The organism is Streptomyces sp. NPDC020917 (assembly GCF_044333795.1).
Classification (GTDB): Bacteria; Actinomycetota; Actinomycetes; order Streptomycetales; family Streptomycetaceae; genus Actinacidiphila.
The window spans coordinates 449958-501150 of record NZ_JBIRRR010000005.1; the positions used below are offsets into that span (position 1 = coordinate 449958).

Annotated in this window: 46 protein-coding genes (1 of these 46 running past the window's edge); 22 read left to right on the forward strand and 24 right to left on the reverse strand. The window is 74.1% G+C overall.

The annotated features are described in order from the left end of the window. On the reverse strand, positions 1 to 822 hold the 5' portion of the coding sequence (locus ACH4TG_RS14280; protein ID WP_398242515.1) for an alpha/beta hydrolase. It extends 309 nt beyond the left edge of the window; 822 of the gene's 1131 nt are visible here — the first part of the coding sequence; it begins with the start codon at positions 820 to 822; the stop codon falls past the left edge of the window. Positions 823 to 1008: 186 nt separating this feature from the next. Then, entirely contained in the window at positions 1009 to 1884 is an 876-nt protein-coding gene (locus ACH4TG_RS14285) for a hypothetical protein (protein WP_398242516.1), read from the reverse strand. A gap of 224 nt (positions 1885 to 2108) precedes the next feature. Here ACH4TG_RS14285 and ACH4TG_RS14290 point away from each other — a divergent pair, with 224 nt between their 5' ends. Then, complete coding sequence (locus ACH4TG_RS14290; protein WP_398242517.1) at positions 2109 to 2369, forward strand: DUF6480 family protein; 261 nt, start codon at positions 2109 to 2111, stop codon at positions 2367 to 2369. 123 nt (positions 2370 to 2492) lie between these two features. Here the strand turns inward: ACH4TG_RS14290 and ACH4TG_RS14295 are convergent, their stop codons facing one another. Next, positions 2493 to 3233: a transglycosylase SLT domain-containing protein gene (locus tag ACH4TG_RS14295; protein ID WP_398242518.1), complete on the reverse strand. Its 741-nt coding sequence runs from the start codon at positions 3231 to 3233 to the stop codon at positions 2493 to 2495. Between the two features lie 410 nt (positions 3234 to 3643). Further along, positions 3644 to 4312 (reverse strand): peptidoglycan recognition family protein, encoded by a 669-nt coding sequence (locus ACH4TG_RS14300; RefSeq protein ID WP_398242519.1) that lies wholly within the window; start codon positions 4310 to 4312, stop codon positions 3644 to 3646. A 326-nt stretch (positions 4313 to 4638) separates the two neighbouring features. Between ACH4TG_RS14300 and ACH4TG_RS14305 the strand changes: the two genes are divergently transcribed. The 3 genes from ACH4TG_RS14305 (at position 4639) to ACH4TG_RS14315 (ending at position 6444) form a co-directional block, all read left to right on the forward strand. Further along, positions 4639 to 5343, forward strand: coding sequence for a TSUP family transporter (locus tag ACH4TG_RS14305; RefSeq protein ID WP_398242618.1), 705 nt, complete (start codon positions 4639 to 4641; stop codon positions 5341 to 5343). A gap of 120 nt (positions 5344 to 5463) precedes the next feature. Continuing rightward, positions 5464 to 5682 (forward strand): hypothetical protein, encoded by a 219-nt coding sequence (locus ACH4TG_RS14310; protein ID WP_398242520.1) that lies wholly within the window; start codon positions 5464 to 5466, stop codon positions 5680 to 5682. 87 nt (positions 5683 to 5769) lie between these two features. After that, positions 5770 to 6444 carry a class I SAM-dependent methyltransferase gene (locus tag ACH4TG_RS14315; protein ID WP_398242521.1) on the forward strand — a complete coding sequence of 225 codons (675 nt, stop codon included), beginning with the start codon at positions 5770 to 5772 and terminating at the stop codon, positions 6442 to 6444. Between the two features lie 56 nt (positions 6445 to 6500). On the opposite strand, the gene ACH4TG_RS14320 is transcribed toward ACH4TG_RS14315, so the two are convergent. The 4 genes from ACH4TG_RS14320 to ACH4TG_RS14335 all read right to left on the reverse strand — a co-directional run bounded on the left by ACH4TG_RS14320 (position 6501) and on the right by ACH4TG_RS14335 (position 11378). Next, on the reverse strand, positions 6501 to 8021 hold the full coding sequence (locus ACH4TG_RS14320; RefSeq protein ID WP_398242522.1) for a PucR family transcriptional regulator: 1521 nt from the start codon (positions 8019 to 8021) through the stop codon (positions 6501 to 6503). A 133-nt stretch (positions 8022 to 8154) separates the two neighbouring features. Continuing rightward, complete coding sequence (locus ACH4TG_RS14325) at positions 8155 to 9060, reverse strand: carbohydrate ABC transporter permease (RefSeq protein WP_398242523.1); 906 nt, start codon at positions 9058 to 9060, stop codon at positions 8155 to 8157. Next, entirely contained in the window at positions 9060 to 9998 is a 939-nt protein-coding gene (locus ACH4TG_RS14330) for a carbohydrate ABC transporter permease (RefSeq protein ID WP_398242524.1), read from the reverse strand. Before ACH4TG_RS14330 ends, ACH4TG_RS14325 begins: the two co-directional genes overlap by 1 nt. A gap of 78 nt (positions 9999 to 10076) precedes the next feature. After that, positions 10077 to 11378 (reverse strand): extracellular solute-binding protein, encoded by a 1302-nt coding sequence (locus tag ACH4TG_RS14335; protein ID WP_398242525.1) that lies wholly within the window; start codon positions 11376 to 11378, stop codon positions 10077 to 10079. Positions 11379 to 11678: 300 nt separating this feature from the next. Here ACH4TG_RS14335 and ACH4TG_RS14340 point away from each other — a divergent pair, with 300 nt between their 5' ends. After that, positions 11679 to 11885 carry a hypothetical protein gene (locus ACH4TG_RS14340; protein ID WP_398242526.1) on the forward strand — a complete coding sequence of 69 codons (207 nt, stop codon included), beginning with the start codon at positions 11679 to 11681 and terminating at the stop codon, positions 11883 to 11885. Then, entirely contained in the window at positions 11882 to 13168 is a 1287-nt protein-coding gene (locus tag ACH4TG_RS14345; protein WP_398242527.1) for a C39 family peptidase, read from the forward strand. The genes ACH4TG_RS14340 and ACH4TG_RS14345 overlap by 4 nt, the downstream gene beginning before the upstream one ends. A 195-nt stretch (positions 13169 to 13363) precedes the next feature. On the opposite strand, the gene ACH4TG_RS14350 is transcribed toward ACH4TG_RS14345, so the two are convergent. Further along, a complete protein-coding gene (locus ACH4TG_RS14350; RefSeq protein WP_398242528.1) occupies positions 13364 to 14002 on the reverse strand; it encodes a helix-turn-helix domain-containing protein in 639 nt (212 codons plus the stop codon). Between the two features lie 138 nt (positions 14003 to 14140). Here ACH4TG_RS14350 and ACH4TG_RS14355 point away from each other — a divergent pair, with 138 nt between their 5' ends. The 7 genes from ACH4TG_RS14355 (at position 14141) to ACH4TG_RS14385 (ending at position 20783) form a co-directional block, all read left to right on the forward strand. Continuing rightward, positions 14141 to 15016 (forward strand): MurR/RpiR family transcriptional regulator, encoded by an 876-nt coding sequence (locus ACH4TG_RS14355; protein ID WP_398242529.1) that lies wholly within the window; start codon positions 14141 to 14143, stop codon positions 15014 to 15016. A 746-nt stretch (positions 15017 to 15762) separates the two neighbouring features. Then, a complete protein-coding gene (locus ACH4TG_RS14360; RefSeq protein WP_398242530.1) occupies positions 15763 to 16203 on the forward strand; it encodes a MarR family winged helix-turn-helix transcriptional regulator in 441 nt (146 codons plus the stop codon). Beyond that, positions 16196 to 17644, forward strand: a complete 1449-nt coding sequence (locus ACH4TG_RS14365; RefSeq protein WP_398242531.1) for an MFS transporter — start codon at positions 16196 to 16198, stop codon at positions 17642 to 17644. The genes ACH4TG_RS14360 and ACH4TG_RS14365 overlap by 8 nt, the downstream gene beginning before the upstream one ends. An 82-nt stretch (positions 17645 to 17726) precedes the next feature. Beyond that, positions 17727 to 18275, forward strand: a complete 549-nt coding sequence (locus ACH4TG_RS14370; protein WP_398242532.1) for a cysteine hydrolase family protein — start codon at positions 17727 to 17729, stop codon at positions 18273 to 18275. Between the two features lie 27 nt (positions 18276 to 18302). After that, positions 18303 to 19292, forward strand: coding sequence for a CehA/McbA family metallohydrolase (locus ACH4TG_RS14375; RefSeq protein ID WP_398242533.1), 990 nt, complete (start codon positions 18303 to 18305; stop codon positions 19290 to 19292). A 99-nt stretch (positions 19293 to 19391) separates the two neighbouring features. Then, positions 19392 to 19943, forward strand: coding sequence for an RDD family protein (locus tag ACH4TG_RS14380; RefSeq protein ID WP_398242534.1), 552 nt, complete (start codon positions 19392 to 19394; stop codon positions 19941 to 19943). Positions 19944 to 20021: 78 nt separating this feature from the next. After that, the gene (locus ACH4TG_RS14385) at positions 20022 to 20783 is read left to right on the forward strand and encodes an alpha/beta fold hydrolase (RefSeq protein ID WP_398242535.1); all 762 of its coding nucleotides are present in this window, start codon (positions 20022 to 20024) and stop codon (positions 20781 to 20783) included. Between the two features lie 24 nt (positions 20784 to 20807). Here ACH4TG_RS14385 and ACH4TG_RS14390 read toward each other — a convergent pair whose 3' ends face one another. From ACH4TG_RS14390 to ACH4TG_RS14405, 4 genes are all read right to left on the reverse strand, one after another. Further along, positions 20808 to 21284: a hypothetical protein gene (locus tag ACH4TG_RS14390; RefSeq protein WP_398242536.1), complete on the reverse strand. Its 477-nt coding sequence runs from the start codon at positions 21282 to 21284 to the stop codon at positions 20808 to 20810. Between the two features lie 223 nt (positions 21285 to 21507). Further along, a complete protein-coding gene (locus ACH4TG_RS14395; RefSeq protein ID WP_398242537.1) occupies positions 21508 to 21846 on the reverse strand; it encodes a nuclear transport factor 2 family protein in 339 nt (112 codons plus the stop codon). A gap of 101 nt (positions 21847 to 21947) precedes the next feature. Continuing rightward, positions 21948 to 22445 carry a hypothetical protein gene (locus ACH4TG_RS14400; protein ID WP_398242538.1) on the reverse strand — a complete coding sequence of 166 codons (498 nt, stop codon included), beginning with the start codon at positions 22443 to 22445 and terminating at the stop codon, positions 21948 to 21950. A gap of 87 nt (positions 22446 to 22532) precedes the next feature. Beyond that, entirely contained in the window at positions 22533 to 23456 is a 924-nt protein-coding gene (locus ACH4TG_RS14405) for a tellurite resistance/C4-dicarboxylate transporter family protein (RefSeq protein ID WP_398242539.1), read from the reverse strand. Positions 23457 to 23754: 298 nt separating this feature from the next. On the opposite strand from ACH4TG_RS14405, the gene ACH4TG_RS14410 reads away from it, so the two are divergent. From ACH4TG_RS14410 to narI, 4 genes are read left to right on the forward strand one after another with little or no spacing between them, the layout of a single operon-like run. Then, positions 23755 to 27420 (forward strand): nitrate reductase subunit alpha, encoded by a 3666-nt coding sequence (locus tag ACH4TG_RS14410; RefSeq protein WP_398242619.1) that lies wholly within the window; start codon positions 23755 to 23757, stop codon positions 27418 to 27420. Between the two features lies 1 nt (position 27421). Further along, complete coding sequence (gene narH, locus ACH4TG_RS14415) at positions 27422 to 29050, forward strand: nitrate reductase subunit beta (RefSeq protein WP_398242540.1); 1629 nt, start codon at positions 27422 to 27424, stop codon at positions 29048 to 29050. Then, positions 29047 to 29676 carry a nitrate reductase molybdenum cofactor assembly chaperone gene (gene narJ / locus ACH4TG_RS14420; RefSeq protein WP_398242541.1) on the forward strand — a complete coding sequence of 210 codons (630 nt, stop codon included), beginning with the start codon at positions 29047 to 29049 and terminating at the stop codon, positions 29674 to 29676. Before narH ends, narJ begins: the two co-directional genes overlap by 4 nt. Beyond that, on the forward strand, positions 29673 to 30398 hold the full coding sequence (gene narI, locus ACH4TG_RS14425) for a respiratory nitrate reductase subunit gamma (protein ID WP_398242542.1): 726 nt from the start codon (positions 29673 to 29675) through the stop codon (positions 30396 to 30398). The genes narJ and narI overlap by 4 nt, the downstream gene beginning before the upstream one ends. Positions 30399 to 30418: 20 nt before the next feature. Here the strand turns inward: narI and ACH4TG_RS14430 are convergent, their stop codons facing one another. From ACH4TG_RS14430 to ACH4TG_RS14445, 4 genes are all read right to left on the reverse strand, one after another. Further along, positions 30419 to 32806, reverse strand: coding sequence for a glycoside hydrolase family 65 protein (locus ACH4TG_RS14430; protein ID WP_398242543.1), 2388 nt, complete (start codon positions 32804 to 32806; stop codon positions 30419 to 30421). A gap of 21 nt (positions 32807 to 32827) precedes the next feature. Further along, complete coding sequence (locus ACH4TG_RS14435; protein WP_398242544.1) at positions 32828 to 33490, reverse strand: helix-turn-helix domain-containing protein; 663 nt, start codon at positions 33488 to 33490, stop codon at positions 32828 to 32830. A 136-nt stretch (positions 33491 to 33626) separates the two neighbouring features. Next, complete coding sequence (locus tag ACH4TG_RS14440; RefSeq protein WP_398242545.1) at positions 33627 to 37325, reverse strand: hydantoinase B/oxoprolinase family protein; 3699 nt, start codon at positions 37323 to 37325, stop codon at positions 33627 to 33629. A 207-nt stretch (positions 37326 to 37532) separates the two neighbouring features. Next, positions 37533 to 38909 carry an MFS transporter gene (locus tag ACH4TG_RS14445; protein WP_398242620.1) on the reverse strand — a complete coding sequence of 459 codons (1377 nt, stop codon included), beginning with the start codon at positions 38907 to 38909 and terminating at the stop codon, positions 37533 to 37535. Positions 38910 to 39107: 198 nt separating this feature from the next. On the opposite strand from ACH4TG_RS14445, the gene ACH4TG_RS14450 reads away from it, so the two are divergent. From ACH4TG_RS14450 to ACH4TG_RS14465, 4 genes are all read left to right on the forward strand, one after another. After that, positions 39108 to 39614, forward strand: coding sequence for a MarR family winged helix-turn-helix transcriptional regulator (locus ACH4TG_RS14450; protein ID WP_398242546.1), 507 nt, complete (start codon positions 39108 to 39110; stop codon positions 39612 to 39614). 104 nt (positions 39615 to 39718) lie between these two features. After that, entirely contained in the window at positions 39719 to 40033 is a 315-nt protein-coding gene (locus tag ACH4TG_RS14455) for a nuclear transport factor 2 family protein (protein WP_398242547.1), read from the forward strand. A gap of 36 nt (positions 40034 to 40069) precedes the next feature. Beyond that, positions 40070 to 40717 (forward strand): dihydrofolate reductase family protein, encoded by a 648-nt coding sequence (locus ACH4TG_RS14460; protein ID WP_398242548.1) that lies wholly within the window; start codon positions 40070 to 40072, stop codon positions 40715 to 40717. Positions 40718 to 40772: 55 nt separating this feature from the next. After that, positions 40773 to 41543 carry a class I SAM-dependent methyltransferase gene (locus ACH4TG_RS14465; RefSeq protein ID WP_398242549.1) on the forward strand — a complete coding sequence of 257 codons (771 nt, stop codon included), beginning with the start codon at positions 40773 to 40775 and terminating at the stop codon, positions 41541 to 41543. Here ACH4TG_RS14465 and ACH4TG_RS14470 read toward each other — a convergent pair. From ACH4TG_RS14470 to ACH4TG_RS14485, 4 genes are read right to left on the reverse strand one after another with little or no spacing between them, the layout of a single operon-like run. After that, entirely contained in the window at positions 41524 to 43038 is a 1515-nt protein-coding gene (locus ACH4TG_RS14470) for a hypothetical protein (protein WP_398242550.1), read from the reverse strand. The genes ACH4TG_RS14465 and ACH4TG_RS14470 overlap by 20 nt on opposite strands. Positions 43039 to 43061: 23 nt before the next feature. After that, a complete protein-coding gene (locus tag ACH4TG_RS14475) occupies positions 43062 to 44084 on the reverse strand; it encodes an NAD(P)/FAD-dependent oxidoreductase (RefSeq protein WP_398242551.1) in 1023 nt (340 codons plus the stop codon). Further along, entirely contained in the window at positions 44081 to 44623 is a 543-nt protein-coding gene (locus ACH4TG_RS14480) for an isoprenylcysteine carboxyl methyltransferase family protein (RefSeq protein ID WP_398242552.1), read from the reverse strand. Before ACH4TG_RS14480 ends, ACH4TG_RS14475 begins: the two co-directional genes overlap by 4 nt. Before the next feature lie 6 nt (positions 44624 to 44629). Next, on the reverse strand, positions 44630 to 45697 hold the full coding sequence (locus ACH4TG_RS14485; RefSeq protein WP_398242553.1) for a type III polyketide synthase: 1068 nt from the start codon (positions 45695 to 45697) through the stop codon (positions 44630 to 44632). A gap of 102 nt (positions 45698 to 45799) precedes the next feature. Between ACH4TG_RS14485 and ACH4TG_RS14490 the strand changes: the two genes are divergently transcribed. Then, positions 45800 to 46711, forward strand: a complete 912-nt coding sequence (locus ACH4TG_RS14490; protein ID WP_398242554.1) for a UbiA family prenyltransferase — start codon at positions 45800 to 45802, stop codon at positions 46709 to 46711. On the opposite strand, the gene ACH4TG_RS14495 is transcribed toward ACH4TG_RS14490, so the two are convergent. From ACH4TG_RS14495 to ACH4TG_RS14505, 3 genes are all read right to left on the reverse strand, one after another. Further along, positions 46698 to 47081 carry a cupredoxin domain-containing protein gene (locus ACH4TG_RS14495; RefSeq protein WP_398242555.1) on the reverse strand — a complete coding sequence of 128 codons (384 nt, stop codon included), beginning with the start codon at positions 47079 to 47081 and terminating at the stop codon, positions 46698 to 46700. The genes ACH4TG_RS14490 and ACH4TG_RS14495 overlap by 14 nt on opposite strands. Before the next feature lie 157 nt (positions 47082 to 47238). Then, positions 47239 to 49734, reverse strand: coding sequence for an FUSC family protein (locus ACH4TG_RS14500; protein WP_398242556.1), 2496 nt, complete (start codon positions 49732 to 49734; stop codon positions 47239 to 47241). 108 nt (positions 49735 to 49842) lie between these two features. After that, positions 49843 to 50988, reverse strand: coding sequence for a glycoside hydrolase family 3 N-terminal domain-containing protein (locus tag ACH4TG_RS14505; protein ID WP_398242557.1), 1146 nt, complete (start codon positions 50986 to 50988; stop codon positions 49843 to 49845). Positions 50989 to 51193: the final 205 nt, after the last annotated feature.

Genomic DNA, 51193 nt, shown 5'->3' on the forward strand with positions numbered 1-51193 from the left:
GCCGGCGTCGCCGTAGTAGCCGAAGAACCCGATGACGCCGCTGACGCCGGATCCGGACAGTGCGGCGGTCGCGGCGAGGTGCGCGCCCGCGGAGCCGCCGGAGAGGAAGAGGGTGCCGGGGCTGCCGCCGAGGGCCTCCGCGTGGGAGCGCGCCCAGGCCACGACGGCGCGGGTGTCGGCGAGCTGGTCCGCGTAATGGACCCGGGCGAGCCGGTAGTCGGCGCTGATGCAGACCCAGCCCTGGGCGGCGAGGCGGTGGAGCATCGGGTGCGCGCCGAGCCACTTGGTGCCGATCCGGAATCCGCCGCCGTGCAGGTACACGAGGACGGGGCCGCCCGGTCCCGGCGGCCGCCGGCGCGGGACGTACACGTCGAGCCGGTGCCCGCGCCGCGCGGGGCCGTACCGCTGGTTCCCGATCCTGCCCACGTCGGGGCGCCAGGACAGGAACGGCAGCAGCGTGACCCGCCACCAGGACGGCCGGGTGTACCGGGGTGCTGCCCCGGCGCCGAAGGCGCTCTCCAGCGCAGCCGCAAGTGCGGGGCGCGCGGTCCGCGCACGCGCCGCGACCAGGCCCAGCGCGAGCACGACGAGGACGACGAGCGCGGCGAGGAGCCACCACAGGGGCCGGCCGGGGTCCGGCCGCAGCCACACGGGCGTGGTCCCGGCCAGTAGCCAGCACAGTGCCAGGTACGGCTGCTCGTTGACGAGGAACCCCAGGGCGAACTGCAGGTTCCACGGCGTCGAGCGGCGCGGGCGGGGTGGGCACAGCGCGGCGAGCGCGCACAGGCCGACCGTCAGGGCGGTGCTCAGGGCGCTCGTCACGTGCCGGCCTCCCCCGCCCCGCCCGGGGCGGGCCGCGCCCCGGCGCCCCGCCCCTCCCTCGCGCCGCCGCCGGCGCCCCGGTCGTCCACGTCGTCCCCCATGGGGGCCATCCTCGCGCCCGGCCGCCGGTCGGGGAAGCACGGCGCGGTCTCTCCCGTGCCGGGCCGGTACGAAGTTCCGCAGCGCTCAGTAGCGGCCGAGGATCAGCTGTGTCTTGAGGATGTCGCCGTGGTAGAGCCAGCCGTGCGCGTCGGCGACCGCGATGGCGTCGGCGTGCAGCTGCGCGGCATCGGCGTAGTGGTCGGTCTTGAACGACAGCTCGACGACGTACTCGGTGCCGGTGCCGCTCGCGGCCTTCACCGGTACCACCTCGATGCTCGCGTCGTCGGACGACTCCCACGCGCCGGACCACACCTGGGACGTCACCGGGCCGTGGGCGGCGGACGCCTTCAGCGTGTCGGAGCCCCAGTTCTTCGCGGACCAGTCCTCGAGCTTGCCGGGGATCTCGTCGACCAGCCAGGAGCGGCCGGTGCTCGCGGACGGCATCGAGGTGCCGGAGTACCCGCTGCCGCTGTGGCTCTTGTCGTTGCTGAAGCTCAGCGTCTGCTTGGCGTAGCCCCAGTCGACCTGGGCGCCGTAGTTGGTGTCGCTGCTGTCGAAGCCCTGGTCGTTCGCCTCGTCCAGCGCCGCGTCGATGTCGCCGTTCGTGATCGGGAACCGCTTCTTGTACGTCTCCTCGAAGTCCGAGCCCGACTTGTGGCGCAGCCGGACGTCCCAGCCCTGGGCGTCGAGGTCCAGCGCGCCGGTGTCGAAGTACGCGTAGGAGCGGGCCTTGGCGGCGCCGGAGATCCCGAAGGCCGCCTTCACCGCCGCCGTGGGGGCGTGCGAGGAGTCGAGGGCCGCGGCCGTCAGGTCGATCTTCACCTCGTAGTCCGGCACCGCGTCGGCGGCGGCGAAGGCCGGCGTCGCGGGGGCGAGCACGCAGAGGGAGGCGGTGAGGGACGCGGTGGCGCCGATCGCGGCGGCGGTCAGCGAGCGGCGCGCAAGGGATGTAAGGGCCATGTCAGGGAAGCTTCCCCCGGCGGGTGATCGGAACGTGGTCGCCGGGGGTGGCCGCGATGAACCCGGGGCGACGGGCGTGCCGCGCCGCCGACGTTCCCCCTGCACGTGACCGGCCGGTGGCGAACCTTCCGGATGGAGGTTTGCCGCGAACAGGATGGGCAGCCGTAGGGCGTCGAGCTGTGGTCCGGGACGTCCCCGGAAGGCCATCGATCGGAGGGTGCGCCATGCCTCCCACCAGCAGTGCACACAAGACCCGCCCGCCGGAGTGGACCCATCTGCCGGACGAAGGGCTGGAGGTCCCCGGCGAGTCCTTCAAAACCCCCGGCCGCACTCCCCCCGCCGAGTCCGGCGTCACCGCGCTGGACGCGCCCGAGCGCGAGGCCCTCAGCCACGGCTGGGCCTGGACCCCCGTCATCCTGATCATGCTCGTCGTCGCCATCTTCCTGGCCGGCGTCATCGGCATGGCGGTCGAGCTCCTGATCTGACCCGCATTCCACGGGAGAGACCCCTGGGCCCCGCACGGACCTGCCGGCCGCGGAGCCGGGGACGGGTGGGTCCCCGGCCTCGCGGCCGGCAGGTCGGAACGAGCGGGTGAGCGGCGCGGTGGATCAGTAGGGGCCGTTCACGTTGTCGATCGAACCGTACATGGCTGCCGCGTAGTTGCATGCGGCGACGATGTTCGCGACCGGGTCCATGATGTCGTTGGACGTGCCCGCCACGTGATAGGTGTCGAACGTCGGCTGGATCACCTGGAGAAGTCCCTTGGAGGGATGTCCGGCGGCGGCATTGGAATCCCAGTTGTTCACGGCGTTCGGGTCGCCGCTGGATTCCCGCATGATGTTGCGGTAAATGCCGTCGTAGGTACCGGGAATGTTGTGCTGGGCCATGACGGCCAGCGCCTGCTTGATCCAGCCGTCGAGGCTGGTTCCGGTGGCCGCGGTGACGGCGGTCGTGGTGGTCGAGGCGGCGGGGGTCGCCGTCGCGGTGGAGGCGGAGGTGGAGGTTGCGGCCGGCGCGGGCGCGGTGGTCGTGGCCGGCTTCGGCGTGGTCGCCGGACGCGCGTGCTTCGCGGTCGTGTGGCGGTGGTGGTGGTGCCACGTCGTCTTGGCCTGCGGCTGGCTCTCCTGCGCGGCAGGCCGCGCCCAGCTGCGCGAGTCCCCGTCGTGGGTCCACTGGTGCGCGTAGCCGGACTGCCGGGCGCTCGCCGACGACGAGCCGTGCCCGTCGGCGGCGCTGGCGGTGCCGGCGCCCACCGCGCCCACGGTCAGCGCTGCCGCGCCGATCGTGACGACGGCGAGGGCCGAGTTCCTGGTCTTTCGATGCGTACGAGGGCGTGCGTGTCTGGCCATGGCCGACCCGATTCTTTCCGATTGCCTTACCCGAACCACCCGTTCAGCGGGTGCGCCTCAATTCCGGCGGCACCAGGTGGATTCGGAGGCATCGTTCTAACCGCCCCGAACTCGCCCTGACAAGGCGCTTTCTACTAAGCGCCATAGTAGAAGAAAGGAAATCCACGGGAACCGGAACCCGCTCGCCGGGCGTCTATGGGAATTTGGGCGCGGACCCCGCCACTAAGCGGGACCGTAAGTGGCATGGGTCACATGACATGGGTCACGTATGCGGCCACTCACCCAGGTGTTGAAATTCCCTCATTTACACGGCTGTTCAGCACTCAGACGCCCATACACACGAAAATCGGGCGAGCTGCCCACAACGGGGTGACTCGCCCGATGGGGAACAAGTCGCGGAGACCCGGAGGTCACATCCGGGCGGCGGTGTCCTTCCGCAGCTGCGGCAGCATCGCGTAGAGCTTGTCGCCGGGGCACTCGGTGCTGTTGAAGTCCCGGTGCCCGTAGATCGCGTTCGGACTGAGGCCGTACTTGTAGCAGATGAACGAGCACAGGCTGACCAGGCTCGCGTACAGGATCGACGGCGGGGCGACCGACGTGTAGGTGCCGTTGTTCTCGATGCCGATGCCCTGGGTGTTCTGGCCGACGGTGTGCGCCCCGACGACCATGTTGCTGCCGGCGAGCAGCCGCTCCATGCTGCGGTGGCGGCCCTCCATGATGATCCCGGAGCGGCTGATGGTGAAGTGCTGGCCGGTGTCGATCCAGCCGTTGGTGTCCATGTGCAGGTCCTGGATCTCGTGCGCGATGGCGAACGAGCCGGACGTCCCGCTGTCCGGCGTGTTGGCGAACGCCGTGTGGTGCACGATGATCTTGTTCGGGTTGTTGCCCGCCAGGCTGACCGGCGAGGACGGGGGCCGCGCGCCCCAGGCGGCGCAGTCGAAGATGTTCGGTTGCGGCACGATGGCCGCCTGGGCGGCGGGCGAGGCGCCGATGATCACGGCTCCCGCTCCGATGCCCACACCGGCGGCCGAGGCCAGGAAGCGGCGGCGCGGCATCGCGAAGTTCTCGGGGTTCGGCATGCGTGCTCCCATGCGTGGGGTGAGGGAGTGTCAACATCCGTCATGGCGACGAGAGTTGAAACTTAATGCCGGACCGCACCCGGGAACCAGGGTGGCGATGAAACTTTTTGCCATGTCCTCAACAATGGCCAGCTCGGCACTGGCCGCGGGACCCGCCGCGGGCCGGCCCGCGGGACCGCCCCGGAAAGGCCGTTGATCGCCACCGCCCCGCCGGAGAGGATGATCCGGGTCCACGATCAGGGGCGGGGCCGGAACCCGGGCAGGGGCGTCCGGGCACGGGAACGTACGGGAGGCTGCGGGTGACGGGCGGGTGGGCGGTCGAGCTCATGCTCGGCGGCATCGTCATGACGGGGGCGTCGGTCCAGTTCCTGACCGGGATGGGCTTCGCGCTCGTCGCGGTGCCCGCGCTCGTCCTGGTCCTCGGCCCGGGGGACGGCGTATGCCTGTCCAACTGCGCGTCGGGCGCGATCAGCCTGATCGGCCTCGCGGGCGGCTGGCGCCGGGTGCGGCTGGCCGCGATGGCCCCGCTGATCGCCGCGTCCGTCTGCACGGTGCCGGTCGGCACCTGGGTGGCGTCCCGGCTGCCCGGCCCCGTCCTGCTCAGCTGCATGGGCGCCCTGGTCACGGCGCTGGTCCTGTTCGTGATGCGGGGCGGCCGCACGGAGGCGCTGTGCGGCGTGCGCGGAGCGCTGACCGCGGGAGCGGCCGGCGGCTTCATGAACTCCTCCGCCGGCGTCGGCGGCCCCCCGGTCTCCATGTACGCGGTCAACGCCGGCTGGACGGTCCGGGAGTTCGTGCCGAACGCGCAGTTCTACGGGATCACGGTCAACGCGGTCTCGATCGCCTCCAAGGGGCTCCCCCAGGTCGGCGGCACGGTATGGGAACTGTCCGCCGCGGGGCTGGCGGTGGGCGCCGTCATCGGGAAGGTGCTGGCGGAACGGGTGCCGGAGAAGGGGGCCAGGCGGCTCGTCCTGCTGCTCGCGCTGACCGGCGGGGTGACCACCCTGGCCAAGGGCCTGTCCGGCCTGTGACCGCCGGGGGCGGTGGCGCCGCTGCCCACCCCAATCGCCTCGGTCATCACGGAGGACGCGGCACGACCGTCATGACAACCAGGGGTTGACATGACAACCCCTGGTTGTCACCATGGGGTCATGGCCGACACCAAGGACCTCTCCGCGTACGAGGACGTCTTCGCCCGCATCAAGGAAGTGCGGGCGCAGGCGATCCACCACACCACCCTGGCAAGGCAGTTCGCTGCCGAGCGCCGGGACCTGATGCAGGGGCTCATCGACCGGGGGGTGAGCCAGGCGGACATCGCCCGCGAACTCGGCGTGAGCCGCCAGGCCATCCAGAAGATGATGGCGATCTAGCCGGCCCCTCCCCCGGGCCGGGTAACCGGCCACCGCGCGCTCGCCGCGCGCACGCGGGTGTCAGCGGTGGGAACTACTGTCGCGCGCATGGTCGACCATGACACCCTCGGTTCCACCCGTGAGGCATACGACACCGCCGCCCCGACGTATGCCCGGCTCTTCCGCGACGAACTGCGCGACAGACCCCTGGAACGGGCGCTGTTGAGCGCCTTCGCCGAGGTCGTCGGCGCGGGCGGGAACGGCCGGGTCGCGGATCTGGGGTGCGGGCCCGGTCATATCACGTCCCATCTGGCCGAGTTGGGGCTGTCGGTGTGCGGGGTGGATGCCTCCCCCGCCATGGTCGGGACGGCACGGCGGAACTTTCCCGGTCTGCGGTTCGACGTCGGCTCGATGGCCGCGCTGGACATCGCTGACGGCACGCTGGACGGCGTCCTCTCCCGCTGGTCAGTCATCCACACTCCGCCGGACGAACTCCCCGCCATCCTGGCGGAGTTCCACCGCGTCCTGGCGCCCGGCGGGCATCTGCTCATCGGCTTCTCGGCCACCGACGGCCCCTCCCACCCGACGCAGGTCTTCGATCACGCGGTCGCGCCGGCCTACCGGTGGTGGCCGGACCATCTCGCCGCGCTGCTGGGCGCCTCCGGGCTGGCCGAGGTGGCCCGGACGGTTCGCGAGCCGCAGCCCACCGACCGCCGCCAGTTCCAGGAGGTGCACCTGCTCGCCCGCAAGCCCTCGGCCTCCGATCGGCCCGGAGCGGACTGACGCGGCGCCGTGCCGGGCACGCCCTCCTCGACGGCGCTGGTGGAGAGGACGCGGCTTCAGTGTGCGCCGTCGGGGCGAGGAGTTGCGGGCGCGCTCTCCCGGGCCTGCAGGGCGAGCCAGAGGTCGACGCGGTCCTCGATGCGGTCCATGCGGCGGCCGGTGAGCTGGGCGATCCGCTCGATCCTGGCCTGCACGGTGTGGCGGTGCACGCCGAGGAGCTTGGCGGTCTCGGCCCACGAGCCGTTGGTCTCCAGCCAGACCCGCAGCGTCTCGCCGAGGGAGGCCGCGGGGTCCTGGGCGTCCAGGGGCGCGAGCACGGTGTCGGCGAACGCCGACAGCAGGGCGGGGCTGCCCAGTTGGAGCAGCAGCCGCACCGAGCCGGCCTCTGCGGTGGTCACCGGCCGGCCCAGCTCCTTGCTGGTGGGCAGCAGCGCCTGGGCCTGGCGCAGGGACAGCGCGGCGTGCTGCGGCGCCACCGTGGGGCCGATGCCCGCGGGCCGGCCGGGCGCGAAGCGCCGCAGGATCTCCTCGACGTTGACGCCGTCGCCGACGACGAGTTCGACGTTCTCGCCGGCGACGCGGGCCAGGCCGCCGGGCGCGGCCATGGCCAGATCGGCGGCGAGTTCGTCGGGTTGCTCGTCGGCGGCGACCGCGAGCACCCGGATCGCGCCGCTGCGCACGCCGGCCGCGGTGAGCAGCGAACGGGCTCTGGCCGGCGGCAGTTCGGGGGTGAAGAGCTGGGCCAGCAGGTGCGCCCGGCGGCGGCGCTGCGGCTCGTCGGCGAGGTGCCGCCGCTCCAGCTCCACCGACAGCAGCGACACCAGCACGCTGCCCAGCAGCCGGGACTCGGCGTTGGCCGCGCCCAGCAGCAGCACGAAGCCGCGCAGCCGGGACGCGCCGAGCGGCTGCACCTGGACCCGGCCGGAGGGCAGGTCGCCGTCGGCGCTGCCGCGCAGGCCGCGCAGGGCCACCGCGTCGAGGATGCCGGCCGCTTCCGCGATGGCGGCCGTGCCGTCCGTTCCCGCGGCGCCCAGCAGCCGGCCGAGGGCGTCGCAGACCACGACGGCGGTGCCGGTGGCCTGCTGCCAGGCCCGCAGCAGGGCGTCCAGGCCGTCACCGGAGGCAGTGGCGGCGGTGAGCCGGCGCTGGGTGCGCAACGTCCGTTCCAGCAGCCGCCGTTCCTCCGCCGCCCTGGCCCCGAACACGGCTTTGGTGACGGCCACGAACGGGGTCCGTTCGGGGGCGGTGAGCAGCGGCAGCCCCAGGCCCTCCGCGGCCTCGGCCAGCGCGGACGGCACCTGCTGCAGCGGCAGCGGCCGGCCCAGCCCGAGGATCAGCGCGGCCGCTCCCCCGCGGGCCACGTCGGCCGCGTACTGGGTCCACGCCTCCGGGGTGTCGTCGTCGGCGAGCAGCAGCCCGGTGGTCATGACGACCTCGGCGCCCTCCAGCCACGCGGCGGGCCGCAGCATCTCGGAGGCGTGCGCCGCCTCCACGACGTTTCCCAGGCCCGCGCGCCCCGCCGCGAGCTCCAGCCGCAGCGACGGGATCGCCAGCAGGTCGCGCACGGTGAGAGGCATGCGCGCATGCTCCACCAATTTCCCGCCGGTGTCGACGCGACGGCAGCCGCTCCGGCACCGCCCGTCCCTGCTGCCGTCCCGCTGCCGCCCCGCAGCCGGATCGTGCGGCCCGGCTCGCGGGACGGCAGGCGCCTCAGCCCTTGACGGCTCCCGCGGTCAGGCCGGCGGCGAGGTGGCGCTGGACGATCATGAAGAAGATGACGACGGGTGTGGAGACGATCACCGAACCGGCCATCATGGCGCCGTAGTCGGCGCCCTCGCTGGTGACGAAGTGGGTCAGCCAGAGGGGGACGGTGTACTTGTCGGGGCTGGCCAGGATGAAGTAGGCGAACAGGTACTCGTTCCAGGCCAGGATCATGGCGTAGACCGATGTCGCGATGAGGCCGGGGAGCGTGAGGGGCAGGATGATCCGGCGGAACGCGCCCATCCTGGTGCAGCCGTCGGTCATGGCGGCCTCCTCCAGATCCTTGGGCACGGACGCGACGAAACCGCGCAGCGTCCACACGGCGAACGGCAGGATGAACGCCAGGTAGGTGACGACGAGTCCGGGCACCGAGTCGGACAGGCCGACGTCGCTGAGGGTGAGGAACACCGGGACGACCAGCGCCACGTGCGGCACCATCTGGACCAGCATCACCGCCGCGAGGTAGGTGCCGCGGCCGCGGAACCGGAAGCGTGCGATGGCGAGTGCGGAGGCGAAGGCGACGAGGACCGCGACCGGCACGGTGATCCCGGTGACCAGGGCGCTGTTGCGCACCGCGTCCCAGAACAGCGGGTCGTCCACCACCTTGCGGAAGTGGATCAACGTCGGGGTGTGCGGCCACAGTTGGGGCGGGTCGGCCTCCATCGCGGGCGTGGACTTGAAGGCGGTGGTGGCCATCCAGTAGACGGGGAAGATCCACACGACGATGACCAGGACGCCGAGGGCGGTCCACAGCGTCCTGAGGCCGGACGCCGCACCGCGGGTCGAGCGGCCGTCCTGCCCGGCCGGCAGCGCGTCGCGGCCGGCCCGGCGGCGGGACCTGGCGAGGGAGGGCATCACGACAGCTCTCCGATCTTCGCGATCTGCCGCAGGTAGACGACCATCACGCCCAGCAGGGCGACGACGGTGAGGACGGCGGTCGCCGAGGCCAGCCCGTAGTCGTGGCCGGCGTACGCCTTGACGTAGGCGTAGATGCCCAGCGTGTAGTAGTCGGACGAGGGTGCGCCGTTGCGCAGGATCCAGATCTGGTTGAAGACCTGGAAGTCCCAGATGACCGACAGCGTGGTCAGCATGGCCAGCAGCGACCGCAGCACCGGGAGCGTGATGTGGCGGAACACCCCCCAGGTGCCGGCGCCGTCCATCCGCGCCGCCTCCACCAGTTCCGATGGTATCTGCATCAGTCCCGCGTACAGGGTGATGGCGATCAGCGGCACCGCGCCCCAGACCACGACCGCGGTGGCCACGGCCAGTCCCTGGGTGGCGTCGGTGTACCAGTTGTGCGGCTGCATGCCCAACGCCCAGTTGGCGACACCGGAGTTGTACTCGGTGATCCACCGGAAGATCTCGGTGGAGATGAACGTGGGCACCGACCAGGCCAGCACCAGCGCGAAGGTCATGCCGCGCCGGCACCAGGCCGGCACCTGCCGCATCAGCAGCGCGATGCCGAAGCCGAGGCCCATGGACAGGCCGACCATCGCGACGGTGAGCACGACAGTGCGGACCAGCACCGTCCAGAACGTCGGATCGCCCAGCAGTTTGGTGTAGTTGTCGAGGCCGACGAAGGTCGGGGAGGCCGAGGCGCTGAAGATCTGGGCCACGCCCCACTTCTGGGTGGAGAGGATCACCACCTTCACCAGCGGGTAGGCCAGCACGCCGAGCAGGACGACGAGCGACGGCGCGATCAGCACGTAGGGGGTGCGGTCGGCGCGCCGGCGGGCCGGCGCTGGGGAGTCCGCGGAGGCCGCGGTCCTCCGTGGGGGAGCCAGGGACGTCATGATGGCGGTTCCATCCGTGCGGGGACCGCAGGTCCGGCACCGGCACGGGCCGGCGCCGGACCTGCGGCCGGTCGGTCGTCAGGAGGCGTTGAGGGTGTCCTCCATCTTCTTCCCGTACGTGGCGGTGGCGTCCTCGACGCTCATCTTCCCGGTGGCGATGTCGGCGAGCATCTGCTTGATCGTCAGGTCCTTCTCGACCTGGGCCCAGTTCTTGGCGGCCGGTACGTTCCAGCTCTGCTCCAGGCCGACGAAGTAGCCCGCGCGCTCCGGGTCGTCGGAGGTCAGGTCGAGGGTGTTGGCGAGGAAGCCGCCGGCCAGGAACTCCTTCTCGCGGGCGGTGGAGGTGTAGTCCCTGATCCACTCCTCCGCCCAGGTCTGCTGCTTGCTCTTGGCCGTCACCGCGAGCACCGAACCACCCATGTAGGGCGGCGCGTACGAGCCCTCCTTGGTGGGGCTGGGCATCGGGAACGAGCCGACCTTGCCCTTGAGCTTGGGGTCGCCCTTGTCGGCGCTGTACACCTGCACCAGCTGGCCGTTGGTGGAGAAGCTCATCGCGGCCTTGCCGGCCACCAGGGCCGGGACGGCGCCCAGGTCGTCGCCGGTGCGGTCGCCGCGCATACCGGCGTCGATGAGCGACTTCCACGTCTTGAGCCCCTGCACCGCGGCGGGCGAGGAGAGTTCGGACTTCCACTTGCCGTCGGAGCCCTGCGAGGCGATCTCGCCGCCGTTGTCGTAGACGAACGGCAGTGCGCCGTACGGGTGCTGGCCGGGCATGAAGAACGCCGAGAAGCTCTTGTCGCCCTTGTGCTTGTTCATCAGCGTCTGCACGTCGGTCATCAACTGCTTCCAGGTGGTGGGCGGCTGGCTGATGCCGGCATCCTGGAACAGGTCCTTGCGGTACACCACGGCACGCGTGCCGCCGTAGTAGGGGATGCAGTACAGCTTGCCGCCGTTGGTGCAGGCGTCGACCAGGCCCTTCTGCCACTTGGCGCTGCCGTCGAAGGTGGACTTCTTCGAGCTGAGGTCGATGAAGGCGCCGGCCTGCACGTACTGCGCGGTCTCGGAGTTGCCGAGTTCGATGACGTCGGGGACCTTGTTGGCCTGCGCCGAGGCGTCGAACTTGGTGAGGTGGTCCGCCCACGCCTGGTACTGCACCGACACCTTCACCTTCGGGTACTTCTGGTTGAAGGCGGCGGTCGCGGCGGCGACCGACTTGGGCCAGAGGGTCTGGGCGTCCACCTGGAGCCAGACGGTCAGGGTGCCGGAGGCCGAGGTCCCCTGGTCCTTCTGCCCGGAGCTGCTGCCGCCGGAGTCGCAGGCGGCGGCGCCGGCGAGCAGCAGCGCGGCCAGGGCGGCTGTGGTTCGGAGTTGGCGTCGCATGGGCGGGTACCTGCTCTCTGTCCAGGGCGTGGCCGTGAGCCGTGCCGTAGGGGTGCGATGGCGATCCGCGGCGGTTCTCCCCCGGGAGCGGTCGCAGGCTGGCAGCCGCGCGGCGGTGGCGGCAATCACGCAGGTCAAAGTTCACTGACGCTGAACAAGCCCCGCCGCGGCGCACGGTGCGCGGGCCCGGGGTCCACTGGCGGTGAACTCCGGCCGCTGCGATCGCTTTCGCCGTTCCGCCGCTCCTACTGTCGTGGCACGCCGACGAGTTCGGAGGGCCACCACGTGAGAGTGCTGGGCATGGGCAGCGGGACGTCGCGTGACACGACCGGCACGGCGGTGGCCGGCCCGCCGGCCGGTGGCGGCGTGTGCGGGCCGCGGACCGGCCGCCGTCATGGCGTCGACATGCTGCACATTTCCGGCGGCGGCATGCACAATCCCCTGGTGACCGAGGAGATGGCGGGCGAGCTGCCCGGGGTGCCGCGCGCGCTGCGGATCCTGCGATGAGCGCTGCACCGGGGCCCGCCGCGGCCGGCGGCACACCGTCCCGGGCCGGCGGGCTGCGTGCCGTGCTGCACCGCTGGACCGGCGAGGAGGCGTTCGCCGCGGGGACGTGCGAGGGCACCCGCTGGCAGGACGGGGCGCTGCGGCTGGCGGCCCCGGTGGGCGTCGCGCCGTACGACGACCCGTTCGGACACGGCTGCCTGGACTGGGAGTTCGGCCGCTGGACGTCGCCGTGGACGCGACTGCCGTCCGGCGCCTTCGACGTCATCCCGTCCTGGACCGCGGACGCGCCCGACGGGACCCGGCTGGAGGTGCGGCTGCAGATCCGCGACGGCGGCGGCACCGAGTGGGGCTGGTACGTGCTGGCCCGGTGGTGCGCGGGCGACGCGGTGGTGCACCGCGCCACGGTCCCGGGGCAGGCCGACGGGGGCGGGCGGGTGGAGGTGGACACCTTCCTCGCAGGTCCGCGCGGCCTCGCGTCCTACCGGATCTCCGTCGTCCTCGCCCGGCAGCCCGGCGGCGGCACGGCGCAGCCCGCGCTGTACGGCCTGCGGGCTGCCGCGTCCGCACCGCCCCCGCAGGGCGCGCCCGCCGCACCACCTGACGCGGCGGCCCGGACGGCCGCGGGGCCGGGCGTGGCCTGGGGCACCGTCCTCGACGTGCCCGGGCGCTCCCAGGGGGTGCACGCCGGGCACTGCCCGCAGTGGGACGGCGGGGGCGAGGCCTGGGCGGGGCCGGCCTGCACGGCGATGCTGGTCGAGTACTTCGGACGCGGTCCTGACGCCGCCGACGTGGCCTGGCTCGACCCCCAGGACCCGGCCCCGCAGGTCGACTTCGCCGCCCGCCAGGTCTACGACTACGGCTACCGCGGCTGCGGCAACTGGGCGTTCAACGTCGCCTATGCGGCCCGCTTCGGCCTCGACGGCCTGGTGCTGCGGCTGTCCTCGCTCACCGACGTCGAGCGCTTCGTCGCCGCCGGCCTGCCCGTCGCCGCACCGCTGTCCGCGCGCAGCGGCGAGCTGTCCGGCGCCGGCCCGGACGTCGCGGCAGGGTACTCGTACGACACGGCGGGCAACATCCTCGTCGTCCGCGGCTTCACGATCGCCGGCGACGTCGTCGTCAACGACCCGCTGTCGGCGTCCGACGACGCCACGCACCGCGTCTACCCGCGCGCCGCGTTCGAGCGCGTCTGGCTCACCGGCGGCGCGGCCGGCGCCGCCTATGTGCTGCGCCCCGCGGACCGCCCGCTGCCGCCGCGCCCGCCGGGCGAGCCGCCCCGCTGGTGAGACCCGGCCGTATCGAAGGCCCTCCGGACTCAGGTGCGTTGACCGGTCGGGGCATCCGCCAGGACGAAACGTCCACCGGAAAGTTCCAAGGCTCGACAGCGCGTCGATCGCCTGCGCGGGAGCGGCTGGCTACCGTGTGCACCCATGACATGCTCCCGCCACGGCCGGCGGGGCGCCGTCCCGCGGCGGAGCGGGTCAGGCGACCGGCGGGCCCGCCACCTGCAGCAGGAAGCGCGTGCCGGGCACCAGCGCGGTCAGGCGGTGCGGGAGCGCGCTGTCGTAGTGCAGCGAGGCGCCCGCGGTGAGCTCGAACCGCTCGCCGTCGACCTCCGCCCGCAGCCGCCCGCCCAGCACATGGCACAGCTCCTCGCCCGGGTGGCCGGTGACGAAGGCGTGGTGGGCGGGCGTGCCCTCGGCGAGCACCGTCTCGAAACGGCGGGCGCCCGGCGCCGTCAGCGGGTAGGTGCGGCCTTCCCCGTCGGCCCACTCGCGGCCGTCGCGGGCCGGCCGGTAGGTCGTGCTGAGCGACACCGCCGCCTGCGGGCGACCGCCACCGGCCCCGGCGGGCCCGCCCAGCAGCACCGACAGCGGGGTCTCGACGGCCTCGGCGATCCGGTGCAGGGAGTCCAGCGTGGGGTTGGCCAGGCCGGCCTCCAACTGGCTGAGGAAGCTCTTCGACAGGCCCGTCCGGTCGCTCACCGCCTCCTGCGTGAGCCCCAGCCGCCGCCGCGACATCCGCAGCCGCGCCCCCAGCCGGGCCGCCGCGACGCCGCTCCCGCGCCCGGCCCGCGCCCCGTCGGCCCGCCGGTCCCGCAACTCCTGCCGATCCCCCATGGCCCCACGACTCCCTGACTCCCCGTCGGCTCCCACCGAGCCGGATTGACCACACTGCTTATCACGTTGCACACCGCTTTGGGAGGGTAAGGATGGAAATCGGCGAACACCCCGGCTGCCACCCGCTGGAGGACTGACGTGTGCCCGCACGCATCGATCTGGTCGGACCCGCTCGCAATGCTCGCCGACGCCGCCCGGGACCTCGGAGCGGGCGAACAGGCCCTGTTCGACGTCCTGTCGGCGGGCTACCCGCACGCTGCCCTCCAGCGCCATGACGTCCTGCTGGAACGCAGCGGCGCCACCCGCCGCGACCTGCACCGGCTGCTGACCGCGGCCGGCTTCCGCGACCTCGCCGAACTCCAGGCGCGGGTCGCCGACAAGCTCAACGACGAACTCCGCACTCCCGCGGCCCGGTTCGAGGTGCGCCTCGGCCCGGCGGCCCGCGCCGGGCTGCTGCCGCGCATGACGGTGCTGGAGTCCGACAACGTCGCCACCACGCTCAGCGAGCTCGACGACAACGGCGCTCTCAGCCTGGCGGTCGACGCCCTGCTCGGCGCGCGGCGGCGCTGGATCACGGGCGCGTGCCGCAGCCACGCCTTCGCGCACCTGCTCGCCACCGACCTGTCCGCGGTCCTCGGCCAGGTGGCCCTCGTCGGCGGTCCCGCCGGCCGGGAGATCGACGTGCTCACCGACGCGGGGCCGCACGACGTCCTCGTCGCCTTCGCCCTGCGCCGCTACGACGCGTCGACGCTGCGCCTGGCCGGCGCGTTCGCCGGCACCGGCGGGACGGTGGTCGCCGTCACCGACGACGCGGCGGGGCCGCTGGCCGAGCACGCTTCGATCTGTTTGACGGCCGCGACGGCCAGTGCTTCGTTCTCTGACTCGCCGACTGCGGTGGCCGCGGTGGTCCATGCGCTGGCCACCCTGACCGCGGCTCGCTCGAAGGCCGCGGGGCGCCGGCTCGCCCGCCGCGAGGAGGCGGTCCGCCGCCTCACCCCCTACGCCGAGCCCTGACCCCTCCTTCCCACGGTCCACCCTGGCCGTTCACGCATTTCCCCGCGCCCCTTCGGGGTTCGGGCTGCCCCCTGAGCTGCGCTGCCGTCGAACGGCCCGTTCCGGCTAGTCGCGGAGTTCCCCGCGCTCCTGGAGCATCGCCCCTCCGGGGCGGGGGTCCGGGGTGCCCCGGGGGTTCGTTGCCGGGTGCGGACCCGCTGTGGCCGAGCGCGCAGTTCCCCGCGCCCCTGCGGCAACCGGGCAGCCCCCTGCGGCACGTTCCCGTCGAACGGTCGACTTGGGCTGGGCGCGGAGTTCCCCGCGCTCCTGGGAGCATCGCCCCTCCGGGGCGGGAATCCGGGCTGCCCCCTGAGGGTGCGCTGCCGGTGCGCGGTGCGTGGGTGGCTGGTCGCGCAGTTCCCCGCGCGCCTATGGGTGACCGCCGCCATATTGCTTCCCGCAGACGGGGGCCGGCCCGGGAGGGGACGGTGCGGGAGTGTCCCCGCAGGAACTGTGCATCCACCCGGCCCACTTCACGGAAGAAGCCGCACGCACAGTTCCGAGGAGACACTCCCGTGGCGGCCCCGACCCCACCCACCGAACGTGCACCGCCAGGGGCGCGGGGAACTGCGCGACCAGCCACGACGAGACCCGCAGACGGCCACGCGCAGCGCGAGGCACTCCCGGAATCCGGGGCCGGCGAGATTACACAGGGTACCTGTACAGGTAAGCTGGACAACCAGGGGGGACGAACCTACGGTGGGGGCATGCGCAATGCCCCCGCCCCCTCCTCGATCCGCGCTTCGCACGACGTGCGGAACGTCATCGGCCGCCTCCGCCGCCGCATCCGCGCAGCCTCAAGCAGGGACGACCTCACCCTCACCCAGGCGTCCGTCCTAGCGCGCCTGACCGGCAACGACGGCCTGACGACCAGCGACCTCGCAACAGCCGAAGGCATGCGGCACCAGTCGATGGCGTCGACGGTCTCCGCACTGGCCGGCCTGGGCCTCGTCGAGCGGCGGCAGGACCCCGGCGACGGCCGCCGCCTGCTGATCGCGCTGACCTCGCAGGGGCGAACCCGCGCCGAGGCGGACCGGCAGGCCCGCGGCGAGTGGCTCGCCGACGAGCTGCAGGAGAAGTGCACGGAGGAGGAGCGGCAGACGGTGATCGCGGCGATGGCCGTGCTGGAGCGACTCGTCCATGACTGACCAGCGGACCTCGGCGCGCGACGGCACGCGGCAGACCGGCTTCGACCGCCGGCTCGTCCCGCCGATGATGCTGGGGTCGGTCCTCAACCCGATCAACTCCACCATCGTCGCCGTCGCGCTCGTGCCGATCGGCACCGCGTTCGGGGCGCCGCCGTCGCAGACCGCATGGCTGGTCTCGGCGCTCTACCTGGCCACCGCCCTCGGGCAGCCGGTCGTCGGCCGGCTGATCGACATCTTCGGCCCGCGCCGGCTCTTCCTCTTCAGCACCAGCCTGGTCGGCGTCGCGGGCGTCGTCGGCACCGCGGCCCCGAACCTCGGGGTGCTGATCGCCGCACGGGTCCTGCTCGGCTTCGGCACATGCGCGGGCTACCCCGCCGCGATGGCGCTGCTGCGCAGCGAGGCCGCGCGCACGGGCCGGGACAGTCCCGCGGGGGTACTGACCGCGCTGGCGGTCGCCAACCAGACGATCGCCGTGGTCGGCCCGCTGCTCGGCGGGCTGCTGATCGGGCTCGGCGGATGGCGGTCGACCTTCGCGCTCAACATCCCGCTGGCCGCCGTCGCGGTCGCCCTCGGCGCGCTGCGGCTGCCGCGCCAGCCGAAGGAGCCGGAGCAGCCCGGCACCGGCGCCAGGGCCCGCGGCGGCCTCGCCGCCCAGATCGACCTGCCGGGCATGGCCCTCTTCGCGGCCATGCTGTTCTCGCTGCTGCTGTTCCTGATGAACCTGCACACCCGCACCTGGTACCTGCCGGTGGTGACGGTCGCCGCCGGAGCCTGCTTCGCCGTGCGGGAGTTGAGAGCACGCACACCGTTCATCGACCTCAGGGTGCTCGGCGGCAACGCGCCGCTGCTGGCCACCTACGGGCGCGCCCTGGTGGCCTACGTCGTCTCCTACGCCTTCCTCTACGGCTTCACCCAGTGGACCGAGGAGAGCTACGGGCTCTCGCCGTTCCACGCCGGGCTGGTGCAGATACCGATGTTCCTGGTCGGGATCGCGGTGTCCGTCACCGTCGGCCGGCGCGGCGGCGTCCTCGGGAAGCTGCTGTTCGGCGCGGTCGGCCAGATCGTCGCGTGCCTGCTGATGCTCACGCTCACCGCGGCCAGCCCCGTCTGGGCACTGCTGCTGCTCGCGGTCGTCTTCGGCATCCCGCAGGGCTCCAACAGCCTGGCCCTGCAGAACTCGGTGTACTTCCAGTCCGATCCCGAGCGGACCGGGTCGTCCGCCGGGCTGCTGCGGACCTTCGCCTACCTGGGCTCGATGATCGCGTCCTCGGCGACCGCGGCGTCCTTCGGGGAGCGCGCCGGCACCTCCGGCATGCACCACCTCGCCTGGATCATGCTCGGCGCCGGGGTGCTGTTCCTGCTGGTCACCGTCGCCGACCGCAGCCTGCGGCGCCTCTCGCCCGGTTCCGCCGCACCGTCGCAACGGGCGCGCAAGGACTAGCCGTTCGCCGTGCCCGCCGGTGCGACGGCGCAGCCGCGCCCCGGCTCCCCCTCCCCACCCCTCCGACGTGAAAGGCCGCCTCGTGTCGCGCACCGCTCTGCTCTCCATGGACCTCCAGCTGAACCACCTCTCCCATGTGCCCGCCAGCTACCTGCCGTCGGCGGTCCGCGCGCTGGAAGCCGCGCGTGCGGGCGGCGTCCCCGTCGTCCACGTCGCCCTCCGGCTGCGGGCCGGCCACGTCGACGCCCACCCCCGCAACAAGGTCTTCGGTTCGCTGCCGTCCCATCTGTTCACGGCGGACGACCCCGGCGCCGCCCTCCATCCGGACGTCGCGCCGCTCGGTGACGAGATCGTCGTGCACAAGAACCGCGTCAGCGCCTTCGCGGGCAACAACCTCCGGCAGCTGCTCACCGCGCAGGACATCGACCACCTGGTCCTGGCCGGCATCGCCACCGGCGGCATCGTGCTGTCCACCGCCCTCCAGGCCGCCGACCTCGACTACCGCGTCACCGTCCTGTCCGACGCGTGCGCCGATCCCGACCCCGGCCTGCACGAGACCCTCGTCGCCAAGGTCTTCCCCCGCCGCGGTCACGTCACCACCATCAAGGAGTGGTCCGACTCCCTCACCTGACCGGGCCGCCCTGACACGAGGAGAGCGATGACGGATACGGGATTCCCGCCGGTGCGGGCGCACGGCCGGGGAGCCGGCTGGTACCGCGGCGACTGCCACGTCCACTCGGTGCACTCCGACGGCGAACTCACGCCCGAGCAGCTGGCGGCCGGCGCCCGCGCCGCGGGACTCGACTTCATCGCCACCACGGAGCACAACTCCGCGCGTGCGCACGGGGCATGGGGGCACCTGGCGGGTGACGACCTGCTGGTCGTGCTGGGCGAGGAGGTGACCACCAGGACCGGTCACTGGCTGGCGCTCGGCCTCGCTCCCGGGCAGGTGGTCGACTGGGACTACGGCGTGGCGGACGCGCTCATCGCCAAGTGCCTGGAGCAGGTCCGCACGGCCGGCGGGCTGTGCGTCGCGGCCCACCCGCACGCGCCCTATCCCACGGGCAGCTTCCTGTACGCCTACGAGGGCCTCGACGTCGTCGAGGTGTGGAACGGGCTCTGGGCGTCGGACCTGCCCTGGAACGCCGACAACGAGGCCGCGCTCGCCGACTGGGGCCGGGGGCTGGCGGCGGGGGTGCGCGCGGGGCACTGGCAGCCGGCCATGGGCAGCAGCGACACCCATCTCGAAGGGCAGATCGGCATCCCGCACACGGTGGTGCACGCCACCGGGCTGAGCACGCAGGCCGTCCTCGACGGGCTGCGCGCGGGCCGCAGTTGGATCGCCGGTACCTCAGCCGTCGATCTCTCGTTCACGGCCACCGCGGCCGGCCGCACGGCGGGCATCGGCGAGCGTCTGACGGCGGGCGGCGAGCCGGTCGTGGTGCGCGCCCGCATCAGCGGCGCTCCCTCCGCGACCGTCGCCTTCCACACGGATCGGGGCGCCGTCCACCGCACGGCGCTCCCGGATTCGGGCACGGGCACCGCTCAGTGGCGCACATCCGCACGGGAGTCGGCGTTCGTCCGGATCGAAGTACGCGATCCGCGGGGGCAGATGGCCGCCCTGACCAATCCCATCGTGCTGGCGTGACCCGAGCGCCGCGGACGGCGGCGCGCGGGACAAGGTTGGTTCCTCTTCGTGAGGCTCAGGGGGTTTCCGCTGGTCATATGAGCTGCTTTACTCCCGGCCATGAGCGAGAACCAGCCGCCGTACGGCGGTGCTCCGGGGGGGCAACCCGGACCTTACGGCCAGAATCCCTACGACCAGAACCCGTACGAGCAGGTCGCCCAGCCCTACGGCCAGGTGCCGGCCTACCCGGGCGGCGGGCAGCAGGACGTGAATGCCTACGGACAGGTGCCCACGGGCATGCCGCCGCTGGCCCACTGGGGCTGGCGCGTGCTGTCCGCGCTGATCGACGGCCTGGTCGTCGGCATCCCGCAGGTCGCGGTGACCTACGGCGTCAACCGCCCGGCCGGCTCCCTGGTCGCGCTGATCGGCCTGGTCGTCCTGGCCTACGTCGAGGGCACCAAGGGCCAGACGCCCGGCAAGATGGCCGTCGGCACGCACACGTTGCGCGAGGCGGACGGCCAGGTGCTGGGCTTCTGGCGGGCGTTGGGCCGCCGGCTGGCGCACCTCATCGACACGCTCGCCTGCTTCGTGGGCTACCTGTGGCCGCTGTGGGACGACAAGCGGCAGACGTTCGCCGACAAGATCGCGTCGTCCGTGGTCATCAAGCCGTGAAACCCTGACGGCCCGAGAGTCCTGAGGACCCTCGGGCCCGCGGGGCCTGGTGCAGGGACCGGGTGTACGCTCCGGCACGTGCCCGCCCCCGACGTCTCGTTCTTCTCCGGCCGTGACGGTGTGCGCCTGGCGTACCGCGAACTGGGCGACGGCAGACCCCTGGTGCTGCTGCACGGTGTCACCGGGGACGCGAGGCTGTGGCTCTCCCCGGGCCAGGCGCAGACGCTCGCCGCGCGCGGGCACCGCGTGATCCTGCCGGACTTCCGCGGCCACGGCATGAGTGACCGGCCGCATGACGCCGCGGCCTACCCGCCCGACGTCCTCGCCGACGACGGCTTCGCGCTCGTCGAGCACCTGGGCCTGGCGGACTACGACCTCGGCGGGTACTCGCTCGGCGCCCGCATCGTCGTGCGGATGCTGGTGCGCGGTGCGGCGCCGCGGCGGGCCGTCGTCGCGGGCCAGGGGCTGCGCGAGGTGCTCGGCACCGGCGGCGGTGCGGGGGCGTTCCTGCGCCGGCTCTTCGACGGCACCGAGGAGTTCGCGCCCGGATCGCGCGAGCAACTGGCCGCCGAGGCGATGCTGGCCCGGGGCGAGGACCCGGTCGCGCTGCTCCACGTGCTGGACTCGATCGTCGCCACGCCCCTGGAACCGCTGCACGGTATCGGGGTGCCGACCCTCGTGGCGGTCGGCACCGAGGACGAACGCGCCGCCACGGCCGGCGAGTTGGCCGGCGCAATGGCGCACGGCACGATGGTCTCGGTCCCCGGGGACCACCGGAGCGCCCCGGTCACCCCCGAGTTCGTCGCCGCGATCGCCGACTTCCTCGCCGCCGGCGCGTAACGGCGCCCGGGGCGGGCGACACGCTCACGCCGCGGGGCTCAGCCGGGCCCTGCGCCCCCCGTCGACGGCCGCGGCGCCGGCACAGGCGACGGCTGCCGCGGTGAGTCCGAGGACCGCCGGGTTCACGTACCCCGGGACGGCGTCGGCGACATAGCTGCCGCCGCCGCTCGTCCGGCAGACGAACCGCAGCGGCGCGTACCGCACGGTGTAGTCGACGACGGGCACCGCCCGTTCGAGCAGGCCCGGTGTCCTGCACGGGCGCGGTGGCGAGGAGTCGACGCCGTGGTCCTCCGCGTCCAGGGCGGCGCCTGCGAGGGCCAGCAGCCCCCAGGTGTAGACGGCCGCGGCGGCCGCGCCGAGCAGGGCGGCGCTGCTCCGCAGCCAGGTCGGCCGGTCGGCACGGCGCACGCCGGTCCGGCCGAGGGAGCCGAGGCCGTACCCGATGAGACCGGCGGCGAGGACGGGCACCGCCGGGATGAGCAGCAGAAGCAGGAGCACCATCCGCCGACCCCATCAGGCGCCGCGCTCCCCCACCGTGACCTGGTTCACACCGCGGGCAACAACCGCGTCACAAACGTCCTGGTCGGCAGCGGGATTGCCGGTGCGGGCCCTTCAGCGCCCTTGCCGGGTACGGGCGTTCGGGCCGGGGCCCGGTTCCGTCCGCGGGCCGCCCGATCGGCCCGCGCACCCCGTGGGTGCCGCGCACGTCGACCGGTGCGTGGCGTCAGACCTTGCCGCCGAAGAAGACCTGGACGTCGCGGATGAGTCCGTCCCGGACGGTGATGGCCTCGACGTTGCGGTACCGCGTGCCGTCGGTGAGCACGTACTCGTAGTGGAGGAAGGCGAGTTCGCCGTCCGCGGGGGTGACGTGCAGCAGCCGCTGCTCGGCGAACCGGTCGGCGGTCGGGAAGCAGCGGGCGAAGAACGCGTCCTTGCCGATGCGGTCGTCCTGCGGGCTGGTGAACGTGAAGTCGTCGGCGTAGAGGGCGAAGGCGGCCGCGCGGTCCTGGGCGCGGTAGAGGCGGAACGCCGCCTCGGCGAGTTCGGCGGGGGTCCCGGTCATACGGCCTCCTCGCGTGGCGGTGAATGCGCTGTCCCCGCCACGGTAGCCGCCGGGGCGATGGGCCCGCGGGCGGCGACCGGGATCGGAGGGCGGTCGGAAGGTCAGCAGAAGGGGACGGCGCCGAGGTTCCGTACGTAGCGGGCGGCCAGCCAGCCGGGACGGTCGTAGAGGTTGTACCAGAGGTCGTTCCCGCCGACGTTCTGCCCGTGCACCTTGCAGGCGAGCTTCACGACGGCACCGGGGGCGTAGCTGCCCGGCGCGGTGGAGTCGGTGGCGGCGCGGCTGCGGATGCGCAGCGCGACGCTGGACACGACCTTGCCGTTGACGTAGGAGGCGATGGCGGCCGTGGTGGAGCCGGGCTTGGCCGCGCCGGGCTTGGCGGCACCCGGCTTGGTCGCGGGCTTGGCTGCGCCGGGCTTGGTCGCGGACGGGCCCGAGGTGCCACCGGTCACCGGCGCGCTGGCGGCGGTGCTCGCCGTGGTCCCGTGGTCCTGGCCGGGTGCGAGGGCTCCCGCCGCGGTGGGCGCGAGCACCCCGAGGGCAAGCGATCCGGCGAGGAGCGCGGCAGTGGTGATCTTCCTGGAAGCGAGCCCGGTCATGGCCACCTTCTCACGTCGGGTCCTCCTCGGTGAGGTGGACGGGGGGAGTTCGTCCCGCAGCCTGCTCACCCCGCGCGCGTGACCCGATCAGCCGCTCCGGCGGCTTCCCCCTAACGGCCCATCCTTTCCACCGGCCCGGGGGACGACGGCCGCCTGGTCGCGCAGCAGGCCGACGAAGGTGATCAGCCAGACGGCCGCCGCCACCCAGAGCAGCACGACGCCGGGCCCGTGCAGCCCCGGAACGTGGCCGGCGGTGGCGGTGGAGAGCGAGGCCACCGCGGTCATGCCCAGCGGGAAGACCGTGGACCAGCGGCGGATGTCATAGCGCGGGCGGGGCCGGTAGACCTCGCAGACGGCGAGGATCGCGTATCCGGCGAAGTCGAGGGCCAGCAGCACGAAGGTGGTGGTCCTCAGCACGGAGTGGGCGCCGCTGCTCCACAGGGGAAGGGCCGTCAGCTTGGAGCCGGCGAGGGCGGAGATGGCGATCGCGCCGGCCGAGATCCACTGGTCGCCCGCGCCGGTGAGCACCTGCCGGAAGTCGAACCGGGCGAGCGCCTCGCCGTACAGGACGATGCCCGCGCCGAAGGCGGCCAGCGCGCACCAGGCGAGCCAGTCGCCGTTCGTCGCGGCCAGGGTGGCGGCGAGGACGGCGATGGCCTGCGTGGCGACACACACCAGGAAGGCGGCCCCGGGCGCGGGCCGCTTCCAGTGCCGCATGACCGACACCAGCAGCGCGGGCCAGACGACGACGGCGAGGGCGAGCAGGACGCCGGCCGCGGTGCGCCAGCCGGCCAGGGCGAGCCGGGTGCCCAGGACGCAGGTGGCGGCGACCGCGGTGAGCGCCGGCGGGTTGGCGGCCAGCGCCTGCCAGCGGGCCCGGTCGTGCAGCAGCGTCGTCGCGAACGCCGCCGCGAGCAGCAGCCACAGCAGGCCGGCCACGGTGAGCAGCAGGGCGGAGAGGCTGTCGTGCCCGGTCAGGTGGAAGCCCACCGAGATGATGCCGGTCGCCATGACGACGGCTCCGGCGGCCGGCGGGACGGACGACCACCAGGGACCCCGAGCGCTCTGCACCCGCACATGACACCGCACGGCCTGCGCCGCGCACCAGCCGGGCGGGGCATCGGGGCGACTCGCGGCGCGGCACCCAGAAACTGACGCACCTTTTATGACATTTTGGCGATTCGTATGCCGTATCACCTGCGGGGAGGCCTTTGTGCGGGACAGCGCGGACGCGGCGGACGCGGACGCCGGTGCTGCCGGGGACCGGCCTGCCGGGCCCGGTCCGGGCACCACGACCGAGCCCGACGCGCTGCTGCTGCGGGCCGGCCGATTCTTCCGCCCCGGCACGCCGGCACCGGACCTGCACAGCCTGCGGATCGAGGGCGGCCGGGCCGGTGACGCGTTCTACCGGGACCGCTGGAGCCACGACAAGGTCGTCAACTCCACGCACGGCGTGAACTGCACGGGGTCGTGCCGGTGGAAGGTCTACGTCAAGGACGGGATCATCACCTGGGAGACGCAGGCCACCGACTACCCGTCGGTAGGCCCGGACCGGCCCGAGTACGAGCCGCGCGGGTGCCCGCGGGGCGCCGCGTTCTCCTGGTACACCTACTCCCCCACCCGGGTCCGCCACCCGTACGTCAGGGGCGTGCTGCTGGAGCAGTACCGGGAGGCCAGGCGGCGGCTGAAGGATCCCGTCGCGGCCTGGGCCGACATCCAGTCCGACCCCGCGCGCCGCCGCGCCTACCAGCAGGCCCGGGGCAAGGGCGGTCTGGTGCGGGCGAGTTGGGACGAGGCGGTGGAGATCGTCGCGGCCGCGCACGTCCACACCATCAAGCAGTACGGGCCCGACCGGATCGCCGGCTTCTCACCGATCCCGGCGATGTCGATCGTCTCGCACGCGGCCGGCGCCCGGTTCCACTCGCTCATCGGCGCGACCATGCTGTCGTTCTACGACTGGTACGCGGACCTGCCGGTGGCCTCGCCGCAGGTCTTCGGCGACCAGACCGACGTGCCGGAGTCCGGTGACTGGTGGGACGCCGCCTACCTGATGATGTGGGGTTCCAACGTCCCGGTCACCCGCACCCCGGACGCCCACTGGATGGCCGAGGCGCGCTACCGCGGCCAGAAGGTCGTGGTGGTCTCGCCCGACTACGCGGACAACACCAAGTTCGCCGACGAGTGGGTGCACCCGCATCCCGGCACCGACGGCGCGCTCGCCCTGGCGATGGGCCACGTGGTCCTGCGGGAGTTCTTCGTCGACCGGCAGGTGCCGTTCTTCGACAGCTACGTGCGCACCTACACCGACCTGCCGTTCCTGGTGACGCTGGCCGAGCGGGACGGCGCCCGCGTGCCGGACAAGTTCGTGCGTGCCTCGGACCTCGGGGACACCGGGGAGGGTGCGGAGTGGAAGACGGCCGTGCTCGACGAGGCGACCGGCGCACCGGTGGTGCCCGGCGGGTCGCTGGGCTTCCGCTGGACCGAGTCGGGCAAGGGCCGCTGGAACCTCGACCTCGGGGACGTCCGTCCGCGGCTGTCGCTGTACGGCGAGGGGGCCGAGGCCGTCGAGGTGCTGCTGCCGCGGTTCGACACCGAGGGCGGCGAGCACGGGCAGGGGCGCGGCGAGACGGTGGCCCGCGGGGTGCCGGCGGTCCGGCTGGGCGGTGCCGGCGGCCCGCTGGTGACGACGGTCTTCGACCTGCTCCTCGCGCAGTACGGGGTGGGACGCCCCGGCCTGCCCGGGCGCTGGCCGTCGTCGTACGACGACGCGGGCACGCCGGGGACGCCCGCGTGGCAGGAGATGCACACCTCGGTGCCGGCCGCCCAGGCGGTGCGCCTCGCCCAGGAGTTCGCCCGCACCGCGGAGGAGTCCCGTGGCCGCTGCATGATCCTGATGGGCGCCGGCACCAACCACTGGTTCCACTCAGAGACGATCTACCGGACCTTCCTGGCGCTGCTGCAGCTGACCGGGTGCCAGGGGCGCAACGGCGGCGGCTGGGCGCACTACGTGGGTCAGGAGAAGTGCCGGCCGCTGACCGGCTGGGCGACGCTGGCCGGCGCGAGCGACTGGTCGCGGCCGCCGCGGCAGGCGATCGGCACCGGCTACCTCTTCCTGCACACCGACCAGTGGCGCTACGACCGCTTCCGCGCCGACGTGCTGGCGTCACCGCTGGGCACCGGCCGGTTCGCCGGCATGGCGGCGGTCGACCTGCTGGCGCAGTCGGCGCGGTCCGGCTGGATGCCGTCGTATCCGACGTTCGACCGCAACCCGCTGGATCTTGCGGACGAGGCGCGGGCGGCCGGCACCGACCCGGTGCAGCACATCGTCGGCGAACTGCGGTCCGGGCGGCTGTCGTTCGCCTGCGAGGACCCGGACGCGCCCGCCAACTGGCCCCGGGTGATGACCCTGTGGCGGGCGAACCTGCTCGGCTCCTCGGCCAAGGGCGCGGAGTACTTCACCCGGCATCTGCTGGGCACGCACTCGTCGTTGCGCGCCCAGGAGGCCGAGCCCGCCATGCGTCCCAGGGACGTGGCGTGGCACGACGAGGCGCCGGAGGGCAAGCTCGACCTGCTGCTGTCCCTGGACTTCCGGATGACGTCCTCCACGCTGCTGTCCGACGTGGTGCTGCCGGCCGCCACCTGGTACGAGAAGCACGACCTCTCATCGACCGACATGCACCCGTTCGTCCATTCCTTCGCGCCGGCGATCGACCCGCCGTGGCAGGCCAGGACGGACTTCGAGACGTTCCATGCGATCGCCGGCCGGTTCAGCGAGCTGGCCGCGGACCATCTCGGGGTGCGGCACGACGTGGTGGCGACCGCCCTGCAGCACGACACGCCGGGCGAGACCGCCCAGCCCGGCGGGGTGGCGCTGGACTGGCGGCGCGGCGAGTGCGAGCCCGTGCCGGGGGCGACCATGCCGAACCTGGTGGTGGTCGAGCGCGACTACCCGGCGGTCGGCGCGAAGATGGCCTCGCTCGGGCCGCTGGTCGAGCAGGCGGGTCTGCCCGCCAAGGGCGTGGTGCTCAGGCCCGTCGAGGAGGTCGACGGGCTGCGGGCGCTCAACGGCGTGGTGCGGGGCGGCCCGGCCGACGGCCGGCCGGCGATGGACACGGCCGTCAAGGCGGCCAACACCATCCTGACGCTGTCCGGCACCACCAACGGGCGGCTGGCCGTGCAGGGCTTCCGCGCCCTGGAGGAGCGCACCGGGCGGGAGATGGCGCACCTGGCCGCCGAGCACGAGGGCAAGCGGGTCAGCTACGCCGACACGCAGGCGGCCCCGGTGCCGGTGATCACCTCGCCGGAGTGGTCGGGCAGCGAGTCCGGCGGGCGCCGGTACACCGCGTTCACCCTCAACACCGAGCATCTCAAGCCCTGGCACACCCTCACCGGCCGGCAGCAGTTCTTCCTCGACCACGACTGGATGCACGAGGTGGGCGAGGCGCTGCCGGTGTACCGGCCCCCGCTGGACATGCACCGGCTGTTCGGCGAACCGGTGCTGGGGCCCGACGGGCAGCGTCAGGTGACGGTCCGCTATCTCACCCCGCACAACAAGTGGTCGATCCACTCCGAGTACCAGGACAACCTGTTCATGCTGTCGCTGTCCCGCGGCGGCCAGGTGGTGTGGATGTCGGTGGCGGACGCGGCCGCGATCGGGGTGCGGGACAACGACTGGATCGAGGCGGTCAACCGCAACGGTGTGGTCGTCGCCCGCGCGATCGTCTCGCACCGCATGCCGCCGGGAACGGTGTACATGCACCACGCGCAGGAGCGCACCGTGAACGTCCCGAGGACCGAGACCACCGGCCGCAGGGGCGGCATCCACAACTCGCTGACCCGGCTGATGCTCAAGCCCACCCATCTGATCGGCGGCTACGCCCAACTGTCCTGGGCGTTCAACTACTTCGGCCCGACCGGCAACCAGCGCGACGAGGTGACGGTGATCCGCCGCCGCTCGCAGGAAGTGCGGTACTGACATGTCCCGAGGCCAGGCAACGATCGGCCGCTGCATGGCGCAGGTCGCCATGGTGATGAACCTGGACAAGTGCATCGGCTGCCACACCTGCTCGGTCACCTGCAAGCAGACGTGGACCAACCGCTCCGGCATGGAGTACGTCTGGTTCAACAACGTGGAGACCCGGCCGGGCCTCGGCTACCCGCGGCGCTACGAGGACCAGGGCACCTGGCGCGGCGGCTGGGTCCTCAACCGCCGCGGGCAGCTCAAGCTCCGCCAGGGCAGCCGCTGGTGGAAGCTGGCGTCGATCTTCGCCAACCCGGTGCTGCCGGTGCTCAAGGACTACTACGAGCCGTGGACGTACGACTACGCCCACCTGACGAACGCACCGCTCGGCGACGACTACCCGGTGGCCGCGCCGCGTTCGCTGGTGACCGGCAAGCCCATGGAGGTGAAGTGGTCGTCCAACTGGGACGACGACCTGGGCGGCGGTCCCGAACTGGCGCCGCTGGACCCGAACGTGGAGCGGGTGCGGGCCGAGGTGGGCGAGCGGATCACGTTCGGGTTCGAGCAGACCTTCATGTTCTACCTGCCGAGGATCTGCGAGCACTGCCTCAACCCGGCGTGCGTGGCGGCCTGCCCGTCCGGGGCGATCTACAAGCGCACCGAGGACGGCATCGTCCTGGTCGACCAGGACGGCTGCCGCGGCTGGCGGCAGTGCGTCACCGGCTGCCCGTACAAGAAGGTCTACTTCAACCACCGCACCGGCAAGGCCGAGAAGTGCACCTTCTGCTATCCGCGGGTGGAGGTGGGGCTGCCGACGGTGTGCTCGGAGACCTGTGTCGGCCGGCTGCGCTACCTCGGCGTGATGCTGTACGACGCGGACCGGGTCACCGCGGCCGCCTCGGTGACCGACGACAAGGACCTGTACCGGGCGCAGTTGGACGTGTTCCTCGACCCCGACGACCCGGAGGTGCAGCGGGCCGCCGAGCGGGACGGCATCGCGCACGAGTGGCTGGAGGCCGCCCGCCGCTCCCCCGTCCGCGACCTGATCTGCCGGTACCGGGTGGCGCTGCCGCTGCATCCGGAGTACCGGACGCTGCCGATGGTCTGGTACATCCCGCCGCTGTCGCCGGTGGTGGAGGCGGTCAGCGAGAGCGGCCGCGACGGAGAGGACGCCGGCAACCTGTTCGGCGCCATCGACGCGCTGCGCATCCCGGTGGAGTACCTGGCGCAGTTGTTCACCGCCGGCGACCCCGCGCCGGTGCGGGCCGCCCTCGACCGGCTCGCGGCGATGCGCGCCCACATGCGCGACCTCAACCTCGGCCGGCAGCCGGACGGTTCGGCGGCCCGCGCGGTCGGTATGACCGGTGACGGGATCGAGGAGATGTTCCACCTGCTGGCCGTGGCCAAGTACGAGGACCGGTACGTGATCCCGACGGCGGCGCAGGCGGACGCCCGGCGCCTGGAGGAGTCGGCGGTGCCGGAGACCTGCAGCCTGGACCACCAGGACGCGCAGGGCGTGGCGGAGGGCGGGCCGTTCGGCGCGGACTCCGGCCGGCGCTCGCTGCCGCTGGTGACCGTGGAGAGTTTCCATGCCCTGCGGCGGCGCCAGACCGCCGACCGCGAGGAGGAGGTGCCGGGACCGTGAACCGAGACACGCAACTGCTGCACCAGGCGGCCGCACGCTGCCTGGCCTACCCCGACGGGGACTTCCACGCCGACGTGCCGCTGCTGCGGGCGGCGCTGGCGCCGCTGCGCGGCCGGCCCGCGGACACCCTGCGGCTGTTCCTGGAGCAGGCCACCGCGCTCACCCCCACGACGCTGGCCGAACACTACGTGCGGGTCTTCGACTTCGGCCGCCGGGCCTGCCTGTACCTGACGTGGTGGACGGACGGCGACACCCGGCGCCGCGGCGGCGCGCTGGTCCGCTTCAAGGAGCACTACCGCGCGCACGGCTTCACCTGGGACAGCGACGAGCTGCCCGACTTCCTTCCGGCCGTCCTGGAGTTCGCCGCCGCGAGCGGCTCCGACGCGCTGCTGCGCGAGCACCGGCCCGCCCTGGAACTGCTGCGCCTGGGGCTGGCCGAGGACGGCACGCCGTACGCGCAGGTGCTCGACGCGGTGTGCGCGACGCTGCCGGGCCCCTCGGCCCGGGACCGGGCGGCGGCCCTCGCGCTGGCCGCCGGCGGCCCGCCCACCGAGGAGGTCGGCCTGGCGACCGCGCCCTACGGCCACCTGCGGCAGCTGCCGCTGCTGACCGGGGGACGGCGGTGAGCACCCTGCTCTGGGGCGCGCTGCCCTACATCGTGTTCGCCCTGCTGGTCTCCGGCCTGGTGTGGCGCTACCGCTACGACCGGTTCGGCTGGACCACCCGCTCGTCGGAGATCTACGAGTCCCGGCTGCTGAACGTCGCCTCACCGATGTTCCACTACGGCATCCTCTTCGTGCTCGTCGGCCATCTGATGGGCCTGTTCGTGCCGGCGTCGTGGACCGACGCGCTCGGCCTGAGCGAGCACGGCTACCACCTGCTGTCGCTGTTCGGCGGCACCATCACGGGGCTGCTCGCGGTGGCGGGCATCGGCATGCTGGTCTACCGCCGCCGCACCAACTCGGCGGTGTTCCGGGCCACCACCCGCAACGACAAGCTGATGTACGTGGTGCTGGTCGGCGCGATCGTGGCGGGCCTGGTGACCAAGCTGATGCACTCCTCGCTCAGCCACGGGTACGACTACCGCGCCACCATCGCCCCCTGGGCGCGCAGCCTGTTCCGGCTCCATCCGGACGTCGGCCTCATGGACGGGGTGCCGGTCAGCTACCAGGTGCACGCCGTGATCGGCATGGTGCTGTTCGCGCTGATCCCCTTCACGCGCCTGGTCCACATGTTCAGCGCGCCCGTGCAGTACCTGTTCCGGCCCTACATCGTGTACCGCAGCCGCGGCAGCCGCGAGCTGCCCGGTGCCCCGCCGCCGCGGGGCTGGGAGGGCGTCGGTTCCTGAGCCGGTGGCGCCGCGGGGTCCTACCGCAGGTCGAGGGCGATGCGGCTGCCCGGCGCCACCGCGAGGGCCCGGTCGCCGAGCGCGATCCGCAGCGGGCCCTGCCCGGAGTCCGGGACGGCGACGTGCAGCCGCCCGGAGCGCAGCGTCAGGCCGATCCCCCAGTGCTCGCCGTACCGCACGGCCACGTGGAAGCTGGACAGTTCGGGCAGCGGCACCGGGTCCAGCCGCAGCCCGTCCGCGCCGGCCACGAGACCGGTCAGCCCGCGCTGCACCAGGTCGAGGGTGCCGCCCATCGCCCCGAGGTGGATGCCCTCCGCCGTCGTCCCGCCCTGCACGTCGGCGACGTCGCCGAGCAGCGCCTCGCGGACGTACATCCAGGCGTCGGCACGGCGCGAGCGGGCCAGCACCCAGCCGTGGACGAGGCCGCTGAGCGTGGAGCCGTGACTGGTGCGCGCCAGGTAGTGGTCGACCGTCGCCTCCCAGGTGGCGTCGTCCACGTGATGGCCCAACCGCCGGAACATCCCGGCGAGTTCGGCGGGCGGGAACAGGTACCCGAGCATCAGCACGTCGGCCTGCTTCGACGCCTGGTAGCGGTTGACGCTGTCGCCCTCGGCCTCCAGGATCCGGTCGAGCCGGCGGATGTCGCCGTAACGGCGGCGGTAGGCGACCCAGTCCAGCTCGGCGAGGCCGCCGTAGCCCTCGAACTGGCTGATGACGCCGGAGTGGAACGGGACCCGCAGCCTTCGCGACACCTCCTCCCACAGCTCCGTCTCCTCCTGGCCGCAGCCGAACCGCTCGAACAGCTCGTCTCGGCGCGGCGCCGGCAGCGCCGCCACCAGCTCCAGCGCCCGGCTCAGCACCCAGGCCGCAGTGACGTTGGTGTAGGTGTTGTCGTCCAGGCCCGGTTCCGCGGCGCCCGGGTACGCGTCGTGGTACTCGTCCGGGCCGACGACGCCGCGGATGCGGTACCGCTCGGAGCCGGGGTCCCAGACCGCGGTGTGCGCCCAGAACCGGGCGATCTGCAGCAGCATCTCGGCTCCCTCCCCGTGCAGGAACGCGATGTCGCCGCTGGCCAGGCAGTACTGCCAGATGTTGTACGCGACCGCGGAGCCGACGTGGTGCTGAAGATGGGAGTGGTCCGGCAGCCAGCGTCCTGAGCGCGGGTTGAGGTGCAGGCGCTGGGTCTCCTCCCGGCCGTCGCTGCCGCTCTGCCACGGGTACATCGCCCCTGGCCGGCCGATCGCGGCCGCCGACCGGCAGGCGGCGTCCAGCCGGCGGTGCCGGTACGCCAGTAGGCCCCGCGACACCTCGGGCAGGTGGAGGTTGAGGAACGGCAGCACGAACAGCTCGTCCCAGAACACGTGCCCCCGGTACGCCTCGCCGTGCAGCCCGCGCGCGGGCACGCCCGCGTCCAGGTCGGCGGTGTGCGGCGACAGCGTCTGCAGGACGTGGAAGAGGTGCAGCCGCAGCACCCGCCCCGCCTCCCCCGGCACGTCGAGCTCGGCCCGCTGCCACAACTGCGCCCAGGCGCCGGCGTGCTTGTCGAGCAGCACCGCGAACTCCGGTGCGCCGGCGACCCGTTCGGCCGCCGCGTCCTCCGGGTCGCTGATCGCCGGGTCGCGCGAGGTGAGCAGTGCGACGGTCTTCTCGACGACGACCGGCCGGCCGTCGGCGACGGCCGTCGTCAAGCGGTGCCGCACGGCGGCATCACCCGGCTCCACGACCGACGTCATGCCCTCCGCGCCGCAAAGCCGGGTGCGGGCGGCCAGCGCGATCCGGATGCCGGAGGAGGAGGTGCGGCAGCTCAGGCGCATCGTGTCCGCGTCGCCCGCCCCGGCGCGCACGTCGGTGAGGTGGCGGCCGGCCAGGTCCCGGTACCGCTGCACACCGGAGTTGCGGACGTCGCCGTCCAGCCCGGCCTCGATCTCCAGCTCGCCCGACCAGCCGGCCGCGGTGATCCGCACCCGCTGCCCGGCCAGGTGCGGATCGCCCATGTGGACCAGGCGGGTCTCCTCGGACTCCACCTCGCGGCCGGCCGCGTCCCGCAGCCGCATCCGGCGCACCAGCACGCCGCGGCGCAGGTCGAGGTGCTGCTCGTAGCCGGCGACGCCGCAGGTGTCGGGGCTGAACCACTCGCCGCCGGCGGCCCGGAACCGCAGCGGCAGCCAGTTCGGCAGGTTGACCATGTCCTCGTTGTCCACGTCGCGGCCCGCGACGTGCGAGGTCAGCCGGTTGTAGCAGCCGGCCGCGTAGGTGCCGGGGTAGTGGGCGGCGCCCGCCGCGGCCTCGGGCGCCGCGCCGCGGGTGGCGAAGCGGCCGTTGCCCAGGGTGCACAGCGCCTCCCGCAGCCGCTCCTGCGGGGGGTCGTAGCCCTCGTAGCGCCACGTCCACTCCGGGTCGGCCGGCATCCACCGCTCCACGGCAAGCGCCTACCCGGGCCCGACGCGGCGGCCGCTGACGGACTCCGGCCGGATGCGCACCCACTGGTTGCGGTCGCCGCCGACCCAGGGCTGCCCGGCGTGCTGCTCGCTGAGGACGCGGCTCTCCGCCGGGTCCCCGATCCACTCGGCGGGGCCGGTGACGAGCACGCTCCACCCCTGCTGGAGATGATCGTCGGTGTGGTCGGCCTGGAAGGACACCACGGCGCCCTGCACGGGGGCGGCCGGGCCGTCCGGCGTGGTGCGGTAGACCACGGTCCTGTCGTCGACGGCGTAGTGCACGGGAAACACCGAGGGGCCCGGCTGCACCGGCAGCGCGATCCGTCCCACGCCGTGGGTGCCGATCCTGTTCCAGCACTCGGCCACGCTCAGCCGGCGCAGGACGAGCGGCTCCCCGTGCTCGGAGGGCGCGTCGTCCGGCTCCTCGACGAGCTGCCGGTACGTCAGGTCCAGCGCGGTGGCGATCCGCAGGAACCCGCCGGGGTCGAAGTCGGGGCCCGCCTCCAGCAGGTGCTGGAGGTAGCGGGGCGACATGCCGGCGTGGGAGGCCAGTGCCTCGCCGGACAGGCCCAGCCCGTTCCGCCGGTTCTCGACGTGCCGCGCGACGACGGCCGGGTCGATCCGCCGGCCGCCGTCCTCGCTGCTCTCGTCCACCGCGCATCCTCCTCCTCGGCCGGGTCGGCAGCTCTGCTCCCAGCCTCACCCAGGACGGCGGGACCTGCCACGCGGTGGCCGCCGGGCCGGGGTGCGCCGTGCCGGGGGCGCCGGGGCCGGACGGGGCTGCCGGGCGTCACGGCGGCGGGCCGTATCCGCCGCCGCCCGGTGTCTCGACGACCAGCACGTCCCCGGCGCCGAGGGACGCGCTGTCGCTGCGCTCCAGGTGCTCGACCGTGCCGTCCGCCCGCTCCACCCGGGCCGAGCCGAGCGCGCCCGGTGAGCCGCCGGCCATGCCGTACGGGGGCACCTGCCGGTGGCTGGCCAGGGTGCTGACCGTCACCGGTTCCAGGAACCGCAGGCGGCGCAGCGCGCCGTCGCCGCCGCGCCACCGTCCGGCGCCGCCGCTGCCGGGCCGCACGGCGAACTCCTCGACGCGCACCGGATGCCGCCATTCGAGGACCTCGGGGTCGGTCAGCCGGGAGTTGGTCATATGGGTCTGCACCACGCTGGCGCCGGCGAAGCCGGGCCCGGCCCCCGAGCCGGACGCCACCGTCTCGTAGTACTGGTGCCGCTCGTTGCCGAACGACACGTTGTTCATGGTCCCCGAGCCCTCGGCCTGCACGCCCATCGCCGCGTACAGGGCGCCGACCAGGGCCTGCGAGGTCTCGACGTTGCCCGCGACGACGGCGGCCGGCGGGCGGGGCGCGAGCATCGAGCCCTCGGGCACGACGATGTGCAGCGGGCGCAGGCAGCCGTCGTTGAGCGGGATGTCGTCGGCGACCAGGGTGCGGAAGACGTAGAGCACCGCCGCGGTGGTCACCGAGGAGGGGGCGTTGAAGTTGGTGGCGAGCTGCGGCGAGCTGCCGGTGAAGTCGAGGGTGGCGGTGCGGCGGGCGTGGTCGACGGTCACCGCCACGGCGATGGTCGCGCCGCCGTCGGTCTCGTAGCGGCACGAGCCGTCATGAAGCGCGTCGATGACCCGGCGGACCGCCTCCTCGGCGTTGTCCTGCACGTGCCGCATGTACGCCTGGACCACGTCGAGCCCGAAGTGCCCGATCATCCGGCCGACTTCGTCGACGCCCTTGCGGTTGGCGGCGATCTGGGCGCGCAGGTCGGCGAGGTTGGTGTCGGGGTTGCGCGACGGGTAGGGGCCCTCGGTGAGCAGCCGCCGGGTCTCGGTCTCGCGGAACCGGCCGTGCTCCACCAGCGGCCAGTTGTCGAACAGCACGCCCTCCTCCTCGATGCGGCGGCTGCCGGCCGGCATCGAGCCGGGGCTCAGCCCGCCGATCTCGGCGTGGTGGCCGCGGGAGGCGACGTAGAAGAGGATCTCGCCTCCGGCGCCCCCGGTGGCCTGAGCAGTGGCCTGCTCGGTGGCCTGATCGGTGACCGCGCCGGTGACGCCGCCGTCCGCGCTGCCGCTCCCGGTGCCGAACACCGGGGTGATCACGGTGATGTCCGGCAGGTGGGTGCCGCCGTGGTAGGGGTCGTTGACCGCGTAGGTGTCGCCCGGTGCCATGGCGCCCGCGCGGCGCCGCACCACCTCCTTGACGCTGGTCCCCATGGAGCCCAGGTGGACCGGGATGTGCGGCGCGTTGGCGATGAGGTTGCCGTCGGGGTCGAAGAGGGCGCAGGAGAAGTCCAGCCGCTCCTTGATGTTGACGGACTGCGCGGTCGACTCCAGCCGCGCGCCCATCTGTTCGGCGATCGACATGAAGAGGTTGTTGAAGATCTCCAGCATGACGGGGTCGGCGTCGGTGCCGACGGCGCTGCCCGCGGGCGCCAGGACGCGCTGCATCAGCAGGTGGCCCTCGGGGGCCGCCGTGGCCTGCCAGCCGGCGTCGACGACGGTGGTCGCGTTCGCCTCGGTGATGAGGGCGGGCCCGGTCACCGACGCGCCGGGCGGCATCGCCTCGCGCCGGCGCAGCGGCACCTCCCGCCAGCTCCCGGCGGCGAACATCGGGACGGTCCGCCCGTCCTCGTCCCCGCCGGCGCCCGCACCGCCGTCGCCTTCGTCGGCACCGGCGCCGAGGTCCGGCTGGTCGGTCAGCCCGACGGCCTCGGCCGACAGCGCCTCGACGACGATCGGGCGCTCCATCAGGAAGGAGTACCGGGCCCGGTGGACGGACTCGAAGGCGGCCCGCATGGCGGGGACGTCGGCGAGGTCGACGCCGACCGTGGTGTCGGTGCCCTCGTAGCGCAGGTGGGTGGTGACGGCGGTGCGGACGGCGGAGGCGGGCACTCCCTCGTCGAGGAGTTCGTCGCGGGCCGCGGACTCCACCCGCCCGGCGGCCGCCCGGATCCGCTCCATGGCCTCCGGGTCCAGCGGTTCCTCCACGGACTGCTCGCGCATGGCGGTCGTGTCGGCCAGGCCCATGCCGAGCGCCGACAGCACGCCGGCCATCGGCGGGACCAGCACGGTGCGCACCCCCAGCGAGTCGGCGACCGCGCAGGCGTGCTGGCCGCCGGCCCCGCCGAACGTCGTCAGCGCGTACTGCGTGATGTCGTGGCCCTTCTGCACGGAGATGCGCTTGACGGCGTTGGCGATGTTGGCCACCGCGACCCGCAGGAAGCCCTCGGCGGCCTCCTCCGGTGTCCGTTCGTCGCCGGTCTGCGCGCGGATCCGGTCCGCGAGGTCGGCGAACCGGGTGCGCACCAGGCCGGCATCCAGGGGCTGGTCCCCGCCGGGTCCGAACACGGCCGGGAAATGGGCGGGTTGGATCCGGCCGAGCATCACGTTGGCGTCGGTGACGGTGAGCGGGCCGCCCGCGCCGTAGGAGCACGGGCCGGGATCGGCGCCCGCGGAGTCCGGCCCGACCCGGTACCGGCTGCCGTCGAAGTGCAGCACCGAGCCGCCGCCGGCCGCAACCGTGTGGATGGCGAGCATCGGCGCCCGCAGCCGCACTCCGGCCACCTGGGTGTCGAAGACCCGCTCGTAGGCGCCCGCGTAGTGCGAGACGTCGGTGGAGGTGCCGCCCATGTCGAAACCGATCACCTGCTGGAGGCCGGCCCGTTGCGACATCCGCGCCATGCCGACGATGCCGCCGGCCGGGCCGGACAAGACGGCGTCCTTGCCGCGGAAGTGCCCGGCCTCGGCGAGGCCGCCGTTGGACTGCATGAACATCAGCCGGACCCCGTGCACCTGCTCGGCGACCCGGCGCACGTAGCGGTGCAGCACCGGCGACAGGTAGGCGTCGACGACGGCGGTGTCGCCGCGCGGCACCACCTTCATCAGCGGGCTGACCTCGCTGGACAGCGACACCTGCGGGAATCCGATCTGCTCGGCCAGCCGTCCGATCCGCTGCTCGTGGTCCGGGTGCAGATGGCTGTGCAGGCAGACCACGGCGAGCGCCCGTACCCCGTCGCCGTACGCGGCGCGCAGTTCGCCCTCCAGCCGCTCCAGGTCGGGGGCGCACAGCACGGTGCCGTCGGCCGCCGTCCGCTCGTCGACCTCGATCACCCGCTCGTAGAGCTGCTCGGGCAGCACGATCTCGCGGTCGAAGATGCGCGGCCGGTTCTGGTAGCCGATGCGCAGGGCGTCGCCGAAACCGCGAGTGACGACCAGGGCCACCCGTTCGCCCTTGCGTTCCAGCAGGGCGTTGGTGGCCACCGTCGTGCCCATCCGGACGGCCTCGACCTCCCCGGCGGGGAACGCCTCGCCGTCGGACAGGCCGAGCAGGTGGCGGATGCCGGCCACGGCCGCGTCGGGGTAGCGGGCGGGGTTCTCGGACAGCAGCTTGTGCGTCACCAGGCGCCCGTCAGGCCGGCGCGCGACGATGTCGGTGAAGGTGCCGCCGCGATCGACCCAGAACTGCCACGCCCGGCCGCCCGTCATGCGCCCAGTATCCGGCCGCGCCGGAACCGGGGCAAAACCACCGCCTTCCGCCTCCCCCGTCCGGCCCAACGCGGGGCGCCCGCCGCGCGCACGGCCGCCGCCCGGGCCCGGAACGGACGACGGAGGCGGGGCAGCGGGCGTGCGGACGGGCGGGGGCGGGCGCGCGGCGGGAGTGCGACCGGCCAGGGGCCGGCGGGCCGGCTCCGGTCAGCGGCTGGCGGTGGTCTGCGTCTCGGTGCCGGTCGGCTCCGCGGGCACGTCGGCCGGGCTGTGCGACCGGCGGGCCGGGATCGCCAGCGTGACCAGGGCGGCCAGCAGCGCGCCGGCGCCCGCGATGACGAAACCGGTGCGGAAGGCGTTCTCGGTGGGGATGGCGACCGGGCCCAGCTGCGTCGTCATGTGCGCGAGCACCACGCCGGTCACCGCGCTGGAGGTCGACGTACCGATGGAGCGCATCAGGGTGTTGAGGCCGTTGGCCGCGGCGGTGTCGGCTTGCGGGACCGCACCCATGATGAGCGCGGGCATGGCCGCGTAGGCGAGGCCGATGCCGGAGCTGATGACGGCCGCGAAGACCAGGACGCCCCAGGTGCTGCCCATCAGCGCCAGCGCCAGACCGTAGCCGATGCTGATCACGAGGGCGCCCGCGAACAGCGACGTGCGGGGTCCGCGGGCGGCGGACAGCCGGGCGCCGAGCGGGGAGACGGCCATCATCGCCAGTCCGGAGGGGACCAGCAGCAGGCCGGTCGCGGTCATCGACTGGCCGAGGCCGTAGCCGGTGACCTTGGGCAGTTCCAGCAGCTGAGGCGCGATCAGCGACATGGCGTACATCGAGAATCCGATGACGACCGAGGCCAGGTTGGTCATCAGCACCTGCCGCCGCGCGGTGGTGCGCAGGTCGACCAGCGGCGAGGCGATGCGCAGCTCCCACCAGCCCCAGACGGCCAGCACCACGACGGACGCGCCGAACATGCCGAGGGTCCGCGGGCTGCCCCAGCCCCAGTCGCCGCCCTTGGAGATCGCCAGCAGCAGGCAGACCAGTCCCACTCCGAGCCCCACGGCTCCGACGACGTCGAACCGGCCGGTCGCCGTGGGCTTCGGCGCGGGGACGACCAGGAGCAGCAGCACGGTCACGAGCAGGCCGACGCCGGCCGAGCACCAGAACAGCACGTGCCAGTCGGCGTGCTGGGCGATGACCGCGGCCAGCGGCAGGCCGAACGCGCCGCCGACGCCGAGCGAGGAACTCATCAGCGCCACGGCCGAGCCGAGCTTCTGCGGGGGCAGCACGTCGCGCATGATGCTGATGCCGAGCGGGATCACGCCGGCGCCCACGCCCTGCAGGGTGCGGCCGATGACCATGGGGGCGAGCGAGCTGGTCAGGGCGCACACCAGGGAGCCGACCACCAGCAGCAGGGTGCTGGCGACCAGCACGTGCCGCTTGCCGTAGAGGTCGCCGAGGCGGCCGGCGACCGGCGTGGCCACCGCGGCGGCGAGCAGGGTCGCCGTGATCACCCAGGAGGCGTTGGCCGCGCTGGTGTGCAGCAGGTCGGGAAGGTCCGGGATCAGCGGGATGACGAGCGTCTGCATCAGCGAAACGGTGATGCCGGCGCCGGCCAGCACGCCGACCACCGCTCCGCTGCGCGAAGGGGCGGCTGCCGCAGTGGTCACGAGGTGCTCCAGGGGGCGGTTTCGGGGGGCGGGCCCATGGCGAGAGGTTCGCGATATGGGCCATGCATATGATGTGCATCATACACAGCTCAGACTCGGGCAGTACGGTGGTGGCTGATGAGCGAGACGCGAGGACAGCAGATGGCCCGGCCGGAGGTCGCCGAGCTGGAGCAGGAACTGATGCTGGTGGGCCGGCACAGCGCGCTCAGAAGTCCGTACGGCGCCGTGCCGGGACCGGACGCCCATCTCGAACGCTCCGCGTACATCCTGCTCAGCCGGATCGAGATCGAGGGGCCGATGTCGATCGGCCAGCTCGCCGACGCCTTCGGCCTCGACACCTCGACGGTGAACCGGCAGACCGCGGCGATGCTGCGCACCGGGGTGGCCGAGCGGATCTCGGACCCCGCCGGCGGGATGGCCCGCAAGCTGCGCATCACCCCTGAGGGGGAACGCCGGATGCGCGCCTACCGGGCCTGGGTCGTCACCGGCCTCGACGACCTGCTGGCGGACTGGCCGCAGCGCGACATCGCCGCGTTCAGCGGGTTCCTCGCGCGCTTCAACGAGGCCATCGAGGCCAAGGAGGGCCGCCCGTGGCCCCGCGAGCACGGACCGGTCGCCGGCTGATGCGGCCGGTCGGCTGGCGGGTGACGGCGCGCCGGCCGGATACTGTCCGCACGGCCGGACCGTACGTCCGTCCGCAGGCACCACCGACGTGGAGGCACGCACGCATGACCGCCCAGCTGAAGGACCCCGCCGTGGCCGCCTTCGTCGCCGCCGTGAACGCCGGTGACCGGGACGCCTTCTTCGCGGTGCTGACCGACGACGCGACGATGTCCGACGACGGGTCCGAGCGCGACCTGGCCGCGTGGACCGACAAGGAGATCTTCTCCTCGGCCGGCCGCATGGAGGTCGACCGGGTCAGCCCCGACGGGCACACGCTGGAGGTCACCTACTCCAACTCCACCTGGGGCAGCATGCGCACGCGGTGGACCTTCACCGTGACCGGCGACCGCATCAGCCGTTTCGAGACCGGCCAGGCCTGACCGCGGCCTGCGTCACGGCAGTCAGGGAGGCACGCGGTGTCCCGTGTACGAGTGCACAACTTCTCCGTCTCGCTGGACGGCTTCGGCACCGGCGAGGGCCAGAGCATGGAGGCCCCGTTCGGGCACGCCGGCGAGCGGCTGCACAGCTGGTTCTTCGAGACCAGCACGTTCCACCGGATGCAGGGCAGGCCCGGCGGCAGCACCGGCGTGGACGACGCGATGGCCGGCACCTGGGGGCCGGGCATCGGCGCGGAGATCATGGGCCGCAACAAGTTCGGCCCGCAGCGCGGGCCCTGGCAGGACGAGGAGTGGAAGGGCTGGTGGGGCCCCGAACCGGTGTTCCGCACACCGGTGTTCGTGCTCACCCACCACCACCGCCCCTCGGTCCAGATGGCGGGCGGCACCACCTTCCACTTCCTGGACGCCACCCCGCAGGAGGCGCTGCGCCGGGCGCAGGAGGCGGCGGGCGGCCTGGACGTCCGCATCGGCGGCGGGCCGGGCACCGTGCGCCAGTTCCTGGCCGCCGACCTGATCGACCATCTGCACGTCGTCCTGGTGCCCATCGTCCTGGGCCGCGGCGAGCGGTTGTGGGACGGCCTGGAGGCGCTCGAGGACCAGTTCCCGAGCGTGGAGTCCGTGACGACGCCCAGCGGCGTCACCCACCTCACCTTCAGCAGGCCCTGACCGCGCGGCCGAAATGACGTTGAGGGCGGGGCGCCTCCCCTCCCAGACTGGCCCGATGTCCTCCGACACCGCACCGGGCCCCTGCGGCTACTCCGACGCCGACGACGCCGCGCTGTACGACCTCCTCAATCCCTGGAATCCCGAAGCGGATCCGGGCGACCGCTTCTACCACGAGCTGGTGATGGCCGCCGGCAGCGTGCTCGACGTGGGCTGCGGGACCGGCGCGATGCTGCACCAGGCCCGCGCGGACGGGCACCGCGGGCGGATGGTGGGCCTGGACCCGGACACCGCGGCGCTGGAGCGGGCGCGCCGCCGGCGGGACGTCGAGTGGGTCCAGGGCACGGCCGCCGGCGCCGCGGCCTGCGGGAGCTGCTTCGACCTGGCCACGATGACCGGGCACGCCTTCCAGTTCCTGGTGGGCGACGCGGAGGTGCGGGCGTCGCTGTCGGCGGTGCGGGGCGTGCTGCGCGACGGCGGCAGGTTCGTCTTCGAGACCCGGCACCCGCAGGCGCGCGCCTGGGAGGGCTGGGCGCGGTCCGGTCCCGGCGACGTGGCCGCCGTCGTCGACGCGTCGGGCCGGGCGCTGCGGTTGTGGCAGGACGTCGACTCCGTCGCGGACGGCGTCGTCGCGTTCCACGGGACCGTGGCGGACCCCGGCGGCACGGTGCTGCGGGAGGACCACGCCCGCCTGCGCTTCCTGGGCGTCGCGGAACTCGACGCGTTCCTCGCCGGAGCCGGCTTCACCGTCGAGGCGCGGTACGGCGACTGGCACCGCGGGCCGCTGACCGGGGACAGCACCGAGATCGTCACCGTCGCGCGCCGGTAGCCGGCATGCAGGCGCGCTCCCCCGCAGGTTCCGGCGACAGCGGCAGCGCGACGCACGTCCACCCGGCGGCGAACCCGGGTGCGGCCTGACCCGCGGGGATGAGGAGCGCCGCGGGCTCGCGCCGGGACAGGGCGCTCAACTCCCCGGCGGTGATGCTCTGGTCGGGTCCTGCCATCTGGCGCGAGGCGCAACCGGCGTAGTAGGCGACGGGCACCGCGTTGTCGCCGGAGAGCACGCACGGCGGGCGGACCCCGTGCGCGTGCAGGCGGGCCGCGACCGCGGCGTACTCCCGGCTCAGCAGGCGGTTGTTGCGGGTCACCCCGTGCAGCACGGCGAGTTGGACGACCAGGTGCGCGCACAGCGCGACCGCGACCAGCGCGGTGGGCACCGGCCGCCACCGGCCGCCCGGACCGACGGCCAGCCGGCGCACGCACTCGGCGACCGGGATCGCGAGCAGCGCGTAGGCGGGCAGCAGGAACCGGGGCGCGGCGTACCCGATGGTGAGCAGGTACGGCGCCGCGAGGAACACGCCGGCGACCGCGGCGACGGCGACGGCCGTCCGGCGGGCGCGGGGCGCGGCCGCCACCCCGGCGGCGGCGGCGAACGGCAGCAGCAGCCACCAGGCCGACGCGGCCTTGTGCCGCCACGGGCCGTCGCACGGCCGGCACAGGGTCCGGCCGTCCAGCGAGCGCAGCTGGTCGGCGAACGCCACGTGCCAGCCCAGCCCGCCCTGGATCGCGCTCGCCTGGTGCAGCCGTTCCGCGAGCCCGCCGTAGCGCACGTACGCCTCGATCACCCACTCCCCGCAGCCGAGCACGAGCCCGGCGCCCAGGGCCGCGAGCACCACGCCCCGCCGCCCGCGGGCCACGACCAGCGCGGCGCACCCCAGTGCCGCGGCCAGCCACAGCGCGTCCGGCGGCCGCATCAGGCCGGTGACCGCGAGACCGGCGGCCAGCCCCGCCGGCAGGCCCCACCGGGCGCGCCGGCCGCCGCCGGCCGCCGGTGCCTGCGCGGCGCGCACCAGGCAGCCGGTGGCGGCGAGCGCGCCGTAGGCACTGCCGAGGTTCGGCATGACCGCGGGACCGTAGAAGAGGCTGATCCACAGGCTCGCCAGGAGGGCGGCGGCGAGCGCGAGCAGGCGGGGCGGGAGCAGCGGACGCCAGGGCCACAGGGCGGCGAACAGGCCCGCCCCCGACAGCGCGCCCATCCAAAGGCGCAGGGCCGTGGTGGAGCCGGTCAGCCAGGCGACGGGCGCGGCGGCGAAGCTGACGCCCCGCGCCCGTGGCGCGCTGAAGAACGCCGCGGGGACGTGCCCGCTGACCTGGCTGGTGTACACCGTCTCGTCCCAGCCCAGCCCCGATCCCCGCACGGTGAGGGCGAGTTGGGCCACGACGAAGACGGCGCACACCGCGGCGACCGGCCAGGGCGACACGCCGGTGCGCCACGAGCGGGCGGCCACCGGCGGCCGGACGGGGGCGGACAGCCGGTCGGTCATCGCTGGGGCCTCGCACTTCGGGGTCAGGCAAGCTGGTTGACGGCGGCGGCGAACAGGGCGGGGAAGCGCGCGGCGACCGGGACGATCCGCGGGGCCAGCGCGGGATGGCCGCGGGTCCACAACAGGGCCGCGGTCAGGGCGCGTTGGCGGCGGGAGGCCCGGCGCCAGGCCCGATCGTAGTCCTGCGGCCGGTCCGCCTGGACGCAGCGCACGAGATGGGCCGCGGCGGCGAGGGCGGTCGAGATGCCCTCGCCGGTGAGCGCGTCGATGTATCCGGCGGCGTCGCCGACGAGCAGCGTGCGGCCGGCCACCGGGCTGCGCACGCGCTGCCGCAGCGGCCCGGCGCCGCGGGTCGAGGTGACCGCGGACGCCGGGAGGCGGGCGGCGAGGTCAGGGAAGCGGGCGAGCTGCTGCTCGTAGGGCGCCCGGTCGGCGGTGAGGATCGCCACGCCCACCAGCTCCGGGCCGATCGGCGTCACGTACGCCTCGCTGCCCGCAGACCAGTGCACTTCCACGCAGTCCGTCCACGGCGCGACCGCGAAGTGGCGGCGCAGCCCGTACCGGGCGGCGCGGCCGGCGGGCGGCAGGTCCAGGCCGAGGCTGCGGCGGATCGGCGAGTGGAGGCCGTCGGCGGCGGCGAGGTAGCGGGCGGTGATGCCGCCGGCCGTGACGCGGTCCCGGCCGTGCCGCAGGGTACGGGCGTCGACCCGCAACGGCACGACGGTCACGCCGAGTTCGGCGGCGCGGCGGGCCAGCGCGTGGTGCAGGGCGGTGCGCCGCACCCCGAGCCCCTGCGCACCGCGGAAGTGCGCCTCGGCCTCGACACGCCCGTCGACGTAGCGGATGCCGCGGAACGGTTGGCCCTCGACGGTGACGCCCAGCGCGGCCAACTCCCTTACGCCCGCCGGCATCAGGCCCTCACCGCAGGCCTTGTCGACGGGGCCGGGACGCGGTTCGGCGACCACCACGTCGAGTCCGGCGCGTGCGGCGCGGATCGCGGTGGCCAGTCCCGCCGGTCCACCGCCGGCCACCAGCAGGTCGATCACGGGACGGCGGCCGCGGCCGCGCCGGGCGGCGGTGCGCCGGCGTCGAGCGCCGCGTTCTCGCAGCGCAGCCGGACGGCGAGCAGCGGCAGGTTGGCGGCCGTGAAGCAGAGCGCGGTGATCCACGCGCCGTGCACCAGCGGCAGGGCGGCGCCCTCCACGACGACCGCGAGGTAGTTCGGGTGCCGCATCAGGCGATAGGGACCCGAGGTGACCAGCGGCAGCCCGGGGACGACGAGCACGCGGGTGTTCCAGCGCGGCCCGAGGGAGGTGATGCACCACCAGCGCAGCGCCTGCGCGGCGACGACGAGGCCGGTCATCGTCCAGCCGAAGCCGGGCCGGAACGGCCGCCCCGCGCCGTAGACCTCGATCAGGCAGCCGGCGAGCAGGGCCGTGTGCAGCGCGACCATCACCGGGTAGTGGCCGCGGCCGTACTCGACGGCGCCGCGGCGCCTGCTCCAGGCGGCGTTGCGGCGGGCGACGGCCAGTTCGGCCAGGCGCTCGGCGGCGACCAGCAGGACCAGGACGGCGTACGGGGGCATGGGTACCTACCAGCGGAGCAGGACGAGTTCGGTGCAGAAGCCCGGGCCCATGGCGAGCAGCAGCCCGGTCGAGCCGGGGAGCGGGCGGGCCAGGTCAAGGGTGTCGCGCAGGATGTGCAGCACCGAGGCGGAGGAGAGGTTGCCGACCTCGGCGAGCGAACGCCAGGTCAGTTCCAGGGCGCGGGCCGGCAGGTCGAGGGTGTCGCGGACGGCGTCGAGCACCTTGGGGCCGCCGGGGTGGCAGATCCAGGTGGTGACGTCCTGCGGTTTCAGGTCGTGGTCGGCCAGGAAGGCGCGGACTTCGGGGCCGAGCCGGCGCTGCACCAGGTCGGGGAGTTCGGCGCCCAGGACGATGCGGAAGCCCTCGTCGCCGATGTCCCAGCCGAGCAGGTGCTCGGTGTCGGGGTACAGATGGCTGCGGGTGGCGACGACGTGCGGGCCGCTGCCCTGGCCGGTCGCCAGCGGGTGCTCGGACCCGACGGCCACGACCGCCGCCGCGCCGTCGCCGAACAGCGAGCCGGCGACCAGGTTGGCGGTCGAGGCGTCCTGCCGCTGCATGGTCAGCGAGCACAGCTCCACCGACAGCAGGAGCGCGACGCCGTCCGGCCGGCCGGCGAGGTAGTCGTGCAGCCGCGCGATGCCCGCGGCCCCTGCCACGCAGCCGAGGCCGAAGATCGGCACGCGTCTGACGTCGGAGCGCAGTCCCAGCCGCCCGGCGAGCCGGGCCTCGATCGACGGGGCCGCGATCCCGGTGATCGAGGTGGAGACCACGAAGTCCACGTCGGCGGCGGGCAGTTCCGCCTCGGCGAGGGCGCCGCGCACCGCCTCCTCGCCGAGGTCCAGGGCCGCGGCGATGAAGCGGTCGTTGGCGTCGCCGAAGCCGCCGAGGGCGGGGTAGCACTCCAGCGGCATGGCCAGCCGGCGGGTGCGGACGCCGGCGGTGCCCGACAACCGGTCGAGGACGCCCCGCTCCCCGGCCGGCGCCATCCCCATGCTCGCGAGCGCGTCCGTGATCTCCTGCTGCTCGTACCGGTGCGGTGGGAGCACACCGTGCACGGCGGCGATTCGCGTCATTGGCGCAGTATAGGGAGTGATGTCCGCGATAGGCGGGGTCATCTGGCATCCCGTCGGTCGTGGCGGCCGTCCGGCCGCCCGGCCGCGCCCTACGATCGGGCCGTGCCCAGTGCCGGAGTGGATGCCGGGGACGCCGGACCGGCGGAGCTGCCGGTCACGGCGGCCGCCCGCCGGCTGCCCGCGGTCGTCGCGGGCCTGCTGCGCGCCTGCCACCCCGAGCCCGTCGTCGCGGTGACCGCGCTGGTCACCGCGCTCGCCGCGGCGTCCGGGCGCGGTGTGCGCGGGTGCGTGCTGGTGGCGGGTGCCGTGCTGGCCGGGCAGCTGTCGGTGGGCTGGTGCAACGACCGGGTCGACGCGGCACGGGACCTCGCGAGCGGACGGCGGGACAAGCCCCTGGTGACGGGGGCGGTCGGCCCGCGCGCGGTCGCGGTCGCGGCGGGATCCGCGCTCGCGCTGTGCGTGCCGCTGTCCCTGGCGAGCGGCACGGCGGCGGGCGCCGCACACCTGGCCGGGGTCGCCGCCGCGTGGGGCTACAACCTGGGCGTGAAGCGGACCGTCCTGTCCTGGCTGCCCTACGCCGTGGGCTTCGGGCTGCTGCCGGCCTTCGTCACGCTCGCCTTCCCCGGCCGGCCGTGGCCGCCCGCCTGGTCGGTCGCGGCCGGCGCGCTGCTGGGCGTCGGGGCGCACGTCACCAACGTCCTGCCGGACATCGACGCCGACCTGGCGGCCGGGGTGCGGGGGCTGCCGCAGCGCCTGGGCCGCCGCCGGGCCCGCGCCCTGGCACCCGTACCGCTCGTCGCGGCGTGCGCGGTGCTGGTGTTCGGCCCGCCGGGGCCGGCCGGCGCGGCGGGCTGGGCGGCGCTGGCGGTGACCGGCGTGCTCGCGGTGCTGACGGCGATGCCGGCGGCCGCCGGCTCGCACAGCCGCCTGCCGTTCCTGGCCACGCTGGTGACGGCGGCCACCGCGGTGGCGCTGCTGGTGCTGCACGGCGGTTCGCTGGTCAGCGCACCGTGAGGGTGCCCTTCATGAACGGGTGGATGGTGCAGTGGTAGGCGTACGTCCCGGTGGCCTTCGGGGCGGTGAACGTCACCGTGCGCCCGGGCGCGATGGTGCCGGTGTCGAACGCGCCCGAACTGTTGGCGGTCACGGTGTGCGCGGTCTGGTCGGCGTTGGTGACCGTGACGACGGCGCCGGGAGCGACCGGCAGCGTCGTCGGACGGAACGCGAAGCTCTGGATGATGAGGTGGTTCGGGGAGTTGGCCGGGGCGGACGGCGACGCCCCCGTGGTGCTGCCGGAACCGCCGCCGGACGAGGAGTTCGAGCACCCCGTCAGAGCCAGCAGCAGGCACGCCCCGCTCACCGCACCGCGCCGTACGATCCCCATGCCGGTCACCCCGTTCGCCCTCGGTCGGGTCCGCTCACCGCCGGGCCACATCGTCCGGCGCGACGCGGCCCGGACCGCGCAGGCACCACCGCTCCGCCCCCGCGGCTTCACGCCGATGGCCGAGGAACGGCGGCCCGAGGACGGATCGGAGCGGCGCTCAGGTCGCCGGTACGGGAACGGGCTCGGCCTCGGTGCGGGCGGTGGCGGCGCGGGCGGCCGGGGCGAGGACGGCCTGCAGGCGCCGGGCGGCATCCAGGTGGTCGCCGGTCCAGATGATGCGGACGCCGGTGGCGGTGGCCTGGCCCTCGGCGTCGCGCAGGTCGCGGCGGACCGCCTCGACCAGGCGGGCGTCGGCCGCCAGGTCGTGCGGCAGCGGTGCGGGGATCGGCACGCGGCCGTCGAGCCCCGCGGCGAGGTCGTGGTACCAGCCCGCGACCTGGCCGGCGCCGGAGAGCAGCTCCGCCCGGGCGGCGGCCCGTTCGCGTGCGTCGTGCGCCTCGCCCGCATGCCGCCACATGCCGAGCATGGCGTCGGCGGCGAGCCGCAGCCCGACCACGCCGGTGACGAGGGTGGTCATCTCGGCGAGCGGCGCCCGCTTGGAGCCGCGCTCGGCCAGGTAGCCGCGGAAGGCGTCGTCGAGGCGGCGGGCCGACGCGGCGGCCTCCCGGCCCGCGGCGAGCGGCGCGGCGGCCGGCTCCGGTCCCGCCGCACAGCAGCCGACCGCGTAGTCCACCGCGCCCGCCAGGTAGTCCGCGCTGTCCGCGTACGCCTCGGCCAGGGCCTTGCCGACCGCGGCCCCGGCGCCGCGCGGCCAGAAGAAGACGCCGACCACCACGCTGACGGCGCAGCCGAGCGCGATGTCCTCGACCCGCAGCAGGCCCACCTTCCAGCCGGGGCTCTGGCCGATGTTGAAGAGGATCACCAGGGTCACGGTGAACGCGGCCTGGCCCGCGGCGAACGAGATCACCGCCGGAGCGACACCCGCGAGGAGGACGGCGAGCGGCAGCAGGAGCCACAGCACGGTGGTGTCGTGGCCCATCAGCGCCAGCAGCGCGCCCCCGATGACCGACCCGGCGAGCGTGCCGCCCAGCCCGCGCAGCGCGTTCTGCCCGGTGTTGAGCGCGCTGGAGCGCAGCACCGACAGCGCGCCGAGGACCACCCAGAAGGAGTGCTGGACGCTCGTCACCTCAGCGGCGGCCACGGCCAGTCCGAGACCGACCGCGCCGCGGACGCTGTTGTGCAGCCACACCGAGTTCCGGTCGACGTGGGCCGCGGCGCGCTCGCGGGCCGAGGCGAGCGGTTCGGTCAGGGCGCGGGGCTCGCGGCCGAGCAGCCGGTCCCCCCAGCCGCGCCGCTCGGCCGCCGCGAACAGGTGGACGTTCCCGGCGATCTGCTCAACCGCGTAGCCCAACTCCTGGGCGCGGAAGGACAGGTCGAGGGAGCTGATGAACTCCCGCATGTCGCCGTTGCGTCGGTCGCCGCGACCGGCGAGGTCCCCGTCACCGGGGCCGGCGCCGCCCTCGTTGCCGGGCGCCTCGCTCGGGCCGGTGCCCGGCCCGGTCCCGTCCGCGCCCTCCGCCGGCCGCTCGGCGGCCTGCCCGCCGGCGGTGTGCGCTTCGGCGCTCCGCGCACGGTAGACCGGCAGGCTCGCGGTGGCCTCCTCCCCCAAGGCGTCCATGGTCTTGCGGAGTTCGCCGAGGGCGGCCTCGAGCGCGCCGAGGTCGGCGGCCCGCGGCGCGCCGAGCAGGTCCGCGGACCGTTCGAGGGCGTCCGCGGCGGCGCGCCGCACCGCGCACGACGCCCCCACCGGTCCCGTTGCCGTGACGCCGGGCGGCGGCCCGCTGTGCGCCACGATGGCGGTGAGCCAGGTGAGTTCGTCGACCATGCGGACCAGGGCACGGGCACCGGTGGACAACCCGGTGGGGCGGTAGGGGGTGGCGTCGAAGGCCCCCCGGAGCGCGGCCGCGGCCTGCTCCACGTGGTGCGCGGCGGACGCGCAGGCGGCGCGGCCGGGCGCGTCGGGGTCGGCGAGGAAGGCGGCGTCGGCCCGCAGCCGTGCGGCGACCGCCCGGCAGACCCGGGCGGCCGGCGCGCTCAGCGGGTCGGCCGCGGGCCGCGGCCACAGGAAGGCGATGGCGAGCATCGACGCGGCGGCGGCGAGGCCGGCACCGGCCAGCCGGTCGGGCAGCGCCGACATGGGGGCGGCCAGCGACACGGGCAGGATGAAGGCCAGCAGCAGCGCGGTGGTGGCGCCGGCCAGCACGGAGCTGACGATGCCGCTGAAGAGCACCGCGAAGCCCACGGCGACCATGGTGACGACGCCCAGCCACGTCACCCTCGACACCGCCGTGCCCAGCGAGAGCAGCACGACCCAGGCGGCGGTGAGCGCGAGGTGCGCGCGGAGCCGCTGGATCATCGGCCCGGTGAACTCCACCAGCAGCAGCATCGCGAACGCGCCGAACGCGGCGAAGGTCGCCATCTCCGGCGAGCCGATCACCTTGCTGCACAGCGCGAACATCAGCGGCATCACGATCGCGCCGCGGCCCGCCCTGCGGGTGGCCGCCAGCCACGGGTCGCGGGCCCTCAGCCGTGCCACGAGGGCCCGCGGCCCGTGGCCGGCATGCTGCTGCGGCACGGGCGCGGTGGTGGCCATCGGTGTTCGCTCCTCCCGTCGGTGGAGCGAACACTCCGGTGGCCCGGGGTCACCCCTGCCCCGCAGTATGCCGTGCGGGCGGCGCCGCCACCCGCAGAGGGCATCCGCTCAGAACAGGCGGTTGCGCAGGGCGTTCACCCGCGTGAGGGCCGAACCGAAGGCGGTCGCGTCGAGCGAGCCGTTCTGCAGCGCGGTGGCGAGCGCGGAGACGACCGCCTGGCCGTTGGCGACGCTGCCGGACGCCTCGAGGATGACGTCCATCCCGGCGGCGGCCGCGGAGACCGCGTTCTGCCCGATGGTGCCCAGCCCGCTGAGCGCGCCGGCCGCGATGGCGTCGGTGATCGTCACCCCGGAGAACCCGAGCCTGCCGCGCAGTTCGCCCTGCACCACTGTGGAGGAGAGCCCGGCCGGGTGCGCGGAGTCCAGGTGGGAGTAGATCGCCCAGGACACCATGACCAGGTCGACGCCGGCGGTCAGGGCCGCGACGTAGGGGAACTCGTCGGTGCCGCGCAGCTGGCTGAGCGAGGTGGTGAGGGTCACCGGCCGCAGGTCGGTGTTCTGCGAGGAGGTGGCCGGGCCGAGGCCGGGGAAGTGCTTGGCGGTGGCGGCCACGCCGGTGGCCTGCTGGGCGCTGATGAACGCCTGGCCGCACGAGGACACCACGGACGGGTCGGTGCTGTAGGAGCGTCCGTACTGGTCGTCGAAGTCCCCTGCCGTGCGGTAGACGTCGAGCACGGGGGCCAGGTTGATGTTGATGCCGGCGCTGCGCAGCAGGTTGCCCGCGCTGGTTCCGGCGGACGCGGCGGCGGACGCCGGGTTCGCGGACTGGCCGATCTGCTTCTCCGACTGGGTGGGGGCGCCGGGCAACCGCCGTACCTGGCCGCCTTCCTGATCGGTCATCAGCAGCAGGGGCGCCGGGTTGGGGCTGCTCGCGTTGGCCTGGCGCATCTGCTGCACGGCGGCGGTGATCTGCGACAGGCTGCTGACGTTGCCGCTGTTGATGATGACGCCGGCGGCCTGCCCGGAGCTGATCTGGTCGAGCAGGCTCTGCGGCACGGTGGTGCCGGGGTAGGAGAAGACGACCCGCTGGCCGGCCTGCTGCTGCGGGGTCAGTGCCGCGGGTCCTGCGGCCGCGTCCCCGAGGGGCTCCCGGGTACGGCGGCGGCCTGCGGGCAGGCCGGGCAGACCGGACGCGGCCAGTCCGGTGCCGGCGGCAAGTACGGTGCGGCGAGTGGGGGTTCCAGGGCCGTGCACGGTGTGCCTCCTGGGTTCGCTGCGCGGGTGGCGGGCAAGAGGACGGCCGGCGCCGGGCACGGGCCGACCGGGGGGAAGGGTGCGGGCGGTGGGGGGGGGGCCGCCGGGGGCGCCCCCCCCCCCCCCCGCCGGGGGGGCCCCCCCCCCCGGCCCCCCCGCCGGGGGGGGGGCCCCGGGGCGGGGGGCCGGGCGCCCGGGCGGAGGG

Excerpts from the sequence above, each read along its gene's own strand:
- ACH4TG_RS14285 (WP_398242516.1), bottom strand. The coding sequence starts at position 1,884 with ATGGCCCTTACATCCCTTGCGCGCCGCTCGCTGACCGCCGCCGCGATC.
- ACH4TG_RS14290 (WP_398242517.1), top strand. The coding sequence starts at position 2,109 with ATGCCTCCCACCAGCAGTGCACACAAGACCCGCCCGCCGGAGTGGACC.
- ACH4TG_RS14295 (WP_398242518.1), bottom strand. The coding sequence starts at position 3,233 with ATGGCCAGACACGCACGCCCTCGTACGCATCGAAAGACCAGGAACTCG.
- ACH4TG_RS14300 (WP_398242519.1), bottom strand. The coding sequence starts at position 4,312 with ATGCCGAACCCCGAGAACTTCGCGATGCCGCGCCGCCGCTTCCTGGCC.
- ACH4TG_RS14305 (WP_398242618.1), top strand. The coding sequence starts at position 4,639 with ATGCTCGGCGGCATCGTCATGACGGGGGCGTCGGTCCAGTTCCTGACC.
- ACH4TG_RS14310 (WP_398242520.1), top strand. The coding sequence starts at position 5,464 with ATGGCCGACACCAAGGACCTCTCCGCGTACGAGGACGTCTTCGCCCGC.
- ACH4TG_RS14315 (WP_398242521.1), top strand. The coding sequence starts at position 5,770 with ATGGTCGACCATGACACCCTCGGTTCCACCCGTGAGGCATACGACACC.
- ACH4TG_RS14320 (WP_398242522.1), bottom strand. The coding sequence starts at position 8,021 with ATGCCTCTCACCGTGCGCGACCTGCTGGCGATCCCGTCGCTGCGGCTG.
- ACH4TG_RS14325 (WP_398242523.1), bottom strand. The coding sequence starts at position 9,060 with ATGCCCTCCCTCGCCAGGTCCCGCCGCCGGGCCGGCCGCGACGCGCTG.
- ACH4TG_RS14330 (WP_398242524.1), bottom strand. The coding sequence starts at position 9,998 with ATGACGTCCCTGGCTCCCCCACGGAGGACCGCGGCCTCCGCGGACTCC.
- ACH4TG_RS14335 (WP_398242525.1), bottom strand. The coding sequence starts at position 11,378 with ATGCGACGCCAACTCCGAACCACAGCCGCCCTGGCCGCGCTGCTGCTC.
- ACH4TG_RS14340 (WP_398242526.1), top strand. The coding sequence starts at position 11,679 with ATGGGCAGCGGGACGTCGCGTGACACGACCGGCACGGCGGTGGCCGGC.
- ACH4TG_RS14345 (WP_398242527.1), top strand. The coding sequence starts at position 11,882 with ATGAGCGCTGCACCGGGGCCCGCCGCGGCCGGCGGCACACCGTCCCGG.
- ACH4TG_RS14350 (WP_398242528.1), bottom strand. The coding sequence starts at position 14,002 with ATGGGGGATCGGCAGGAGTTGCGGGACCGGCGGGCCGACGGGGCGCGG.
- ACH4TG_RS14360 (WP_398242530.1), top strand. The coding sequence starts at position 15,763 with ATGCGCAATGCCCCCGCCCCCTCCTCGATCCGCGCTTCGCACGACGTG.
- ACH4TG_RS14365 (WP_398242531.1), top strand. The coding sequence starts at position 16,196 with ATGACTGACCAGCGGACCTCGGCGCGCGACGGCACGCGGCAGACCGGC.
- ACH4TG_RS14375 (WP_398242533.1), top strand. The coding sequence starts at position 18,303 with ATGACGGATACGGGATTCCCGCCGGTGCGGGCGCACGGCCGGGGAGCC.
- ACH4TG_RS14380 (WP_398242534.1), top strand. The coding sequence starts at position 19,392 with ATGAGCGAGAACCAGCCGCCGTACGGCGGTGCTCCGGGGGGGCAACCC.
- ACH4TG_RS14390 (WP_398242536.1), bottom strand. The coding sequence starts at position 21,284 with ATGGTGCTCCTGCTTCTGCTGCTCATCCCGGCGGTGCCCGTCCTCGCC.
- ACH4TG_RS14395 (WP_398242537.1), bottom strand. The coding sequence starts at position 21,846 with ATGACCGGGACCCCCGCCGAACTCGCCGAGGCGGCGTTCCGCCTCTAC.
- ACH4TG_RS14400 (WP_398242538.1), bottom strand. The coding sequence starts at position 22,445 with ATGACCGGGCTCGCTTCCAGGAAGATCACCACTGCCGCGCTCCTCGCC.
- ACH4TG_RS14405 (WP_398242539.1), bottom strand. The coding sequence starts at position 23,456 with ATGGCGACCGGCATCATCTCGGTGGGCTTCCACCTGACCGGGCACGAC.
- narH (WP_398242540.1), top strand. The coding sequence starts at position 27,422 with ATGTCCCGAGGCCAGGCAACGATCGGCCGCTGCATGGCGCAGGTCGCC.
- ACH4TG_RS14430 (WP_398242543.1), bottom strand. The coding sequence starts at position 32,806 with ATGCCGGCCGACCCGGAGTGGACGTGGCGCTACGAGGGCTACGACCCC.
- ACH4TG_RS14440 (WP_398242545.1), bottom strand. The coding sequence starts at position 37,325 with ATGACGGGCGGCCGGGCGTGGCAGTTCTGGGTCGATCGCGGCGGCACC.
- ACH4TG_RS14445 (WP_398242620.1), bottom strand. The coding sequence starts at position 38,909 with ATGCAGACGCTCGTCATCCCGCTGATCCCGGACCTTCCCGACCTGCTG.
- ACH4TG_RS14450 (WP_398242546.1), top strand. The coding sequence starts at position 39,108 with ATGAGCGAGACGCGAGGACAGCAGATGGCCCGGCCGGAGGTCGCCGAG.
- ACH4TG_RS14455 (WP_398242547.1), top strand. The coding sequence starts at position 39,719 with ATGACCGCCCAGCTGAAGGACCCCGCCGTGGCCGCCTTCGTCGCCGCC.
- ACH4TG_RS14465 (WP_398242549.1), top strand. The coding sequence starts at position 40,773 with ATGTCCTCCGACACCGCACCGGGCCCCTGCGGCTACTCCGACGCCGAC.
- ACH4TG_RS14470 (WP_398242550.1), bottom strand. The coding sequence starts at position 43,038 with ATGACCGACCGGCTGTCCGCCCCCGTCCGGCCGCCGGTGGCCGCCCGC.
- ACH4TG_RS14480 (WP_398242552.1), bottom strand. The coding sequence starts at position 44,623 with ATGCCCCCGTACGCCGTCCTGGTCCTGCTGGTCGCCGCCGAGCGCCTG.
- ACH4TG_RS14485 (WP_398242553.1), bottom strand. The coding sequence starts at position 45,697 with ATGACGCGAATCGCCGCCGTGCACGGTGTGCTCCCACCGCACCGGTAC.
- ACH4TG_RS14495 (WP_398242555.1), bottom strand. The coding sequence starts at position 47,081 with ATGGGGATCGTACGGCGCGGTGCGGTGAGCGGGGCGTGCCTGCTGCTG.
- ACH4TG_RS14500 (WP_398242556.1), bottom strand. The coding sequence starts at position 49,734 with ATGGCCACCACCGCGCCCGTGCCGCAGCAGCATGCCGGCCACGGGCCG.